At 73.5% G+C, this 57671-nt stretch carries 42 protein-coding genes and 1 riboswitch (1 of these 43 running past the window's edge); of the genes, 22 read left to right on the forward strand and 20 right to left on the reverse strand.

All coding sequences use genetic code 11. The features are described 5' to 3' along the window. Positions 1-196: 196 nt before the first annotated feature. Together ACFWFZ_RS30675 and ACFWFZ_RS30680 are read right to left on the reverse strand one after the other, a co-directional pair. Positions 197-2413, reverse strand: a complete 2217-nt coding sequence (locus tag ACFWFZ_RS30675) for a germacradienol/geosmin synthase (protein ID WP_387126592.1) — start codon at positions 2411-2413, stop codon at positions 197-199. A 107-nt stretch (positions 2414-2520) separates the two neighbouring features. Beyond that, positions 2521-4587, reverse strand: a complete 2067-nt coding sequence (locus ACFWFZ_RS30680; protein ID WP_387126594.1) for an ABC transporter ATP-binding protein — start codon at positions 4585-4587, stop codon at positions 2521-2523. A 738-nt stretch (positions 4588-5325) separates the two neighbouring features. On the opposite strand from ACFWFZ_RS30680, the gene ACFWFZ_RS30685 reads away from it, so the two are divergent. Next, on the forward strand, positions 5326-6846 hold the full coding sequence (locus ACFWFZ_RS30685; protein WP_387126596.1) for an immunity 49 family protein: 1521 nt from the start codon (positions 5326-5328) through the stop codon (positions 6844-6846). A 91-nt stretch (positions 6847-6937) separates the two neighbouring features. Then, positions 6938-7159 carry a hypothetical protein gene (locus ACFWFZ_RS30690; RefSeq protein WP_031152000.1) on the forward strand — a complete coding sequence of 74 codons (222 nt, stop codon included), beginning with the start codon at positions 6938-6940 and terminating at the stop codon, positions 7157-7159. Positions 7160-7277: 118 nt separating this feature from the next. Here ACFWFZ_RS30690 and cobN read toward each other — a convergent pair whose 3' ends face one another. Beyond that, positions 7278-10895, reverse strand: coding sequence for a cobaltochelatase subunit CobN (gene cobN / locus ACFWFZ_RS30695; protein ID WP_387126599.1), 3618 nt, complete (start codon positions 10893-10895; stop codon positions 7278-7280). Positions 10896-10927: 32 nt separating this feature from the next. Next, positions 10928-11086: riboswitch (cobalamin riboswitch) on the reverse strand. A 302-nt stretch (positions 11087-11388) separates the two neighbouring features. Between cobN and ACFWFZ_RS30700 the strand changes: the two genes are divergently transcribed. From ACFWFZ_RS30700 to ACFWFZ_RS30710, 3 genes are read left to right on the forward strand one after another with little or no spacing between them, the layout of a single operon-like run. Then, positions 11389-12642 (forward strand): cobalamin biosynthesis protein CobG, encoded by a 1254-nt coding sequence (locus ACFWFZ_RS30700; RefSeq protein ID WP_387126601.1) that lies wholly within the window; start codon positions 11389-11391, stop codon positions 12640-12642. Between the two features lie 4 nt (positions 12643-12646). Continuing rightward, positions 12647-13294 carry a precorrin-8X methylmutase gene (locus ACFWFZ_RS30705; protein WP_387126603.1) on the forward strand — a complete coding sequence of 216 codons (648 nt, stop codon included), beginning with the start codon at positions 12647-12649 and terminating at the stop codon, positions 13292-13294. Continuing rightward, the gene (locus tag ACFWFZ_RS30710; protein WP_387126605.1) at positions 13291-14790 is read left to right on the forward strand and encodes a precorrin-2 C(20)-methyltransferase; all 1500 of its coding nucleotides are present in this window, start codon (positions 13291-13293) and stop codon (positions 14788-14790) included. Before ACFWFZ_RS30705 ends, ACFWFZ_RS30710 begins: the two co-directional genes overlap by 4 nt. A gap of 66 nt (positions 14791-14856) precedes the next feature. Here ACFWFZ_RS30710 and ACFWFZ_RS30715 read toward each other — a convergent pair whose 3' ends face one another. The 6 genes from ACFWFZ_RS30715 to ACFWFZ_RS30740 all read right to left on the reverse strand — a co-directional run bounded on the left by ACFWFZ_RS30715 (position 14857) and on the right by ACFWFZ_RS30740 (position 20910). After that, positions 14857-15627: a cobalt-precorrin-6A reductase gene (locus ACFWFZ_RS30715; protein ID WP_387126607.1), complete on the reverse strand. Its 771-nt coding sequence runs from the start codon at positions 15625-15627 to the stop codon at positions 14857-14859. Further along, the gene (gene cobM, locus ACFWFZ_RS30720; RefSeq protein WP_387126609.1) at positions 15617-16366 is read right to left on the reverse strand and encodes a precorrin-4 C(11)-methyltransferase; all 750 of its coding nucleotides are present in this window, start codon (positions 16364-16366) and stop codon (positions 15617-15619) included. Before cobM ends, ACFWFZ_RS30715 begins: the two co-directional genes overlap by 11 nt. Next, on the reverse strand, positions 16363-17697 hold the full coding sequence (gene cbiE / locus ACFWFZ_RS30725) for a precorrin-6y C5,15-methyltransferase (decarboxylating) subunit CbiE (protein ID WP_387126611.1): 1335 nt from the start codon (positions 17695-17697) through the stop codon (positions 16363-16365). Before cbiE ends, cobM begins: the two co-directional genes overlap by 4 nt. 191 nt (positions 17698-17888) lie before the next feature. After that, positions 17889-18659 (reverse strand): hypothetical protein, encoded by a 771-nt coding sequence (locus tag ACFWFZ_RS30730; RefSeq protein WP_387126613.1) that lies wholly within the window; start codon positions 18657-18659, stop codon positions 17889-17891. Then, entirely contained in the window at positions 18631-19875 is a 1245-nt protein-coding gene (locus ACFWFZ_RS30735) for a hypothetical protein (protein WP_387126615.1), read from the reverse strand. The genes ACFWFZ_RS30730 and ACFWFZ_RS30735 overlap by 29 nt, the downstream gene beginning before the upstream one ends. Before the next feature lie 75 nt (positions 19876-19950). Next, the gene (locus ACFWFZ_RS30740; RefSeq protein ID WP_387126617.1) at positions 19951-20910 is read right to left on the reverse strand and encodes a trypsin-like serine peptidase; all 960 of its coding nucleotides are present in this window, start codon (positions 20908-20910) and stop codon (positions 19951-19953) included. A 153-nt stretch (positions 20911-21063) separates the two neighbouring features. Here ACFWFZ_RS30740 and ACFWFZ_RS30745 point away from each other — a divergent pair, with 153 nt between their 5' ends. The 5 genes from ACFWFZ_RS30745 (at position 21064) to ACFWFZ_RS30765 (ending at position 29448) form a co-directional block, all read left to right on the forward strand. Next, positions 21064-21291: a hypothetical protein gene (locus tag ACFWFZ_RS30745; RefSeq protein ID WP_387126619.1), complete on the forward strand. Its 228-nt coding sequence runs from the start codon at positions 21064-21066 to the stop codon at positions 21289-21291. Between the two features lie 84 nt (positions 21292-21375). After that, positions 21376-22647: a hypothetical protein gene (locus ACFWFZ_RS30750; protein ID WP_387126621.1), complete on the forward strand. Its 1272-nt coding sequence runs from the start codon at positions 21376-21378 to the stop codon at positions 22645-22647. Next, positions 22644-24716 carry a hypothetical protein gene (locus ACFWFZ_RS30755; protein WP_387126623.1) on the forward strand — a complete coding sequence of 691 codons (2073 nt, stop codon included), beginning with the start codon at positions 22644-22646 and terminating at the stop codon, positions 24714-24716. The genes ACFWFZ_RS30750 and ACFWFZ_RS30755 overlap by 4 nt, the downstream gene beginning before the upstream one ends. 29 nt (positions 24717-24745) lie before the next feature. Then, positions 24746-25861, forward strand: a complete 1116-nt coding sequence (locus tag ACFWFZ_RS30760) for an AAA family ATPase (RefSeq protein ID WP_387126625.1) — start codon at positions 24746-24748, stop codon at positions 25859-25861. Next, on the forward strand, positions 25858-29448 hold the full coding sequence (locus ACFWFZ_RS30765) for an SAV_2336 N-terminal domain-related protein (RefSeq protein ID WP_387126627.1): 3591 nt from the start codon (positions 25858-25860) through the stop codon (positions 29446-29448). The genes ACFWFZ_RS30760 and ACFWFZ_RS30765 overlap by 4 nt, the downstream gene beginning before the upstream one ends. A gap of 17 nt (positions 29449-29465) precedes the next feature. Here ACFWFZ_RS30765 and ACFWFZ_RS30770 read toward each other — a convergent pair whose 3' ends face one another. After that, complete coding sequence (locus ACFWFZ_RS30770) at positions 29466-30377, reverse strand: ion transporter (protein ID WP_387126629.1); 912 nt, start codon at positions 30375-30377, stop codon at positions 29466-29468. 472 nt (positions 30378-30849) lie between these two features. Between ACFWFZ_RS30770 and ACFWFZ_RS30775 the strand changes: the two genes are divergently transcribed. From ACFWFZ_RS30775 to ACFWFZ_RS30815, 9 genes are all read left to right on the forward strand, one after another. Next, positions 30850-31449, forward strand: a complete 600-nt coding sequence (locus tag ACFWFZ_RS30775) for an acyltransferase (RefSeq protein WP_387126632.1) — start codon at positions 30850-30852, stop codon at positions 31447-31449. Between the two features lie 432 nt (positions 31450-31881). After that, on the forward strand, positions 31882-33051 hold the full coding sequence (locus ACFWFZ_RS30780; RefSeq protein ID WP_387126634.1) for a hypothetical protein: 1170 nt from the start codon (positions 31882-31884) through the stop codon (positions 33049-33051). Then, the gene (locus tag ACFWFZ_RS30785) at positions 33048-33818 is read left to right on the forward strand and encodes a WecB/TagA/CpsF family glycosyltransferase (protein WP_387126636.1); all 771 of its coding nucleotides are present in this window, start codon (positions 33048-33050) and stop codon (positions 33816-33818) included. Before ACFWFZ_RS30780 ends, ACFWFZ_RS30785 begins: the two co-directional genes overlap by 4 nt. Then, complete coding sequence (locus ACFWFZ_RS30790) at positions 33818-35074, forward strand: nucleotide sugar dehydrogenase (protein WP_387126638.1); 1257 nt, start codon at positions 33818-33820, stop codon at positions 35072-35074. Before ACFWFZ_RS30785 ends, ACFWFZ_RS30790 begins: the two co-directional genes overlap by 1 nt. Before the next feature lie 4 nt (positions 35075-35078). Next, positions 35079-36209 (forward strand): non-hydrolyzing UDP-N-acetylglucosamine 2-epimerase, encoded by a 1131-nt coding sequence (gene wecB / locus ACFWFZ_RS30795; RefSeq protein ID WP_387126640.1) that lies wholly within the window; start codon positions 35079-35081, stop codon positions 36207-36209. Positions 36210-36238: 29 nt separating this feature from the next. Then, complete coding sequence (locus ACFWFZ_RS30800) at positions 36239-36991, forward strand: Wzz/FepE/Etk N-terminal domain-containing protein (protein WP_387126642.1); 753 nt, start codon at positions 36239-36241, stop codon at positions 36989-36991. Further along, on the forward strand, positions 36988-38436 hold the full coding sequence (locus tag ACFWFZ_RS30805) for an oligosaccharide flippase family protein (protein ID WP_387126644.1): 1449 nt from the start codon (positions 36988-36990) through the stop codon (positions 38434-38436). Before ACFWFZ_RS30800 ends, ACFWFZ_RS30805 begins: the two co-directional genes overlap by 4 nt. Before the next feature lie 10 nt (positions 38437-38446). Then, positions 38447-39514 carry a hypothetical protein gene (locus ACFWFZ_RS30810; RefSeq protein ID WP_387126647.1) on the forward strand — a complete coding sequence of 356 codons (1068 nt, stop codon included), beginning with the start codon at positions 38447-38449 and terminating at the stop codon, positions 39512-39514. A 27-nt stretch (positions 39515-39541) separates the two neighbouring features. After that, positions 39542-40333, forward strand: a complete 792-nt coding sequence (locus ACFWFZ_RS30815; protein ID WP_387126649.1) for a glycosyltransferase family 2 protein — start codon at positions 39542-39544, stop codon at positions 40331-40333. A 195-nt stretch (positions 40334-40528) separates the two neighbouring features. On the opposite strand, the gene ACFWFZ_RS30820 is transcribed toward ACFWFZ_RS30815, so the two are convergent. The 3 genes from ACFWFZ_RS30820 to ACFWFZ_RS30830 form a co-directional block, all read right to left on the reverse strand. After that, the gene (locus ACFWFZ_RS30820; RefSeq protein ID WP_387126651.1) at positions 40529-41434 is read right to left on the reverse strand and encodes an RNA polymerase sigma-70 factor; all 906 of its coding nucleotides are present in this window, start codon (positions 41432-41434) and stop codon (positions 40529-40531) included. 103 nt (positions 41435-41537) lie between these two features. After that, entirely contained in the window at positions 41538-42518 is a 981-nt protein-coding gene (locus tag ACFWFZ_RS30825) for a glycosyltransferase family 2 protein (protein ID WP_387126653.1), read from the reverse strand. After that, the gene (locus ACFWFZ_RS30830) at positions 42449-44488 is read right to left on the reverse strand and encodes an O-antigen ligase family protein (RefSeq protein WP_387126656.1); all 2040 of its coding nucleotides are present in this window, start codon (positions 44486-44488) and stop codon (positions 42449-42451) included. Before ACFWFZ_RS30830 ends, ACFWFZ_RS30825 begins: the two co-directional genes overlap by 70 nt. A 62-nt stretch (positions 44489-44550) precedes the next feature. Here ACFWFZ_RS30830 and ACFWFZ_RS30835 point away from each other — a divergent pair, with 62 nt between their 5' ends. Further along, positions 44551-45327: a hypothetical protein gene (locus tag ACFWFZ_RS30835; protein ID WP_387126658.1), complete on the forward strand. Its 777-nt coding sequence runs from the start codon at positions 44551-44553 to the stop codon at positions 45325-45327. Here ACFWFZ_RS30835 and ACFWFZ_RS30840 read toward each other — a convergent pair. From ACFWFZ_RS30840 to ACFWFZ_RS30870, 7 genes are all read right to left on the reverse strand, one after another. Continuing rightward, positions 45246-46295 (reverse strand): glycosyltransferase, encoded by a 1050-nt coding sequence (locus ACFWFZ_RS30840; RefSeq protein ID WP_387126660.1) that lies wholly within the window; start codon positions 46293-46295, stop codon positions 45246-45248. The two genes, ACFWFZ_RS30835 and ACFWFZ_RS30840, sit on opposite strands and share 82 nt — an antisense overlap. Further along, positions 46292-49594, reverse strand: coding sequence for a DUF4082 domain-containing protein (locus ACFWFZ_RS30845; protein WP_387126663.1), 3303 nt, complete (start codon positions 49592-49594; stop codon positions 46292-46294). The genes ACFWFZ_RS30840 and ACFWFZ_RS30845 overlap by 4 nt, the downstream gene beginning before the upstream one ends. A gap of 29 nt (positions 49595-49623) precedes the next feature. Beyond that, complete coding sequence (locus ACFWFZ_RS30850; protein WP_387126665.1) at positions 49624-50739, reverse strand: DegT/DnrJ/EryC1/StrS family aminotransferase; 1116 nt, start codon at positions 50737-50739, stop codon at positions 49624-49626. Continuing rightward, the gene (locus ACFWFZ_RS30855; RefSeq protein ID WP_387126668.1) at positions 50736-51587 is read right to left on the reverse strand and encodes a NeuD/PglB/VioB family sugar acetyltransferase; all 852 of its coding nucleotides are present in this window, start codon (positions 51585-51587) and stop codon (positions 50736-50738) included. Before ACFWFZ_RS30855 ends, ACFWFZ_RS30850 begins: the two co-directional genes overlap by 4 nt. Continuing rightward, positions 51584-52744, reverse strand: coding sequence for a DegT/DnrJ/EryC1/StrS family aminotransferase (locus tag ACFWFZ_RS30860; protein ID WP_387126670.1), 1161 nt, complete (start codon positions 52742-52744; stop codon positions 51584-51586). The genes ACFWFZ_RS30855 and ACFWFZ_RS30860 overlap by 4 nt, the downstream gene beginning before the upstream one ends. Further along, positions 52741-53736 carry an NAD-dependent epimerase/dehydratase family protein gene (locus ACFWFZ_RS30865; protein ID WP_387126672.1) on the reverse strand — a complete coding sequence of 332 codons (996 nt, stop codon included), beginning with the start codon at positions 53734-53736 and terminating at the stop codon, positions 52741-52743. Before ACFWFZ_RS30865 ends, ACFWFZ_RS30860 begins: the two co-directional genes overlap by 4 nt. 107 nt (positions 53737-53843) lie before the next feature. After that, on the reverse strand, positions 53844-54992 hold the full coding sequence (locus ACFWFZ_RS30870) for a Gfo/Idh/MocA family protein (protein ID WP_387126674.1): 1149 nt from the start codon (positions 54990-54992) through the stop codon (positions 53844-53846). 368 nt (positions 54993-55360) lie between these two features. Between ACFWFZ_RS30870 and ACFWFZ_RS30875 the strand changes: the two genes are divergently transcribed. After that, a complete protein-coding gene (locus tag ACFWFZ_RS30875; RefSeq protein ID WP_387126677.1) occupies positions 55361-56221 on the forward strand; it encodes a glycosyltransferase in 861 nt (286 codons plus the stop codon). Positions 56222-56524: 303 nt separating this feature from the next. After that, a protein-coding gene (locus tag ACFWFZ_RS30880; protein WP_387126679.1) for an MFS transporter crosses the window boundary here: on the forward strand, positions 56525-57671 show its 5' portion. Its footprint extends 200 nt past the window's final position; only the first 1147 of its 1347 coding nucleotides appear in the window; the start codon lies at positions 56525-56527; its stop codon lies beyond the right edge, outside the window.

Here is a 57671-nt window from a genome sequence, read left to right on the forward strand (position 1 = left end):
GCGGGACGAAGGTCCTCGTAGCGGAGCTACCCGGGCATGTGGCTCGGGCGCCGCGGGCGCGGGCCGGGCGGCGCGACGCCGCGGGGCAACTCGATACAGACCCTAGGCCCGCCCCCCCCGCCCCCCGCCCGCGCCCCCGCCCCTGTCGGCGGCTCTGTGTGGTGGGGGCGGGGCCCGCCCGCCCCCACCGCCCGGCTCACCCGGGCAGGGAGAGCCTGGCGGCCGCCATGCCGAAGCCGGAGCCGAGGACCGCGGCGGCCAGGCCGCCGTCGGGCCTGTGCAGGTCCTCCGGCCGGTAACGACGGATCGTCGCGTGCCAGTTGAGGACGCCGGCGTGCCAATCCTTCAGTTCCTGCACGTATGCGTCCAGGGCGGCCCGGGCCCCGGCGTCGAGCTTCCAGTCGTCGTAGAGCACCGGCAGCTGGGTGGCCACGATGTGCTCGAACTCCTCGGTGCGCTGGGTCATCAGCGCATGGCAGATGTGCAGTGCCTCCGGGTAACCGATGTCGAAGAAGTTCCGCGTGACCAGGATGTGGTTGTGGACCTCGCCCTCGAACTCCACCTCCTTCTGGTAGGAGTAGATGTCGTTGATCAGGCAGGCGGCGTCGGCGACGGCGTTCTCCAGCGAGCGGATCGTCCCCGAGGCGTAGATCTCCTCCGGAATGCCCCGTCCCTCGTGGCCGAGCCGGCACAGGTACATCGTGAGCCGGCTGCCGAAGGTGCGCCGTCGCATCTCCGCGTAGTCCACCGGGTCCGGGATGCGGTTCAGGACCGCGTTGTCCACCTCCCAGAGCCAGCTCTCCAGCATGTCCACCAGCGTCGCCCGGAACTCGGCGCGCTGCCGCACCGACATGCCGGCGCTGGTGCGCACCCACAGGTCGGCGAGCCCGCGCTCCAGCGCCGTCGACGGCTGCGGCTGCTCGGCGTGGTCGACGGGGATCATGGCGATCAGCCGGGCGGTGGTCGCCTTGGCCGCCGCCAGGTTCTTGGCCTGTGCGAAGACCACCGGGTAGTAGTCGTCCCCGTAGGTGCCCCAGGTCAGCCAGCAGGCGTTGAGCGCGAGTGCGCCGGGGGTGGCGTCCGGGTCGATTCCGGCCGAGCAGACCGCGAAGTCGTAGCCGCGCAGCTTCTCCTCGCTCCAGATCGCCGAACCGGGATCGCCCGGCTGCGGGTCCAGCAGGCCTGTCCGCCGGGACCAGGCCACCGACTCCTCGCGCGCGTGAGCCAGATGAGGACTCAGCGTGAGCCGGTGGGGCATGTAGATCTCCGGGATCACGGAGGGCCCGGTGCGTTCGAAGGGTACGTGGGTGAAGGAGCGGCGGCGCAGCTCCATCGAGCGCCGGTTGAAGACGGACCGCAGGTCGAGGGCGCTGGTGCCGAGCCCGGACGGCATGAAGGGAAGGGTGACCGGGCCGGTCGCCCTGGCCTCCTTGTTCATGTAGCGGCTGGAGACCATGTGCCACTCGTGGCCGCCGGACTGCCAGTCCTGAAGGCCCTTGGTGTACGCGAGGACGGCCGCGATCTCCGCGGGGTCCAGCGCGAAGTCGATGAAGAGCTGGGGGAGTTCGCACAGAGCGGTCTGCTCGAACTGCTGGAGGCGGGAGGTCAGCAGGTCGTTGGACGCCTCCGCGGCCTCCTGGGTGGTGCAGCCGAGGAACGTCTCCAGGACCAGGACGGCGTTGGAGAGTTCACCCTCGTCGGTGACCTCCCGCTCGTAGGAGAAGAGGTCGTTCCTGATGTGGACCGCGTCCGAGAACGCGTCCCGCAGTACGCCGAGCGGGCGCGAGTGCGCGACGCGCGCCGGGACCTCGGCGGCGACGTACTCGACCAGGCCGGCCGACCAGGGGGCGCCGCCCACCTTGCGGCGCATCTCGATGTATTCGAGGGGGTTGGCCACCCGCCCGATGTCGATGTTGGCGAGCTCCCACATCGACTCGTCGAGGAGGTTCTTCGTGGACGAGGAGAACCGTTCCCGCCAGTCCGCGGACATGGAGGGAACGGTTCGCCGCCACAGGTCGGCGAGACCGGCCTCCACGGGGTTGGTGGGCTCGGGGAAGCCGCGGGCCAGGTCCATCGGCATGAAGGCGGCCAGCCGGTCGAGGTAGGCCTTGGCGCCGTCGCGGTCCTGGGAGCGCTTGAAGGTCTCCAGGAAGTGGTCGTCGAAGAAGAACACCCACACGTACCAGTCGGTGACCAGCGACAACGCCTCGGCGTCGCAGTCTGGGTGGGTGTACGAGCAGAGCAGCGCGTAGTCGTGCGAGTCGAGGTCGCTCTCCTCCCAGACGCCGGAACCCTCCAGCATCGCGAAGTCGCGCGCCCATTGCTTGCTGTGGGTCCTCGCCTCCTCCAGGTGGGGGTTCAGTCGCGCCGGATACGGCACGTAGAAGTCCGGCAGTTGGAACGGCTGCGTCACGGCGGGATAGGCCCTTCGTCGAAGGTGCGGGGGCCGGCGGCCCGGCCCCCGCAAGATCAGCAGTGCCCTACCCGTGGTGTCAGCGGGATAAGGAGGAGTTCACCGCATCAGGTGATGGGGGTGTCGGTCGGTGACGCGCCGCCCTGGCGGGGGATGGGGGAGGAGCCGGACCGTCGGGGCTGGGGCTCCACCCTGGGCCGGGAGTGCTGGGCGAACTGCTCCGCCTGCATCCGGAACATCGACGCGTACCGGCCGCCGAGCGCCATCAGCTCGTCGTGGCCGCCCTGTTCGACGAGCCGCCCCTCGTGCAGCACGTAGATGACGTCGGCGAACCGTACGCCGGACATCCGGTGCGTGACGAGGACGACGGCGCGCTGCGGTCCGGCGAGCCCCCGGATGCTGTCGAAGGCGGCGATCTCCGCCTCCGGGTCCAGCGCCGAGGTGGGCTCGTCGACGACGATGACCCGCGCGTCCCGGTAGCGCGTCCGGGCCAGTCCGAACTTCTGCCACTGACCCCCGGAGAGCTCCGATGCGCCCCTGAACACCCGGGCCAGCAGGGTCTCGTAGCCGTTCGGGAGCTTCTCGACCACGCGGTCGGCCCCCGCGTAGCGGGCCGCGGCGACCACGTCCGCCGCCCGCTCCACCGCCTCCCCGGGGCCGTCCTCCCCGGGGCCGTCCTCCCCGGGCTCGTCCTCCCCGGGCCGGCCGATGGTGATGTTGGTGCGGGCGGTCACCGGCCACCGCTCGAAGTCCTGGGTGAGGAGCGCGACCCGGTCGAAGACCTGCTCCCGGTCGGCGCCCCGTACCTCGACCCCGTCCCAGGTCAGCGAGCCGGAGTCGGGCAGGTGCAGGCCGGCGAGCAGTTTGACCAGGGTGCTCTTGCCGGAGCCGTTCTCACCGACCAGCGCGACGACCTTGCCCGCCTCGATGGTGAGGGAGACCCCGTCGAGCGCGGGCTCCTCGCGGTCCGGGTAGCTGAAGCCGACGTCCTCCAGCCGTACCGCTCCCAGCCGCTCCGGCAGCGGAAGCCCGCCGCGCGGGATGGCCCGCCGCCCGGCCTCGGCGACGAACCGTTCCAGGTCCCGTACATAGAGGGACTCCTCGTGCAGGGTGTTGGTGGTGGCCACCAGCGCGCCGAGGCTCGCCGACCCCGCACGTACCGCGATCACGGCGGTGCCGGCGACGGCGAGGTCCATCCGGCCGGTGACGATGAGTGCCACCATCGCCCCGTACGTGATCAGCGCCGCCGCGCCGGAGAGCGCGGCGGCGAGCAGCTCGGTGGCGGCCTTGTCCTTGGCCAGGCGGGTGGCCTCGGTCTCGGCGACCTCGGCCATGTTGCGGTAGTGGCCCAGCAGGTACCGGCCGACGCCGTGCACCCGTACCTCCGGGGCCGACGTACGGGAGATCAGCAGCTGGCCGATGAGCCGGGCGGCCCGTACGTGCTCGACCCACGTGATGACGGACAGATAGCGGCGCTGCGCCACGCGCATCGCGCCCCAGCCGCGCGGGGCGGCGATCAGCAGCAGCATGGGCAGCAGCAGCGGGTGCAGCACGGTCAGGACACCGGCGGTGGCGACGAGGGAGATGATCCCGCCGAGGGTGGCCACGCAGGCGCCGACGGTACGGCGGGCCGAGGGCGGCCCCCACTGGGCGCTGTCCAGCAGCCGCCGGAACTCCCCGTCCTCGATGGCTTCGAGCTCCACCTCGACGGCGGCCTTCAAGTACTGCTCGTACGCGGCCCGTTCGATCTTCGGCTCCAGCCGTCCGGCGGCCGCGGTGGACCGGGAGGCCAGTACGGCGCCCAGTACGGCCACCAGCGCGCCGGCGGCCAGGGAGGGCATCGCGGCGTGCAGCCGCTCGGCGGGACTGCCCGCGCCGAGCAGCGTACGGAGCACCTCGCTCAGGACGAGCAGCCCGACGGCGGAGGTGACCCCCTGCCCGGCCTCGGAGGCGGCGACGGTGAGCAGCGCCGGCCGGTCGGTGTCCCAGGCCAGGCGCAGGGTCCCGGCGACCATGCGGGGCATGGTGCGCAGGGTGGACAGGAGCCGCCCTTCGAGGCGGGCGTAGTCGTGGTGGGACCAGCCGGCGTCGTAGCGCAGGGGCCCGCCGAAGAGCCGCCGCTCACTCGCCGAGACGGCGGGCTGGAGGGGCGTGGGCCGCTTGAGGAGCCTCATGCGCGGCCACCGCCGCCCGGTGCCGGGTCGAACACCACATGAACGTGCACGGATCGCAAGATTCCTCCCAAGGCGCTGCGGCTGCGAACTGACGCCGGAAGAACGTGGCTGCTCAGAGCGGCGTCACGGCCCGCGGGGAACGAACGCCCGCACACAGTTGCGACGCCGGCCCGGACCCCAAGGGCGGCGCGGTCATCGGACGTTCGAATCACCCGCAGGTGTCGGTGCCCCCTTCCGAGGGATTGCGCCCGCCCCTGCCGACCGAAAGCCGAGAGGCCGCCCTCCCGAGGTGGGAAGACGGCCTCCGTACGGTGGTGCAGGCGTTACGGGACAGGAACGGGAAGCGACGCGTGCCGAGGATCCCACGTGTTGCTTTGGTGGTTGGGGAAGACCAGCAGCGAGGTGTGCCCCTTCGGGCCCTGGCTGAGGACGACGCCTCCGGCATCGGTGGCCATCGCCGCGGAGAGCCACCGCCGGCCAACTTGCTTTGCGCCGCGGCCGAACTGACCGGCTTCGGCGGGTGGATCCGGGTCTCGCGGTCTCCTGCCTGAGGGTGCATTGCAGTTCGGACGTCCGGCGGTCCGGTCCGGTCCGGGGGCCTGTGCCGTCGCCCCTGATGCCTGGCCGGAGGCGATCGAGGCGGTGGGTGCCGGTCGAGGGGGAGGGGGATCGCCTGTCGGTGCTCGGCGGGCGCGGGGTCGTCGGCGGGTGGTGCGGGCGGTCTCGTAGGGTTCGGGGGTGAATCGAGACAACTCAGTTGAAGCCGGCGCCGGTCGCGGCGGCGAGAGTGCCGAGGAACTGCTGCGCGGCGTGCGTGCGCGGCTGTTGCCCGTCGGGATGGTGACCCCGCAGGTCGCCGGTGGTATGCGGTACGCCCGGGTCGTGGCCGACGAGCTGGTCTTCGCCTACGCCTTCGACGGGCCCACCAGCGTGCGCACCCTCACCGACGGCGACGTGGAGCGCGTCGGGGCCGAGGCTCTGGGGCAGGCGGCGCGGTCCAACCTGATGCGCGAGCCCGTCACGTACGAGGAGATTGCCCTGGAGGGGCGGGCCACGCTGCACTCCGTCTTCGGCGACTCGCACTTCGTCGCCTCCAAGGCGCTGTACCTGGGGGAACTGGCGCGGCAGGTCACCGGTGAGTCGCTGCCGTCCGCCGGCGCCCTCGTCGTCGTCCCCACCCGGCATCTGCTGGCCTTCCATCCGATAGCCGACGGCTCGGTGGTGGACGCCCTCAACGACCTGGCCGCCTACGCCCTCGGCGCCTACGAGGACGGGCCCGGGCCGCTCTCGCCGCGCGTGTACTGGTGGCATCGGGGCGGCCTCACGTCGCTCACCGTCGTCGACGAGGGCTCCCGCACGCTGTCCCTGCGGCCGCCGCAGCAGCTGCTCGGCCTGATGAAGGGGCTGATCCGCCTCGACCGCGCCGGCCGGCTCGCGACCCGGAGTGCGGACCCGGCGGTCCTGGATCCCGGCACCCTCACCCGTACGACCGTCGAGTCCGTGGCCCGACACCCGGGCGACCCGGCGGGGCTGGGCGACGCCTTCGCCTCCGCCCTCGCGCTCGCCCACGTCCGCTGCACCGCCGACCCCCGCGCCGGCGACGTCGTCACGTGGGACGCGTGGGAGACGGCCGTGCGGCTCGGCTCCGCGCTGTTCAGCGGCTCCGGTCCGGAGCAGTGGTACCTGGGCGAGGGGAACGCCCTCCAGCTGCCCGCCACGCCCGCGGCGCCGCCCGCGGACGCCCGCGTTTGGCTCGACGCGTTCTACGCCGCGCTCGTGTGCCGTGCGCACGACCGGGTCGCCCGGCTGTGCCGGGTCCCGCTGGAGGCGCTGCGGCAGGACGACACCGTCGACGCGTACGTCCTGCACTGGATCGACACCCTGCAGACCTACTTCTCCGAGGGCGGCCCCGCCGACGCCGTCGTGGAGAAACTGCTCGCCACCATGCAGTCGTCCCTGCCCGAGATGCTGACCCACGCGCCGGACGAGTTCGTGAACCGTGTCGACTTCCAGCCGGTGTCGCTCTTCCACCGCCTCTTCACGCGGGAGCACGAGGCTTTCGGCGAGTCGCTCGCAGAAGCCCTCTCCGAACACGGCGGCTACTGGGGGGAGTCCGAGGCGCCCCGCGCCCGGGTGGCGCTCGGCGTGCTCGCCATGGCCTGCCTCGCCCACGACCAGGGCTTCCCGATCGACCCGGAGCGGCTGCCGTACCTGCCCCGGTACCTGGTCGACGGCAAGAGGATCGAGCACATCTCCTGACACGCCGACGGCGTGCCGCAGTGCGGGGTGATTGTCGGATTGGGTTAGGTTTGCCCGCGTATGTGGTGCCGATGTTCCCGGAGGGACACTCATGGCGATCGATCTGGACAAGGTGCTCGACAAGGCGTGGGCCGACAAGCCGCTGGCCGATGTGCTCGCCGCGCCGGTGGCCGCGCTCAAGGGCGTCAGCGAGAAGGACGGCGAACTGCTCCACGAGGCGTTCGGCGTCAAGACCGTAGCCGACTTCGGGCAGCTGAAGTACGTGCGCTGGGCGCAGGCCCTCGTCGCGCTGAACCAGACCGTCAAGGCGTAGCCGGCCGGCGGTGCGCGTACTCGGGGTACGCGGATCCGACGGCGGGAAGGCCGTCCTGCGCACCCGCTGACGGGGTGGGCAGGGCGGCCTTCGTCGTACGGGCCCGCGCGCGGCGGACCTACTCCGCCTCACCCTCCAGGTTGCCCTCGGTGTCCAGGTACACCTGGCGCAGCGCTTCGAGGATCCGGGCGTCCGGCTTCTCCCACATGCCGCGCGACTCCGCTTCGAGGAGGCGCTCCGCGATGCCGTGCAGGGCCCACGGGTTGGCCTCCTCCAGGAACGCGCGGTTGACCGGGTCCAGGACGTACGCCTCGGTCAGCTTGTCGTACATCCAGTCCGCGACCACGCCCGTCGTGGCGTCGTAGCCGAAGAGGTAGTCCACCGTGGCCGCGAGCTCGAAGGCGCCCTTGTAGCCGTGCCGGCGCATCGCCTCGATCCACTTCGGGTTCACCACGCGGGCGCGGAACACCCGTGAGGTCTCCTCGACCAGGGTGCGGGTCTTGACCGTCTCCGGGCGGGTGGAGTCGCCGATGTACGCCTCCGGGGCCGTGCCGCGCAGCGCGCGGACCGTGGCCACCATGCCGCCGTGGTACTGGAAGTAGTCGTCCGAGTCCGCGATGTCGTGCTCGCGGGTGTCGGTGTTCTTCGCCGCGACCGTGATCCGCTTGTAGGCCGTCTCCATCTCGTCCCGGGCAGGGCGTCCTTCGAGGCCGCGGCCGTAGGCGTAGCCGCCCCACACCGTGTAGACCTCCGCGAGGTCGGCGTCCGTACGCCAGTCGCGGGAGTCGATCAGCTGGAGGATGCCCGCCCCGTACGTACCCGGGCGCGAGCCGAAGATACGGGTCGTCGCGCGGCGCTCGTCACCGTGCAGGGCCAGGTCCGCCTGGGCGTGCGCGCGTACGTGGTTCTCGGACTCCGGCTCCTCCAGCGAGGCCGCCAGCCGCACCGCGTCGTCCAGCAGGCCGATCACGTGCGGGAACGCGTCGCGGAAGAAGCCCGAGATGCGCAGCGTCACGTCGATGCGCGGCCGGCCCAGCTCCCCGAGCGGGATCGGCTCCAGTCCGGTCACGCGGCGCGAGGCCTCGTCCCAGACCGGGCGGATGCCGAGCAGCGCGAGAGCCTCGGCGACGTCGTCGCCCGCCGTGCGCATCGCGCTCGTACCCCACAGGGACAGGCCGACCGAGGCCGGCCACTCGCCGTTGTCGGTGCGGTAGCGCGTGAGCAGGGAGTCGGCCAGGGCCTGGCCCGTCTCCCAGGCGAGGCGGGACGGAACGGCCTTGGGGTCGACCGAGTAGAAGTTGCGGCCCGTCGGCAGGACGTTCACCAGCCCGCGCAGCGGCGAGCCCGAGGGGCCGGCCGGGACGAACCGGCCGTCCAGGGCCGCGACCACGTGGGCGATCTCGTCCGTGGTGCCCGCCAGACGCGGCACGACCTCGTGCGCGGCGAAGGTCAGGACCGCCGCCACCTCCGGGGAGTGGTCCGCGGCGACCGCGGCGACCGCGGAAGGGTCCCAGTTCGCGTCCTCCATCGCCTGCACCAGGGAGCGGGCCGTCTCCTCGACGGCGTCCGCCGAGGTACGGGTGGCCGCGGACTCGTCCAGGCCGAGCGCCTCGCGCAGACCCGGAAGGGCCGCGGTGCCGCCCCAGATCTGCCGGGCGCGCAGGATGGCGAGGACCAGGTTGACCCGGGCCTCACCCGTCGGCGCGCCGCCCAGGACGTGCAGGCCGTCGCGGATCTGGGCGTCCTTGACCTCGCACAGCCAGCCGTCGACGTGCAGCAGGAAGTCGTCGAAGCCGTCGTCGTCCGGACGCTCCTCCAGCCCCAGGTCGTGGTCGAGCTTCGCCGCCTGGATCAGCGTCCAGATCTGCGCGCGGATGGCCGGCAGCTTCGCCGGGTCCATCGCGGAGATCTGGGCGTACTCGTCCAGGTGCTGCTCCAGCCGGGCGATGTCGCCGTACGACTCCGCGCGCGCCATCGGCGGCACCAGGTGGTCGACCAGCGTGGCGTGCACGCGGCGCTTGGCCTGTGTGCCCTCGCCCGGGTCGTTGACCAGGAACGGGTAGACCAGGGGCAGGTCGCCGAGGGCGGCGTCCGGGGCGCAGGCCGCGGACAGGCCCGCGTTCTTGCCGGGCAGCCACTCAAGGTTCCCGTGCTTGCCCAGGTGGATCATCGCGTCGGCGCCGAAGCCGCCGTCCTGCGCGCGCGCCTGGATCCAGCGGTACGCGGCCAGGTAGTGGTGCGAGGGCGGCAGATCGGGGTCGTGGTAGATCGCGATCGGGTTCTCGCCGAAGCCGCGCGGCGGCTGGATGAGGATGAGGAGGTTCCCGCGGCGCAGGGCGGCGAGGACGATGTCGCCCTCCGGGTTCGCGGAACGGTCCACGAACATGCTGCCCGGGGCCTCGCCCCAGTGCTCCTCGACACTCTCGCGAAGCTCGGCCGGGAGCTCGGCGAACCAGCGCTTGTAGTCGGCGGCGGGGATGCGGACCGGGTTGCGGGCCAGCTGCTCCTCGGTGAGCCAGTCCTGGTCGTGGCCGCCGGCCTCGATCAGGGCGCGGATCAGCTCGTCCCCGTCACCCGAGACCAGACCGGGGATCTCGGGGACCGGGCCGAAGTCGTAGCCCTCGGCGATCAGGGTGCGCAGCAGCTCCACCGCGCTGGCCGGGGTGTCCAGGCCGACGGCGTTGCCGATGCGGGAGTGCTTGGTCGGGTATGCCGAGAGGACGAGGGCGATCCTCTTGTCGCGGCGCTCGATGTGACGCAGCCGGGCGTGGCGTACGGCGATGCCCGCGACCCGGGAGGCCCGCTCGGGGTCGGCGACGTAGGCGGGCAGGCCGTCCTCGTCGAACTCCTTGAAGGAGAACGGGACGGTGATCAGGCGGCCGTCGAACTCCGGCACGGCGACCTGCGTCGCGGCGTCCAGCGGCGAGAGGCCCTCGTCGTTCTCCTCCCAGGCGGAGCGGGATCCGGTCAGGCACAGGGCCTGGAGGATCGGCACGCCGAGCGCGGCGAGCGCGCCCGCGTCCCAGGACTCGTCGTCCCCGCCCGCCGAGGCGGTGGCGGGCTTGGTGCCGCCGGCCGCGAGGACGGTGGTGACGACCGCGTCCGCGGACCCCAGGGCCTCGACGAGCGCCGGCTCCGGGCTGCGCAGGGAGGAGACGTAGAGGGGGACCGGCCGGGCGCCGTGGGCCTCGATGGCCTCGCAGAGGGTGTGCACGAAGCCGGTGTTGCCGCTCATCTGGTGGGCGCGGTAGTAGAGCACGGCGACCTCGGGGCCGTCCGTGCGCTGCGCGGTGCGCTCCAGGGGCCCCCAGGTGGGGGCGGCGGCGGGCGGCTCGAAGCCGTGACCGGTGAGCAGGACGGTGTCGGAGAGGAACCGGGCCAGCTGTTCGAGGTTGGCCGGGCCGCCGTGCGCGAGGTAGGCGTGCGCCTCGGCCGCGATGCCGATCGGGACCGTGGAGGCCTCCATCAGCTGGGCGTCCGGGGCCTGTTCGCCCGTCAGGACCACGACCGGGCGGGTCTGGCCGGGGGCCAGCAGCAGGTCCAGGCCGTCCGGCCAGGCGCGCAGGCCGCCGAGGAGGCGTACGACGACCAGGTCGGCCCCGTCGAGCAGGCCGGGGAGGTCGTCGAGGGGAAGGCGGGAGGGGTTGGCGAACCGGTACGGGACGGGGGCGTCCGCCGTGTTCGCTGCGCGAGCGCTGAGCAGATCGGTGTCGGACGTCGACAGCAGCAGGATCATGCGGCGGCAGGCCTTCCTCGGGGTTTCCGCGCCCCGGGCAGTGAGGACAGCGGGAGTTCCTGACTCACCCGGCCGTATGGCTCTGCCGGGTTCACAGTGGCGGGACCGCGCCGGAATCGCACCGGGCTTCCTCCCATGTCGCCGTCCTCGGCGACGGCGGACCGTATGGGCCGCCGGAAGGTCATCTTAGGGGCGGGTGGTTCCCGTCCCGGTGGGCGGGGCGGGTGGTCGGGTGCGGTGGCCCTGCGGGGGCTCTGCCGGTTGGGTGGGGTGGTCGGGTCGGGTGCTGTCCGTTGTGGGGGTTCTGCCGGTGGCTTCGCCGCTGGGGCGGGTGTATCGGGTGCGGCGCCGTTGCGGGGGCTCTGCCCCCGAACCCCCGCGCCTGAAACGCCGGCGGGGCCGGGATTTCCGGCGGCGCCGGGAGCGCGCCGGGTGACGGAGCGTGGCGGTGGACACAGTTCCGGGGAGCGCAATCGTGGGTATGCTCGCCGCCATGCCCCAGCCCCCCTCCGCCGTATCGCGGGACGAACCCGTCATACGGGACCGCGGTGACGCCTGCCCCGGCGCGCTCCGGCTGCACGCGGCGGACGACGGGCACCTCGCGCGCGTCCGGATCCCCGGCGGGGCGCTGACCGCCCGCCAGGCCTCGCTCCTGGCGTCGGCCGCCGACCGGTTCGGCGACGGGCACCTGGAACTCACCTCCCGCGGCAACGTCCAGCTGCGCGGCCTCGCCGACGGCTGCGGCGCCGGCCTCGCGGAGCTGCTCGACGCCGCCGGGCTGCTGCCCGCGCCCGCCCACGAACGCGTACGCAACATCGTGGCCACGCCGACCTCGCAGGACGTACTGCCCTGGGTGCGCGAACTGGACCGGCTGCTGTGCGCCGACACCCGCGTCACCGCGCTGTCCGGCCGCTTCCTCTTCGCCCTCGACGACGGCCGCGGCGACGTGGCCGCCCTGGAACCCGACGTCACCGTGCTCGGGCAGCCCGGCGGACGGGCCCTGGTGCGCCTCGGCGCCGCCGCAGGCGCGGTGGCCGTCGCCGCGGCGGACGCCCCGCGGGCCGCGCTGCTCGCCGCCGCGTACTTCCTCGACGCCGTCGACGCGGCCGGCACCCGCCCCTGGCGGGTCGCCGAACTCCCCGCCCGACACGCCCTGGACGACGGGCAGTTCGCGGCCCGGCTGGCCGCCGCCGGCATCGGCGCGGTACGCGTGCCGACGGTGGACTGGCCGTACTGCGCCCCGCCCGTGCCCGGCCCGCACGACCCCCTGTGCGTGATGCCCCCGTTCGGCCGGCTGAGCACCGGCCAGTGGAGGGTCCTCGTCCAGGCGGCCGAGCACGGCGACGGGTTGCGGATCACCCCGTGGCGCACGATCGTCCTTCCGGGCGCCTCTGCCCCGGCCGCCCTGCCGGCCGACGCGGGGCTCGTCGTCTCCCCGGACAGCCCCTGGCTGTCCGTCACCGCCTGCACCGGGCGCCCCGGTTGCGCCAAATCCCTCGCGGACGTACGCGCCGACGCGCGCGCCCTGGTGGAGCGGGCGCGGGGGCCGCTGCCCGTGCACTGGTCCGGCTGCGAGCGCCGCTGCGGCCACCCGCGGGGCACGCAGTGGGTGGACGCGCTCGCCACCGCGGACGGGTACCGGCTCTCCGTACAGGGGCGCACCCTGCCGCACCGGCCAGACCTGGCGGCCGCCCTCACGGCCGCACGCGAGAACACCTCATCACCCCAGAGTCCGAAGACGCAGTGAAGAAATGAGCGAGTACACCGTGTTTGAGTACGAGAAGGACGGCGCCGCGATCTACCGCCAGTCCTTTGCCACGATCCGCGCCGAGGCGGACCTCTCCGGGCTGCCCGCCTCGGTCGCCCAGGTCGCGGTGCGCATGATTCACGCCTGCGGGATGACCGACCTCCCGCAGGACCTGGGGTACACCCCCGAGGTGGTGCTGCGCGCCCGCGCCGCACTGGAAGCGGGCGCGCCGATCCTGTGCGACGTCCAGATGGTCGCCAGCGGCGTCACCCGCAAGCGGCTGCCCGCCGACAACGACGTGGTCTGCACGCTCTCCGACCCGGCGGTCCCGGACCTCGCCGCGAAGATGGGCACCACCCGCAGCGCCGCCGCCCTCGAAGTGTGGCGCGACCGAGGCCTGTTGGAGGGTTCGGTGGTCGCCGTCGGCAACGCGCCGACCGCCCTGTTCCGGCTGCTGGAGATGATCGAGGAAGGCGCCCCGCGGCCCGCCGCCGTCATCGGGGTGCCCGTCGGCTTCATCGGCGCCGCCGAGTCCAAGGACGCCCTCGCCGCCCACCCCTTGGGCCTCGACCACCTCGTCGTACGCGGCCGCCGTGGCGGCAGCGCCATCGCCGCGGCCGCCCTCAACGCCATCGCGAGCGTGGCCGAATGAGCGACGCGCAGCCCAAGGGCCGCCTCTACGGCGTCGGGCTCGGCCCCGGCGACCCGAACCTGATGACCCTGCGAGCCGTCGAAGCGATCGGCGAGGCGGACGTCGTCGCCTACCACAGCGCCCGCCACGGCCGGTCCATCGCCCGCTCGATCGCCGCGAAGCACCTGCGCGAGAGCCACATCGAGGAGCCGCTGGTCTACCCGGTCACCACCGAGACCACCGACCACCCCGGCGGCTACCAGGGCGCCATGGAGGAGTTCTACGAGGAGGCCGCCGCCCGGCTGGCCGCCCACCTGGACGCCGGCCGGACCGTCGCCGTGCTCGCGGAGGGCGACCCGCTCTTCTACAGCTCGTACATGCACATGCACAAGCGGCTCGCGGACCGCTACGCCACCGAGGTCATCCCCGGGGTCACCTCGGTCAGCGCCGCCGCCGCCCGGCTGGGCACCCCGCTCGTGGAGGGCGAGGAGGTCCTGACCATCCTCCCCGGCACGCTGCCGCAGGAGGAGCTGACCGCCCGCCTCGCCGCCACCGACTCGGCGGTCGTGATGAAGCTCGGCCGGACCTTCCCCGCCGTGCTCGGCGCGATGGAGAACAGCGGCCGGCTCGCCGAGGCCCGCTACGTCGAGCGCGCCACGATGGAGGGCGAGCGCACCGGCGTCCTCGCCGACACCGACCCCGGCAGCGTGCCGTACTTCGCCGTCGCCGTGGTGCCCAGCCGGATCGGCAACCCGGGCAGCGTGCCGTCCGGCCCCGGCGAGGTCGTCGTCGTCGGCACCGGCCCGGCCGGCCCGCTGTGGCTCACCCCGCAGACCCGGCGCGCCCTCGCGGACGCCGAGGTGCTCGTCGGATACACCACGTACCTGGACCGGGTGCCCGTCAAGCCGGGCCAGGTCCGGCACGGCTCCGACAACAAGGTGGAGTCGGAGCGCGCCGAGTTCGCCCTCGACCTCGCCCGCCGCGGCCAGCGGGTGGCCGTGGTCTCCGGCGGCGACCCGGGCGTCTTCGCCATGGCCACGGCGGTCCTGGAGGTCGCCGGGCAGGCGGAGTACAAGGACGTGCCCGTACGGGTCCTGCCGGGAGTGACCGCGGCCAACGCGGCCGCCGCCGCGGCCGGCGCCCCGCTCGGCCACGACTACGCGACGATCTCGCTGTCCGACCGGCTCAAGCCGTGGGAGGTCATCGCGGAGCGGCTGCGCGCGGCCGCCGCGGCCGACCTGGTGCTCGCCCTCTACAACCCCGGCTCCCGCAGCCGGACCTGGCAGGTGGCGCAGGCCCGCGAGCTGCTGCTGGAACTGCGCTCGCCGCAGACCCCGGTGGTCGTCGCCCGCGACGTGGGCGGCCCGGAGCAGTCGGTGCGGATCGTCACGCTCGCCGAACTGGAGCCGTCCGAGGTCGACATGCGCACGATCCTGCTGGTCGGCTCCTCGCAGACGCAGATCACCGAACGGGCCGACGGCTCGCGGATCACCTGGACGCCGCGCCGCTACCCGTGACCTGGCGGGTGTGACGTGATCGGCGTCGGGCCCGGGGTGGTTCCCACCACCCCGGGTCCGCCGTCCTCACGCGTGCTGCCGCAGCCAGTCCAGGGCCGCGGCCACCGAATCCGCCCGCGTGACGCCCTGCGGTACCGGGGGGCGGCGTACGACGAGGACCGGGACGCCCGCCTCGCGGGCGGCCGTCAGCTTGGGGGCGGTCGCAGAGCCGCCGCTGTCCTTCGTCACCAGGACGTCGATCCGGTGCCGGGCCAGCAGTTCCCGCTCGTCGTCGAGGGTGAACGGGCCCCGGTCCAGCAGGACTTCGAGGCGTGCGGGGACAGGCCCGGCCGGGGGGTCCACCGAACGCACCAGGAACCACAGGCCGTCGAGGTCCGCGAAGGTGTGCAGGCCCATCCGGCCGGTGGTCAGGAACACCCTGCTGCCGAGGTCCGGCAGCAGGGCGGCGGCCCCGGCGAGGGAGTCCGCGAACGTCCACGCGTCGCCCGGGCCGGGCTCCCAGCCGGGGCGGCGCAGCGCCAGCAGCGGTACGCCCGAAAGCGCCGCCGCCCCGGCCGCGTTGAAGCTCATGCGCTCCGCGAAGGGGTGGGTGGCGTCGATCACGCGGGTGACCCCGTGCGCGCCGATCCAGGCCGCCAGCCCGCCCGGCCCGCCGAAGCCGCCGACGCGCGTCCCGCCCGGCGGGAGCACGGGCGCGGCGACCCGGCCCGCCAGCGAGGTCGTCACCCGGTACGAGGACTCCCGCGCCAGCGCCTCCGCCAGGCGGCGGGCCTCGGTGGTGCCGCCCAGGATCAGGACGTGGCCGCCGGTACCCGCAGGGGCCGGTTCAGCAGGCATGCCGGTCGCGCTCGGGGGAGTACAGGTGGCTGTCGCGGAACTGCTCCGCGCCCAGGGTGCGGCCCACCACGATGACGGCGGTGCGGACCAGGCCCGCCTCCTTCACCTGGCCGGCGATGTCGGCCAGGGTGCCGCGCAGGATCAGCTCGTCGGGGCGGCTGGCCATCGCCACCACCGCCACCGGGCACTCGGCCCCGTAGTGCGGCAGCAGCTCCTCGACCACCCGGTCCACGTAGCGGGTGGCCAGGTGCAGGACGAGCAGCGCGCCGCTGCGGCCCAGGGTGGCCAGGTCCTCGCCGGGCGGCATCGGGGTCGCCTGCTGGGCGATCCGGGTGAGGATCACGGTCTGCCCGACGGTGGGCACCGTCAGCTCCCGCTTGAGGGCGGCGGCCGCGGCGGCGAAGGCCGGCACGCCCGGGACGACCTCGTAGGGGATGCCGGCCGCGTCCAGCCGCCGCATCTGTTCGGCGACGGCGCTGAAGATCGACGGGTCGCCCGAGTGCAGCCGCGCCACGTCCTGGCCCGCCTCGTGGGCCCGTACGCACTCGGCGACGATCTCGTCCAGGTTCAGCTGCGAGGTGTCGACGAGGCGGGCGTCCCGCGGGCACTCGGCGAGCAGGTCGCGCGGCACGAGGCTGCCCGCGTACAGGCAGACCGGGGCGGCGGCGAGGGTCCGGGCACCGCGCACCGTGATCAGGTCGGCGGCGCCGGGGCCCGCACCGATGAAGTACACGGTCATGTCTGATCCTTCTCCTTGGTGTGCGTGTCCGTGTGCGTGTGCGTGTCCGTGGCCGTGGCCGTGTCGGTGTCCGTGTGCGTGGCCGTGTCGGTGTCCGGCTGCTTCGTCACCGACCACTGGGTGACCGGCATGGCCTGCCGCCAGCCCGTGAAACCGCCGACCGGCGCGGCGTGCGCGACGGCCAGTTTCACCAGATCGCCGCCGTGGCGCCGGTAGCGGTCGGTGAGGACCGCCTCCGACTCCAGGGTGACGGTGTTGACCACCAGCCGGCCGCCGGGGGCCAGCGCGGCCCAGGCCGCGTCCAGCAGGCCCGGCGCGGTCAGCCCGCCGCCGATGAACACCGCGTCGGGGGCCGGGAGCCCGGCGAGCGCCTCCGGCGCAGCCCCGACGACCACGCGCAGGCCGGGTACGCCGAGCGCGGCCGCGTTACGGGTGATCCGCGCGGCCCGTTCCGGGACGCGCTCCACGGCCACCGCCCGGCAGGAGGGGTGCGTACGCATCCACTCGATGCCGATGGAGCCGGAGCCGCCGCCGATGTCCCACAGCAGCTCGCCGGGGGCCGGGGCGAGCGCGCACAGGGTCGCGGCGCGGACGTGGCGCTTGGTGAGCTGGCCGTCGTGCTCGTAGGCGGCGTCCGGCAGGCCGGGGGTGGCGCCGAGGCGCGGCGCCTGGTGGGCCGGGTCCCGGCGGCAGTCGAGGGCCACCACGTTCAGGGGGTCGCCGGGCGCGTGGTCCCAGCTGCCGGCCGTGCCTTCGTACGCGTCCTCGTGCTCGGAGCCGAGCTGTTCCAGGACCCGCATCCGGCTCGGGCCGAAACCCCGCTCACGGAGCAGAGCGGCGATCTCGCCCGGGGACCCGGCGCCGGCGCTGAGCACGAGCACCCGGCGCCCGTCGTACAGCGCGGCGGCGAGACGGGCGACCGGGCGGCCCACCACGGTGACCACCTCGGTGTCCTCCACCGGCCAGCCCAGGCGGGCGCAGGCGTAGGAGACGGACGAGGGGTGCGGGCGGACCAGCAGGAACCGCGGCCCGAGCTCCTCGGCGAGGGCGCGGCCGATCCCGTAGAACATCGGATCGCCGCTGGCCAGCACCGCGACCCGGCGCCCGGCGTGCTCGGCCATCAGCTTCGGCACGGCCGGCCGCAGCGGACTCGGCCATGCCACCCGCTGCCCGGGGCACTCGGCGGCGGGCAGCAGGTCCAGCTGGCGCGGCCCGCCGATGAGGACCTCCGCCGAGGACAGCGACGACCGCGCGGCGGCGGTGAGCCCGGCCCACCCGTCGGCGCCGAGGCCGACGACCGTCACGGGTATGGGGGGCGGTGCGGAACTCACTGCGCTGTACCTCGGGGGGCGGGAAGGGGAAAGACGGTGGACCCGCAGCCTACTGGCCTGCGGCTGCGGTATCCCCGCCCACCCTCGCGAACCCGCGAGGGGCGCTGGCCTACCCTCGGTGACTTTCGCGGGAGAACGGCTCCGGGCCGCCTCCGAGGAGCTGACGGGGCCCCCACCAGGCGCCGGGTGAGTCAGACGGGCGGCGTCAGATCGCTCTCGCTGACGGTGTACGCCAGCGGGGGATAGCCGAAGTCCGTCTCCTCGTTCTCGCGGCGCCGCAGCCGGTAGAACTCGCGTGCCTGCTCATCGTCGGCCGCCATGAGGCGGGCCCCCTGGGGGAGATACGCGTGGCCGTCGTGGAATCGGACGAAGGTCTTCGACGTTCGCAACGTCACACCCAGCCAGGGGTTGTCCGCCGCCCTGGCGGACGGGTCCAACACGATTCTGTGCCGGAGCCGCCGATTCGAGCCGACGGAGAACGCGACGACGCTGTGGTGGGCGAGAGGAACCTCGGCCTTCTCACCCGCCGACCCCTTCGATTCGAAGATCAGCTTCCGCGACGGGCTCGCTTCGGGGTGCTGGTAACAGGAGAAGACGGCGATGTACGACTCGTCGGCCAGATCGAGGGCCTGGTCGCAATGAGCGCCCATGGTGGCGTAGGCGTTCGTGTAGCGCTCGATGAGAGCGTTGTTGAAGCCGACCGGGAGCGCCGCACGCTCCTGGACGCGCCGCGCCAGCCGCTCGTACACCGCCCGGAAACGCTGCGCCGGGCTGCCGTAGCGAGTGGTGGTGCGTACCAGAGGCACGCCACCCGCCTCGTCGACCCTGACGAGCGTGGCGCCTCGCCGGCCTTTGCCCAGGTCCTCCCAGCGGACCGACGCCGACAGCTCCGCGAAGAGGTCCTCATCGGTGGGCACATCGAACGAGAGGATCTCATCCGAGATCGTGGATTGTGGGGGCAAGATAATCTCCCGTGTTCATGCTGAAGGGGAACCGGTCGCCGTAGTCGATGAAGGACGAGGTCCTGTTCTCCTCGGCGTACAGTCGGCGCAGCTCGTCCATGCCCGCCGGTGTGGGCTGCTCCAGCCGAGCCAGGCCTCCCGCCGCTCTGAGGAACGTGCGGCCGTCCCTGTGCACGGCTTCGGTGCTCGAACAGCGCACCACGTACCCCAGGCGGGTCGGGAGCAGCGAGGCGTCCAGCGACGAGGGCCGGATCTCGTGCGTGTAGAGGCGGTTGGCGGACAACGGCATGAGGAAGACGGAGCCTGGGTGAAGCGTCTGGGTGAACTGCGGGGGCAGCGCGCCGCCGTCGTGTGGTCCGGCCGGCTCCTTGAGGCGGAAGTGGAGCCTGGTCAGCCCGCTGGCAGCCTTCACGCCGAAGTCGAAGGCGTCTTCGGCCATGGGCTGCAGTGTGTCGAGCCCGTCGTAGAAGGTGCAGAAGGCCATGATGCCGTTGGCGGGCATGTCCTTGGTCTTGTCGGCATGGGCCGAGATCCTGGCCTTGGACTGTTTGCGCCCGGTCGCGGCAAGGGTGTTGTGGTAGATCTGGGCGAGTACGTGATTCAGCGGTGCATGGTTGCGGAAGACGGTGGCGGCCTCGCGGTTCAGGGCCTCGACGATGCCCGTGTCGGTGGGGCGGAAGTCCTCGGTCGGCCCCGAGAGGTTCGTCGAGCAGCGCAGCAGGCGGAAATGCAGTTCGTCACCGTGCCGGGTGACGGGCGTCAGATAGATTCCGCTGCGGTGGGCCGTACCGGGCTTGTCGGACTCCGTCAGGGACTGGAACGCGTGCTCGGCACTGATCCGTGCGAAGTGGTCGGCGTCGAGGTCGAAGAAGCGGCGGTAGTACACGCCGACGCCGTGTACGCGCAGGGGGATCCGGCCGAGGCCGACGACGGTCCACCGTTCGCCGTCGGCGTCCTCGTCGTAGCCGTGTGACAGCTCCCGGACCACGAACACCCGGGCAGCAGCGTCCAGTCGGCGGCCGCTGATCCCGGATATGTCGCCACACAGGTAGACGGTCCTCTGTGCGAGGTCGCACGCCCCGGAGGCGAGGTCCTCCGGCGTGATCACGGACCCGAGGAAGTCCCTGATCCCGTCCTGGTCCCGCAACGCCGAAGGCGCGACCAGGATGTGGCCCGCGTCCTCGATGCGGGCTTCCGCCGGCTCTGCCGTGCACATCAAGTGGTACCCGTCCTTCGTGTGGCTCGGTGGATCGGTCAGAACGGTAGCCGTCCCCTTCCGGGAAGGGACGGCTCAGGAGCGGGTGGCCCGCTCGTAGAGGGCGCGCACGCCGTCGCCGAAGGAGACGCTGTACGAGGTCTCGTCGTCGCCGCCGCCGTCCCGGCCGCCGATCACCCCGATGAGTGTGTGCCCGTCGGTGAGCACCGGTCCGCCGCTGGTGCCGTTGGGCACGTCCGCGCAGTCCAGCCGCAGTTGTGTCGGCCCCGCCGGGTGTGCGGTGGTCCGGCAGTCCAAAGGCTGCTCGGAGGAGTTCGGATAGCCCACGAGCCGTGCGGGCACGGGCAGTTCGCGTCCGAAGGCGATCGTCCCGGCACCCGTGACGTCCTCCAGCCGCTGGCCGGGGTATCCGGGCTGGCGCAGCCGGAGGAACGCGATGTCGTGGTCGGGGTCCTGGTCCGCGGTCCAGCGTGGGTCCACGTCGATCCGGGTGGGCACCCAGACGCCGTACGGGGCGATACCGTCCCGGTAGCCGGGCGCGAAGACGAGGTTGGTGCGGAAGCCGCCGCCGTACACGCAGTGGGCGGCCGTGGCGATGAGGTCGCCGGCGGGGGAGTGGACCACGACGCCCGAGCAGTGGTGGTCGGGGTCGCCGTCGTTGCCGGGGGAGAAGAGCGCGCCGATCGCCGGCTCGGCGGGGGCGGGTCTCGCCACCAGCGGGTCGGAGGGCTCCCATCCGCCGGAGCGCCAGTCCACCGCACCGCCGCCGGCGAAGGCCTTGCCGTCCTTCGGCGGGTCCGGGTCCTCACGGACGATCCCGTCGAGGACGGCCGACGCCGTCCGGTCGGCGCGCTCGGGGTCCTGCCGGTAGACGCCCTGGGCAGGATCGCCGTCCGCGCGGTTGGCGGCGATGCCGCGCAGCTCCCAGGCGACGTACCCGGCCCCCGCGAGGACCAGGGTGCCCAGGAGGCCGACGGCCACGGAGCCCCGCGCCGCGGTCCGTCCCCGCTGCCGTGCCCGAACCCTGCTGGACATGTGGCCCCTCCCGCCCGCATACGCGTCCCACTCCCGGTTCGATGGAGGGAAGGCGGCCCGGGTTCCGAGTCCGGGACGTGTCCGTTCTCACAGCCCGGGCCACGAGAACGCACCACCCCGAAACCGGATGCGCGAACCGCGGCGGTGGGAAGGGTGGCGCAACGGACGGCCTCGAACACGACACAGCCCGCGACCGGCCCCCGGCGGCGCGCCCGGCTGGATCACCCCTCCCGTCGGGCGGAACTCCTGCGCGGCGCACCGGAAGCGGAAGCCACCGCCCGCGGCGTCGGCCACCGCGGCGTGGGCCACCGCGGCGTCGGCCACCGCCGCATCGGCGAGTCCTTCGCCGAGCACGCCCTCGGCCCCGCCTGGACCCGGTGACGCCGAACCTGGCGTTCCCTACCCCCTGCCGAGCGCCCGGCGCTATCGTGCCCAGGGGCGACGGCACGAGGGGGCGGGGCGGCGATGCGATTTCTCTTTGTCCACGGCACGGGAGTACGGCGCGAGCGGCACGACCGCCTCTTCGCCCTGGTCCGCGAGCGGCTGACCGCCAGATTCCCCGAAGCCCGCGTCGACTCCTGCTACTGGGGCGACCGGTTCGGCGCGACCCTGGGCGCCGACGGCCGGTCCGTACCCGGCCTGCGGCCCGCAGCCGCACCCGACCCCGTCGATGCGGAGACGGCCGAGTGGACCCTGCTGCTCGCCGACCCGCTGTGCGAACTCCGGGTCCTCGCCGAGGCCGGCTGGGCGGACGGCGGCCAGGACCCGGACGGCCCCCGGGGCGGGGACGCCGACCCCTTCGCCGACCCCTTCGCGATGCCCGGCGTACAGCCCGCAGGCGTCCAGGTGCTCACGCTGCTCGCCGGCTTACCGCCCGCGCCGCCCCACCCCGGGGACGAACTCGGCGCCCTCCTGCACGGCACCGGCCTCGCCGCAGCCTTCCCCGCCGCCCTGACCGCCGCCGCCGACTCCGCCGAAGCGGCCCGCGCCGCCGACCGCGCCACCGGCGAACCGCAGGCACGGGAGCTGGCGACCGCCCTCGCCCGGGCCGTGACCGCCGGCGCCCTGGCCGCCGCCGGAGCCGACGCCGACTGCACCGGCGCCGAACGGGACCGCCTCGTCGAACTGCTCACCACCCGCCTCGGCGGCGACGCCCGCGTCCCCGGCGCCCGCGCGGCCGCCGTCCTCGGCCGGCTCGCGATGCGGGTCACCACCCAGCCCCTGCTCAACGCCTGGCGCGGCTCCCTCACCGTCGGCGCCACCCCCGCGCTCGGCGACATCCTGCGCTACCAGGCCCGCGGCCACGACCTGCGGGAGTTCCTGCACGCGCAGATCGCCGCCGCCCCGGGGCCGACCGTACTGATCGGCCACAGCCTCGGCGGGATCGCCCTCGTGGAACTCCTCGCCCTCGCCGCCGCCCGCGGCGAAGCCGTCCCCGGCGCGGAACTGCTCGTCACCGTCGGCTCCCAGGCCCCCTTCCTCCACGAGCTCGGCGCCCTGACCGCGCTCGAACCGGGCGCGAAGCTCCCGTACGGCTTCCCGCGCTGGCTCAACGTCTACGACCGCCACGACGTGCTGTCCTACCTCGCCGGACCCGTCTTCCCCGGCGACCCGCGCATCACCGACCACGAGATCGGCAGCCGCCAGCCCTTCCCCGCCTGCCACAGCGCCTACTGGAAACAGGACTCCCTCTACGAACGGATCGGACAGGCGGTGGCCGAAGCGGAGATCGGGTGACCCCCACCGACTTCCTGCCCCCGGCCCTCGGCCCGCAGCGCACCTTCGCGCTCGTCGCCGGCGTCGAGCGCTACGACATCAGCCACCGCTGGAACCTGCGCGGCCCCGCCCGCGACGCCCTGCGCTTCGCGCACTGGCTGACCGGCCCCGCCCAGGTGCCGCCCGGCAACCTCAGGCTGCTGCTGTCCCCGCTCGACGAACCCGAAGCCCTCCCCTGGCCCGACTCCCCGGCCATGGCCGCCCTGCGGACGGCGTACCGGCCGGCGACCGAGGAGAACGTGAAAGCGGCGCTGCTCGACGAACTCCCGCAGTGCGACGGCGACCTGCTGTGGATCTTCTGGGCCGGACACGGCTACCTCGGGCCCCGCCAGGAGCTCATGCTGCCCTGCGCCGACGCCCGCCCCAGCCAGATCCGCCACCTCAACCTCGACTCGGCACTCCGCTGGTGGCGCACCGACCTGGTCAAACAGCGCAGCTTCCCGCTCCAGGCGGCACTCGTCGACGCCTGCCGCGTCGACGCGCCCCGCGACGCCCGCTGGAACTTCGGCAGCACCGACTACGGCGGCGGCAGCTCGGTGCCCGGCCGCCGCCAGTTCCGCCTCTACGCCTCCCGCGAGGGCGAGGCCGCGCAGAACGACGCCGAGCGCGGCGCCGGCCGCTTCACCGAAGCCCTCCTCACGGAACTCGGCGGACGCTCCGTACGCGAGAGCGTCAGCGGGCTCCCCGTCGCCGCCCGCAGCATCCACCGCACCTTCCGGGAACTGCGCGAACGCGGCGAGGGCTGGCAGCTCCCGCAGTTCCTCGTGGACCGGGACTGGGACGCCTGCTCCTTCCTCGACGACGACCTGGCCGCGGTCGCGCTGCCCCGGGCCGCCCGGCTCGACCAGCAGGCCTGGGACGGACTCGGCGCGCTCTTCGAAGGCCGCGAACTGCCGCGCTGCGCCTACGAGGCCTACGCCTGGGCGTTCAGGACGGCCGGGTGCACCACCCCGGTCGGCGGCGGCCTGCCGGGCGACGGCCTCCTGGACGTGGTCCAGGACCTGGACGAACGCCAGGGCGGACGCGGCGGTATGCCGCTGGCCGTGCCCTTCGTACGGTTCCTCGCGGACCGGGCCGCCGCGGCGGGCGACGCGGCGTGGGCGGGACGGCTGAAGGACTGGGTGGACACCACCCGCGAGCGGCTCGCCCTGCCGACGCTGCCCCCGCCGCCGCCCCCGGCGCGCACCACCGTCGTACACGTGGGGCTGGAGCCGCCGCCGGACGGCGGGCCGGGCTTCCGGGCGCGGATGTGGCTGCGCGGCGAACGCACCGAGCACATATGGGAGTCGCAGGGCGCGCCCGTACGGCTGGACACCGTACGCAAGGAACTCCTGCGGCAGCTCGCCCTCATCGGTGCGGCGCCGGCGGACGGCGGCACCGGGCCGCAGGCCCCGGGCGGCGTCGACCGCATCGAGTTCCACGTGCCGTACGAACTGCTCGACACCGACTTCGACCAGTGGCCGGTGCCCCGCGGCCCGGCCGGCCGGCACCGCGCCCTCGGCCTGCTCCACCAGGTCGTCGTGCGCTGCCCCCAGGAGCGCGCGGACACCCGCGCCGAGTGGCGCACCAGCTGGCGCTGGCTGTGCACCCGGGGCGGCCGGCACCCCGAGGCCGTCCGGGTGGTGGAGGAGGCCGAGGTCACGGACGCGCTGGGGATGGAACTGGCCGAGCGGCCGGCGCCCGCGTGCGTCCTGGCCCACACCGCCTCCGCCCCGCACGCCGGGCTGCTGGAAGCCGTACTCGAAGGCGGCGTCCCGGTCGCGGTGTGGCGTCGCGGCGGCACAGTGCCCGCGCCCCCGCTCCTCGACCTGCTCGCACCCCCCGGACCCGACGGCCGCCCGGACCCCGGCGCACTGGACGTACTGGCCCTGCCCGCGCGCGTGCGGGAGGTGCGCCGGGCGGCCGCCGGCGCAGCCGCGGGAGCCACGCGCACCGCACCGGGAGGCGGCCAAAGCCCCGCAGGGGAAGACCAGTTGGTGCTCCTGTGGGACGATCCCGACGACATACCGGGCTCCCGGTCCCTGGCCTGACCCCGACCACTGACAGCGGCGACACGACGATGGAGGCAGAGGCAGTGGTGAAGGACTGGTGGCTGTACCACGGGACCGGTGAGGGCACGGACCGGCGCGCCCGCCTGGAAACCGGATCCCCGCCGCCCTGGCGGGACTTCACCGGCAGCCCCGATCCGGGGTACGCGCCCCCCGGATGCGAGGGGCCCGCCTGGGAGCGCACCCGCCGGCGCGGCGAGGGCTACGTGCCCGACGAGCAGGAGAAGGACGTCGTCAACACGGCCCTGCACCTGCGCAGGCCGCTGCTGATCACCGGGAAGCCCGGCGTCGGGAAATCCACCCTGGCCTACAGCATCGCCTCGGACCTGGGCCTGGGACCCGTCCTGCACTGGCCCATCACCAGCCGGACGGTGCTGCGCGACGGGCTCTACCTGTACGACGCCATCGGCCGCCTCCAGGAGGCCGGCCTGGAGCAACTGCGCAGGCAGCCCGGTCCGGTGGGCCCCGCGGCGCCGGCCGCGACGGCCGGGGAGGCCGTCCCCGCTCCCGTCCCCCCACCCGAACCCGCCCACGCGCCCTCGATCTCCCGCTACCTGCGCCTCGGGCCGCTCGGCACCGCCCTGCTGCCGCAGGACCGGCCCCGCGTCCTGCTCGTCGACGAGATCGACAAGAGCGACATCGACCTCCCCGGCGACCTCCTCACCGTCTTCGAGGACGGCGGCTTCGTCATCCCCGAACTCGCCCGCCTCGCCCAGGAGGACCCCACCGTCGCCATCGGCACCGACGACGACCCCGACGCCTGCGTCCACATCTCCCAAGGCCGCGTGCAGTGCCGCTACTTCCCCGTCGTCGTCCTCACCAGCAACGGCGAACGCGACTTCCCGCCGGCCTTCCTGCGCCGCTGCGTCCGCCTGCACCTGGAGCCGCCCGGCCCGGAGAAGCTCGCCCTCATCGTCCGCCGCCGGCTCGGCGTCGACGTCGAGACCGGCGGGGAGTACCAGGAGCTCGTCCGGGACTTCATCGACCGCGCCGGGGACGGCGACCTCGCCACCGACCAGCTCCTCAACGCCATCCAGCTCCGCCTCGCCGGAGCCTGGTCCGCGCCCGGCGACCGCGACCGCTTCCTCAAGACCGTCATGCAGCACCTGACCGGGCCCACGGCGTGATCGAGGAGCTCCTCGCCGCCCTCGCCGACGGCGCCGAGGACGCGGGACCGCGTCCCGGGGTCGGGGCGGAGGAGATCGCCGACATCCTGTGGCTGGCCGCCCGCGTGGACCCCGCCGGGCCACGCCCGCCCCCGGTGGCGCCCGGCGGCGCCGAAGCCGGCCGGCCACCGGTCGCCGACCCGACGGCGCCCGAGACCGCGGCCGTCTCCGGCGGCCCGGCCGACGGGCAGCCGGCCGTCAAGCTCTTCCCCGCCTCCGTACCCGACCCCGCCGGGAAACCGGCCGACGACGGCGCCGGCCGCCGGGGCTCACCCGTCCGGCTGCCCCGGGCCGCCTCCCTCGACGACCCGCTGGCGCTGATGCGGGCCCTGCGTCCCGTCGGGCGGCGCTCCATCGGCGGCCCCGGGGAGGAATTGGACGAGCAGCTCACCGTCGAGCGCAGCATCGAGCGGATGGTGCCGACGCCCGTCCTGCGGCCGGCCGAGAGCCGCTGGCTGGACCTGGCGCTGGTCGTCGACACGCACCACTCGATGCTGCTCTGGGCGGACCTCGTGGACGAACTGCGCCGGGTGCTGACCCGCAGCGGGGTCTTCCGCGACGTACGCACCTGGCAGCTGACGGGCACCGGCTCCGGCGCCACCCCGATGCTCACCCGCGGCCGGTCCGGCGCGCCCCGCAACCCGCTGGAACTGGCCGACCCCGCCGGCCGCAGGCTGATCCTCGTACTCTCCGACACCGTGGCGGGAGGCTGGCGCGAGGCCTCCGTGCAGGGCGTGCTCCGGCACTGGGGCACGCACAACGCCGTGGCCGTGCTGAACGTCCTGCCCGAACGGCTCTGGACGCGCGGCGCCGTCCGGCCCGTCCCCTTCGCCGTCCGCGCCGACCGGCCGGCCGCCGCCACCCGCTCCTGGCAGCGGGCGGCGACCGCCCGCCGCTCCCGCGCCGGCCGCCGGCGCACCCCCGACGTCGTCCCCGTCGTCGGTGTCGCCCCGGGCAGCCTGGCCCGGCTGGTGCGGGTGGTCTCCGGGGACGGCCGCTGGCGGCGCCTCGCCTGTCTGCGGCTGGACGCGGAACCGGGGAGCGCCGACGTCCGCGAAGCCCCGGCCGGCGGTGTCCGCGGCGCGCTGGAGGTGGTGGAACGCTTCCGCGGCAGCGCCTCCCCGACCGCCCAGCAGCTCGCCGCCCACCTGGCCGCCGTACCGCTGACCCTGCCGGTCATGAACCTCGTCCGGCGCTCGCTGCTGCGGGACTCCGAGCACGGACACCTCGCGGAGGTCGCCCTCGGCGGGCTGTTCGCGCCCTGGGACCACGAACGGGACCCCGAGGAGGTGGAGTTCGAGTTCCTGCCCGGAGTACGGGAGGCGCTGCTCGGCTCGCAACTGCGCGGGGAAGTGGCCGCCGTACGGGAACTGGTCCGCCGGCGCGTGTGGGAGTACATGTCCCGCAACCGCGGGACCGGGCCGGACTTCTCCGCGACCCGGGTCACCGACGGGCGGGAGGGCCGCCGCCGGGTGGCCGAGGGGGCCCTGCCGTTCGCCACGCAGCCGCCCCAGGACCCGGGCCTCGCGGACCGTGTCGTACGGGTCCGCCACGAGCCCCTGCCGGAACCGCAGGAGGTCGGCGTCCTGCTGACGCCCAGGCTGGTCCTCACGGTCGGCGACGCGCCGCCGGCCTGGAGCACCGTCGCCTGGGTGCGGGCCGGGGACCGCGAGGTCCCGTGCCGCCCGGTGTGGTGGGACGACGCGCTGCCCAGGGTGCTGCTGCTGCTCGCCGACGAGGACCTGGCGGATCCGGCGGTCTGCGCGCGGCCCCTGCCGTGGCCGACCGCGGACCACCACTTCGACCGGGTGCGGATCGACGGCCGCACCGACCAGGGCGACGCCGTCGCACTGACCGGCGAGGTGGTCCCGTACGAGGGCGCCCGCAACGGGGAGCTGGTACGCCTCTCCGCGGAGCCGGAAGCCTGGACGCACTACCGCGGCGGCCCGGTCTCCCGCGACGGCGCGCTGATCGGCGTCGTCCACGGCGTCTGGCCGGACCGCATGGTGTTCCTGGCGGGCCGCGCCCTGCTGGAACAGCCCGGCTTCCGGACGGTGATGGCCGAACACGTGCGGTCCGGCCCGCCGCGGGGGGAGTCCGCGGTGTGCCTGGCGGTACGGACCGGCGACGACGGGGCGCAGCCGGTCGGGAGTCCGCCCGAGGCGGAGGCGGCGGACCTGCTGATGCGGCTCATGGAGGAGACGGACGTCACGGGGAGGCTGGCCGGGGGCGGGCGGGGCGCGCCGGTGCTCGTGCTGCTGGAGCCACCGGGGGCCCTCGGCAAGGCGGGCCGGCTGCTGTCCGAACTCCCGGGTGCGGCGGCCCGGTTCGCGCACCGCAGGATGGATCCGGTGCCCTTCTCGCTCGACGTCTCCGTGGCCGCGGGGCCCGCGCAGACGCTTCCGGCGGGAAACGCCGTCTCCGGGCAGGCCGCGTCCGAGGCCGTCCGGCTCCTGCGGCACTCCGGGGCGGCCGACCGCGGCGGCCCGTCGCCGGGGTCGCCCGCGGTGGTCCTGGCCCACCCCCTGTACGAGGAACTCGGCGCGCTGGTCGGTCCCACGGCGCTGCGCGCACTCGTACCGCTCGGCGGCGCGACGGACGGCTGGCTGTGCACCGGTGACTGCGCCGAGCTCGGCCTGGCCATGACGGAGGCCGCCGGGCTGCGGGGCGCGGGCATCGACTGGCCCACCTGCGGACGAAGCTCCGGGGAGAGCCCGCGCGTACCGTGCACGGGGATCCGACTGCCCGGGTACGACGTGTGCCTGGCCCATCTGGGACCCGATCGGGAGCACGGGTACCTGGCGACCCTCGGGCCCGGATCCCCGGTGGACTTCCGGGGCACCACGTTCGAGGAGGGGCTGCTCCAGCGGCTCCTGGCAGCCCTGCGCGCCTCGCGCGCGCAGCCCGTCAGGCTCGGCGAGGCGGACTTCGACCACGCGACCTTCGTGGACGACTGGAACGAGGGCGGCATCGAGTTCCTGGCCCGGTCCTCCTTCGCCCGGGCCGTCTTCGCCGGGCGGGCCAGGCTCGGGAGGTCCACCTTCGCCGGGCCGGTGTCCTTCGAGGGGGCGGTGTTCCTCGGCGTCGGCGACTTCGACCACAGCCGCTTCCACCGGGCGAGCAGCTTCCGCCGCACGCACTTCCACGGACTGGCGGGCTTCTCGGACAGCGTCTTCCTGGACGAGGTGGCCTTCACCCGGGCGGTGCTGGAGGCTTCGGCGGACCTGAACGGGATGCGGGCGGCCGGGGAGGCGGACTTCTCGCGCGCGGTGTTCTGCGGCCTGACCGGGCTGAGCGGGGCCTCCTTCGCCGGACCGGTCTCCTTCGCCTCCACGGCATGGGAAGCGGGGCTGGTGTCCACCGGCGCCGTGTTCGAAGGGCCGGTGGACTTCGGCGGAGCCGTCTTCCAGGGCCGGGTCCGGCTGGAGCAGCTGCGCCTGCCGCAGGCGCCCGGGTTCGCCTTCGAGGACCGGCCCGGGCGCTGGGGCGTCCACCAGCGCCCGGACGGCACCTGGGACATCCATCTGCTGGTCACCGGGTCGCAGTGACCGGTGGCGCCGGCCGTTCAGGAACCGCTGGGGGAGGTCTCCAGGCGGCGTGAGGGGCGGCCGTCCGGGGCGGGGAGACTCGCTTCGAGCTCGTCCAGGGCGCGGCGGGCCGTCGCGATGCGGTCGCGGACGTCGGCATCGGGGCCGCCCGCGGCCGGCGGCGGGCCCGGCCGCTTGCGTTCGCGGTCGGCCGCGTCCTCCATCTCGCGTGCCTCGTCGAGGGAGTTGAGCACGACGCCGATGAGGACGTTGACCAGGACGAAGGAGGCGAGCAGCGCGTAGGAGGCGTAGTAGACGATGCTGAGGCGGGAAATCTCCAGTCCCGCGCGGACGGCGTCGGTCAGGCCGTCCAGGGTGGTCAGCAGGAACAGCGTGAGCATCGCGCGGCCCACGGAGCCGTAGTGCCCCGGGTCGGACTCGGCGAAGCAGACCCAGCCGACCATGGCGTACACGTACAGCACCAGTCCGCCGACGAAGAGGAAGCTGGCGGTACCGGGCAGGCTGCGGCCGACCGCGATCAGCAGGATGCGCAGGTGCGGGAGGAAGCGGGCCGTGCGCAGCACCCGGGCCAGCCGCAGCAGCCGCAGCAAGGTGGTGTTCTCACGGACGAACGGCACGAAGGCGGAGGCGACGACCACGAGGTCGAAGAGGTTCCACGGGTCGCGGAAGAATGCTTTCGGCCGGTCCGCGAAGGCGCCGGCGCGCAGCAGCATCTCCACGCTGAACAGGGCCAGGCAGCACTGCTCGGCGGTCCGCAGCAGCCGCTGGTGGTCCGCGGCGAGCCCGCTGTACGTCTCGACACCCATCAGCGCGGCGTTGAGCAGGATGGCGCAGAAGACGACCATGCCGAAGGCGGGGGCTTCAGTGGCCACGCGGCACCGGGCCGCCAGCTTCATCCGGCCGCGTCCGGTGGGCCTGGGGTCTGTCATCGTGCTCCTCGTACTCTCGTGCACCACGGGCGAACGGCGGCCCGCCCTCCCTAACGCCCCAAAGCCGATCCGGTTTCACCACCGCGCGTGCCCCAACGCGCCGTGGCGTGCGCCCCCACCGTCCGAACGGCGGTGGGGGTGGGCGGTTGCCGCTCCGCTCGCCGTCCCACCAGGCCGTTCGCCTCGGCGGCGTGCCGGAGGGGGCAGAGGCGGTCCAGGAGCCCGGCGGCCGCCGCTTCCGTGCCGACCGGGGGAGTCGGCTGATCCGCGGGTGGAGCGGCCCGTGGCCGCATATGCTCGGCGCGTTACCTTCGTACGCCTGAACACCGGAACGTCTGAGCACAGGTACGTCTGATCACAGGTGCGCCTGAGCATGGGAACGTCCGAACACCAGCACGTCCGTTCGTCAATGCATGTGTGCATTCGCACGCCCGTGCGCAGCATGTCTCACGAACCGTAAGGGGACCGCGCCGTGAGTGTCCGCATTCAACCCACCTCCCAGGTCGACGAGAGCGCCGAGCTCGGTGAGGGCACCGCGATCTGGGATCTGGCGCAGATACGCGAGAAGGCCCGGCTCGGGCGCGGGTGCATCGTGGGGCGCGGCGCGTACGTCGGACCCGGCGTACGGATCGGCGACCACGTCAAGCTCCAGAACTACGCCCTCGTCTACGAGCCGGCCGAGCTCGGTGACGGGGTGTTCATCGGCCCGGCCGCGGTCCTCACCAACGACTTCTACCCGCGGGCGGTCGACCCCGACGGCATTCTCAAGCGCGAGGGCGACTGGGAGGCCGCCGGGGTCGTCGTCGCCGAGGGCGCCTCCCTGGGGGCCCGGTCGGTGTGTGTGGCCGGGGTGCGCGTGGGGCGCTGGGCCCTCGTCGCGGCCGGGGCGGTGGTCTCCAAGGACGTGCCGGACTTCGCGCTGGTGGCCGGGGTTCCGGCCCGCCGGATCGGCTGGGTGGGCCGGGCCGGGGTCCGCCTGGTGGAGCGCGACGGCGAGCCGGGCATCTGGGAGTGTCCGCGCACCGGGGCGCTGCACGACGAGAAGGACGGCATCCTCACCGAGCGAAACTGACGGAATGTCGGCAATTTAGGTCACCGGCATTTCCTCAAAACCACAATCAATGAACATCCGTGGGCATAACGTGTCCCTGCACACGGGATCTGAGCAGGCAACAGGCCTTGCTCAGTGGGGGGTTGTGTACGACGAGGGCACCGCGGGCAGCGCCTGGCGGAGCGCGGTTCCACCGCGCCCGCGGACACTGCCGTGCGCGCATGCCCCGGTCCGAAGGCATCGCTGGGGGGATCCAGACGGCAGCCTCCGGACGGCTCGTGCCCGCGGCGCCGGACGCCGCGGCCACGGGCGCCGTCACGCGCAGTCCCCCTCCGCGGAATGACGACCGCCAGGTCCGTCCGAGGAGCGATCAGAGGGGGTAGGTGTGTTGGAGCCGAAGAGCTCGGACATGCGAGGTGCGAGCAGCACCCGGGGAGTCGGGGTGGGGACCCGATGACCACCACACGATTAGGAGCACTGGCCGAAGAGGACCCGAAGCTGCACGCGCTGGCGCAGCGGCTGCTCGGACTGGCCGAAGCGGGTCTGCCCGCGATGTACCTGCCGGAGGCCGAGACCTTCGCCTTCACCCGGGCCGGAGCGGTCTCGTCCGACGGCACCCGCCGCCTCGAACTGCGGGGGGCCAGCACCCGGTACGCGGCCATCACCGCGCTGGGCGCCCGGTTCCTGCCCGAGGACCGCCAGCGCGCCCTGTTCGGCGGGCGCTCCGCCCAGGAGTTCACCGGGCTGCTGGTGGAACGGCTGCCCGGGGTGGTCGACCTCGGCGACGCGGCGCTCGTCGCCTGGGCCGCAGCCGAGACCGGCCACCCGAAACTGTCCGACGCACTCGACCGGGTCGCCGCCCTGGACCTGCCCGGCCGGCCCCGGTACACGGTCGAGGCGGCCTGGGTGCTCTCCGCCCTCGCGGCCGCGCGCCCCGTGGTGGACGTGGAGGACCGCATCCCGGTCGCCCGCGACCGCCTGCTGACGGCCAGGACCGGCAGCGGACCGCTGTTCGGGCACGCCACCGGCCCGGGACTGGTGGCCGGCTACCGCGCGCACGTGGCCTGCTTCGCCGACCAGACCTACCCGCTGCAGGCGCTGGCCCGGCTGCACGCGAGCGGTGACGACCCGGAGGCCCTGGCGGCCGCCGACGCATGCGCCGCCCGTATCGTCGACCTCCAGGGTGACGGCGGACAGTGGTGGTGGCACTACGACGCACGTGAGGGCGGCGTGATCGAGGGCTACCCCGTCTACAGCGTGCACCAGCACGCGATGGCCCCGACCGCCCTGTTCGACCTGGCCGAAGCGGGCGGCACGGACTTCGCCGCGGCGATCCGCCGGGGACTGCGCTGGATGACGGCCGTGCCCGAACTCGCCGGGCCCGACGGCACCCCGCGCGAGCCGATGATCCGCGAGGACCTCGGCGTCACCTGGCGCAAGGTCCACCGCGGCGACCCCAAGAAGGCCGTCCGGGCGGCCCGCGGGCTCACCACCCGCGTCGCCCCGCACGCCCGGCTCGCACCCCTGGACGCGCTCTTCCGCCCCCGACGGGTGGACCGGGAGTGCCGCCCGTACGAGTTCGGCTGGATGCTGTTCGCCTGGCTCGGGGGGCCGCAGAGATGACCCGTAGCACCCTCTTCGGGGTCACGCTCGACCCCCTGACCATGGACGAGACCGTGCAGCGCTGCCTCGACGCCGTACGGCGCGGGGAGCGGATCGAGATCGGCATGGTCAACGCCGCCAAGCTGGTCAACATGCGCCGCGACCCGGCCCTCGCCGAGGCGGTCGCCGGCTGCGACCTCGTCCTGGCCGACGGCCAGGCCGTGGTCTGGGCCGGCCGCGTCCTCGGCGTCCGGCTGCCCGAGCGCGTCGCGGGCATCGACCTGTTCATGCGCCTGCTCGCCGCGGCCGAGGTCGCGGACATCCCCGTCTACCTCCTCGGCGCCCAGCAGGAGGTACTGGAGATGATGCTCGGGCAGATCTCCGAACGCTTCCCGAAACTACGGGTCGCCGGCAGCCGCAACGGCTACTTCGGCGACAGCGAGCAGGAGAACATCGCCGACGCCGTCGCCGACAGCGGCGCGCAACTGCTCTTCCTCGGCATGACCTCGCCCAAGAAGGAGATCTTCACCGCCGGCTACGGCAAGCGCACCGGCGCCCACGTCGTCCACGGCGTCGGCGGCTCCTTCGACATCCTCGCCGGCATCACCAAGCGGGCCCCCCTGGCCTGGCAGCGGATGGGCCTCGAATGGTTCTACCGCACCCTCCAGGAACCGCGCCGCCTCGGCAGGCGCTACCTCACCACCAACGCCGCCTTCCTCGCCATGACGGTCCGGGAGCTCATCCACCGCACCCCGTCTGCCGGTTCCGCGAACAGGAGTCACTGCTGATGCGCGTCGTCGTCGTGGGACAGGGATACGTCGGCCTGCCACTGGCCATCCGCGCCGCCGAGGTCGGCCACCAGGTGATCGGATACGACGTCGACGCGCGGCGGGTCAAAAGCCTCGCCGCCGGAGAGTCGTACGTGGAGGACGTATCCGGCGAACGCCTCGCCCGCGCCCTGGAGCGCGGCACCTACCGGCCCAGCGAACTCGCCCGCGACTGCGGCGGATTCGACGTCGCCGTCGTCACCGTCCCCACCCCCTTACAGGACGGGGCGCCCGACCTGCGCTACATCGAGGAGTCGGCCCACACCCTGGCCCGCTTCCTGCGCCCGGGCGCGACCGTGGTCCTGGAGTCCACCACCTACCCGGGCACCACCGAGGAGCTGTTCGCCCCGATCCTGGAGGACGGCTCCGGCCTCACCGCCGGCGCCGACTTCCACCTGGGCTACAGCCCGGAGCGCATCGACCCCGGCAACACCGTCTGGGGCTTCCAGCAGACGCCGAAAGTCGTCTCCGGGGTCGACGCCGCCTCCCTCAAGGCCGTCGAGGCCTTCTACGGACAGCTCGTCGACACCACCGTGCCCGTGCGCTCGCCCAAGGAGGCCGAGCTGGCGAAGCTGCTGGAGAACACCTTCCGGCACGTGAACATCGCCCTCGTCAACGAGATCGCCATGTTCGCCCGCCACCTCGACATCGACGTCTGGCAGTCCATCGAAGCCGCGTCCAGCAAGCCCTTCGGCTTCATGAAGTTCACCCCCGGGCCCGGCGTCGGCGGACACTGCCTGCCCATCGACCCCTCCTACCTGAACTGGCGCGTCCAACGCGAACTCGGCCAGAACTTCCGCTTCGTCGAACTCGCCAACGACATCAACAACCACATGCCCGAATACGTCACGCGCCGCGTGATCGACGCCCTCAACGCCAAGCGCCGCTCCGTCAACGGCTCCCGGGTCCTTCTGCTCGGCCTCGCGTACAAGAAGAACACCGGCGACGCCCGCGAGTCGCCCGCCGTACGCATCGCCGAGCTGCTCCTCGACATGGGCGCCAAGGTCCGCGCGGTCGACCCGCACGTGGTGGAGAGCGTCAAGGTCGACGCACGCCTCGCCCGTGTCGAGGCGACCCGCAAGGAGCTGGCGGCCGCCGACGTCGTCGTCCTGCTCACCGACCACGACTCCTTCGACTACCAGATGATCAGCGAGCACGCCTCCTTCGTGCTCGACACCCGCAACCGCATGACGGGCGCGAAGGTGGAGGTGCTCTGAACCCATGACCAGGATCGTCTGCGTCGCCGGGGCGCGCCCCAACTACATGAAGATCAAACCGGTGATGGACGCACTGGAGCGCCGAGGCGCCGAGGTGGTCCTCGTCCACACCGGGCAGCACTACGACGAGTCCATGAACGACGTCTTCTTCCGCGACCTCGGCATCCGGCCGCCCGACCGGTACCTGGGCGCCGGATCCGGCAGCCACGCCCAGCAGACCGGCCGGGTGATGGCCGCCTTCGAGCCGCTCGTCGAGGAACTGGCCCCGGACGCCGTGGTGGTGGTCGGGGACATCAACTCCACCCTCGCCTGCGCCCTGGTGACCGCGAAGGCCGGCCCTCTGCTGGCCCACGTGGAGGCAGGCCTGCGCAGCCGCGACTGGAGCATGCCCGAGGAGGTCAACCGGGTCGCCACCGACCGGGTCAGCGACTACCTGCTGGCCCCCTCGCCCGACGCCGCGGCGAACCTGCGCGCGGAGGGCTACCGCGAGGACCAGATCCACGTCGTCGGCAACGTCATGATCGACACCCTCCTCGCCAACCTGGACCGGGCCCGGCGGTCGGACGTCCTGGACCGCTACGGGCTCACCCGCGGCGGATACGGCCTGGTCACCCTGCACCGGCCGGCCAACGTGGACGACCCCGGGGCGCTGCGCGGCCTGCTCAAGGCCCTCGGCGAAACCGCCGGCCGCTGCCCGCTGCTGCTGCCCGTGCACCCTCGGGCCGCGGAGCGGCTGGCCGCGATCGGCGTTCCCGACGGCATCCGGCTCGTGCCGGCCGCCGGGTACCTCGACTTCATCGCCCTGCAGGACTCCGCCCGGCTGGTGCTCACCGACTCCGGCGGCGTCCAGGAGGAGACCACCGCGCTGGGCGTCCCCTGCGTGACCCTGAGGGAGAACACCGAGCGCCCCATCACCGTGACGGAGGGGACCAACGTCCTGGCCGGCACCGATCCGGACCGGATCGTCGCCACCGTGGAGAAGGTCCTCGACGATCCTCCCGCGCCGCGCTGCCCCGCACTGTGGGACGGCCGCGCCAGCGAGCGCATCGCCGCCGTCCTCCTCGACGGCGGCACCGCCCGCACCCGGCCCAGACCCACCGACCTCGTGCCGGCCGCCGGGCACGGACCGCAGTAACCGGAACATCCGCAACAAGGGGGAAGACCATGGATCTCGCCGAGATATGGCGGGTCATGCGCAGGCGCTGGTACGTGCTGCTGCCCGGACTGCTGCTGACAGCGGCACTCACCACCGCCGTGCACCTGCTGATCCCGGTCGAGTACCAGTCGCAGACCACCGTGACGCTGCTCAACTCGTCGAAGGCCACCGAGGCCTTCGACGGCAACCCCTTCCTCAGCACGCAGGCATCGCTCACCGGCATGGCCGACGGCCTCGCCCGCAACCTCAACTCGGACGGAGCCAAAGCCGACCTCAAGGCCCTCGGCGTCACCGGCAGACACGAGGTGAAGATCGCCGACAACGCCCAGGGCCCCTTCATGTGGCTGACCGTCACCGGCACCGACCCCGCCGCCGTCCTCACGTCCGGCGAACTCCTCGCCGCCTACGCCGACAAGAGGCTGGGGGAGTTCCAGACCCAGCAGTCCGTCGCCCCCGAGGCCATGATCCGGATGGCCACGATCGTGCCCCCGCAGAAGCCGGAGGCACAGACCAAGACCCGGATCCAGTACATCGTCATGGTGGGCGCGCTGGGCTTGGTCCTCAGCCTGGTCGCCACCTTCTACGTGGAGGCCCGGCGGCGCACCCCGCGCGGCAAGGAGCGCCCGGCCCCGGACGGGGCGCCCGCCGCCGTGCCTGCCGCCGTGACGCCCGCCGCCGTGCCTGCCGCCGCGACCCCCGTCACGACCGACGAGACCATCGCACTGCGCACGGTCGGCTCCGGCGGGGCGGGTTCGCCGTGACCGACACCGGTACCCGTACGCAGACCACCCCGGCGGCGCCCTCACTGGGACGCAAGGTCGGCTCCGCGGCCAAATGGAGCCTGGTCAACACGGTCGTCATGCGCCTCGGCAACTTCGCGACCGGTATCGTCCTCGCCCGCTACTTCCTCGGGCCCGAGGCGTGGGGCGTGTACGGGATCGCCCAGACCGTCCTGCTCGTCCTGCTCTCCGCGAACGAACTGGGCGTCTCCCTCGCCATCGTCCGCTGGGAGGGCGACCCGCGCCGCTTCGCCCCCACCGTCCTCACCCTCAGTGCCGTCTCCAGCTGCCTGCTGTACGCCGTGCTGTTCGCGACCGCACCGGCCGTCGCCGGCGTCCTCGGCTCGCCCGAGGCATCCGGGGTCCTGCGGGTCATGTGCCTGTGCGTGGTCCTCGACGGACTCTCCCAGGTCCCGGCGGGCTTCCTCACCCGGGAGTTCGCGCAGGGCCGGCGGATGGCCGTCGACGCGCTCAACTTCGTCCTCAGCACCGCGGTGACCTTGCTGCTGGCCGTCCAGGGCTGGGGCGCGATGAGCTTCGCCTGGGGATCCGTCGTCGGCAACGTGGCCGCCCTCATCGGCTGCTGCCTCGCCGCCCCCGGCACCCTGAAGTTCGGCTGGGACCGCGAACAGGCCCGCGCCCTGCTGAAGTTCGGCCTGCCGCTCGCCGGAGCCAGCATGCTCGCCCTCGGCGTGGTCAACGTGGACACCATGGTGGTGGGCTCCACCCTGGACCCCCTCGCCCTCGGCTTCTACGTCCTCGCCTTCAACATCTCCGGCTGGCCCGTCCGCATCATCTCCGAAGCCGCCCGCCGCGTCTCCTTCGCAGGCTTCTCCCGGCTGGCCGACTCACCACAGGCCCTGGCCGCCGGCTTCGCCCGCGCCCTCGGCGTGGTGACCGCTGCCACAGTCCCGCTCTGCGTCCTGCTCGCCGGCCTCGCCGCACCCGTCATCGAGCTCGTCTACGGCGAACGCTGGCTGCCCGCCGCCGGCGCTCTGCCCTGGCTGATGGCCCTCGGCCTGGTCCGCATCGGCTGCGAACTCGCCTACGACTGCCTGGTGGCCATCGGCCGCCGCCGCTCGCTCATCGCGGTCCAGGGCCTGTGGCTGCTCATCCTGATCCCCGCCCTGGTGATCGGCGCCCGCGGCGGCGGGATCGTCGGCGTGGCCCAGGGGCACGTCGCCGTCGCCTGCGCCGTCGTGGTCCCTGTGTTCCTCCTGGCACTGCACCGCGGCGGCATCCGCCTGGGCACCCTCGTACGGGCCTGCGCCTGGCCGCTGCTCGGCGGCGCCGTGATGACCGCCGTGCTCCTGCTGCTGGAACGCTCCCTCGGCGACTCCGTGCCCGCCCTCCTGGCGACCGCGACCGCCGGCACCCTGTGCTACGCCGTATGCCTCCTGCCCGCCCGAAAAACGCTCCGAGGATAGGCGACCGGCCATGACACGCAACCGAAGGCGCCTGGGGGCGTGGCTGCTCGCCGCACTGGTGCTGGCCGTCCTCCTCACCTTGTACGACGCCGACCGCGCCGGGGTGAGCGATCCGAAAGCCGCCCCCTCCGCGACACCGTCGGGCGCCGCCCCCGGGACGCCGGCGCCCGCCGCCGCCGGCGGCACGCCGAGCCCCCCGGCCACGGCCTCCCCGCCGCCCCCGCCCGGACCGGGCGAACCGCCGCCCACCCCCTCCGCCACCGCCTGCACCTCACCCGGGGCCTGCGGATACCCCGACGCGGACAGCACCGGCCCCCGGATCCCCCTGGAGCGGCACGACACCGGCAACATGTCGGTCAAGAAGGACGGCACCGTCATCAAGGGCTGGGACATCCGCGGCTCACTCGACATATACGCCGACGACGTCACCGTCATCGACAGCAGGATCACCTCCACCAACTGGTGGGGGATCAACCTGCGCCCCGGCTACAGCGGGCTGAAGGTCCTGCACACCACCATCACCGCCGTACCGGGCAAAGGCCCCGACAACGGCGGCGTCAACTACGCCGTGTCGAACATGGGCGGCAGCTCCATCGAGGTCGGCTGGTGCGACATCTCGGTGTTCGGCAACGCCCTGTCCATGGGCCAGGGCGACCTGCACGACAACTACGTGCACGACCTCGTCGCCTTCCGCAACCAGGGCGGCGAATGGCAGCACACCGACGCCGTCATCAGCGGCGGCGGCAACAAGGGCCGGCTGACCATCCGGCACAACACCCTCCTCAACGCCACCCCCGTGGCCAAGGGCGCCACCTCCGCCGTGGGCCTCTTCGCCGACACCGGGGTCGTCTCCTCCGTCGTCGTCGAGGACAACTGGCTGGCCGGCGGGGCGTACACGCTCTACGGCGGCGGCCCGGGCGCCACCGGCATCCACGTCACCGGCAACGTCTTCTCCACCCAGTACCACCCGGCCGGCGGCGCCTACGGCCCGGTCACCGCCTGGAACGCGGGCGGCGCCGGGAACGTGTGGAAGGACAACCGCATGTCCGACGGCCGCCCGGTGGAACCCGCCCCCTGACCGCCCACCCACCACGGAGATTCCACGATGCGGCGTATCGCCCGGGCCCCCTGGGAACTGCTCAAGCGGGCCTTCGGCTGGCTGGTGCTCTTCGAGGCCCGCAACAAGCTCCTGCTCCTGCCCTCCGCCGTACGGCTGCGACGCTTCGAGGACACCGAGACCACCCGCCTCGCCGCCCTCCTGGGCAGGCCCCCGGCCGCCCGGGTCGCCACCGTGATCGCCACCCACCGGCGCCCCGACGCGCTGCGCGCGGCCGTCCGCTCCGCCCTGGCGCAGACCGTCACCGACCAGGTGGTCATCGTCGTCGACGACGGCGCCGGCCTGCCCGAACTACCTCCGGACCCACGCCTGTTCGCGGTCTCCCTGTCCCGCAACACGGCGACCGCCGGAGTCGTGCGCAACGTCGGCATCCGCCTCACCCGCTCCCGGTACGTGGCCTTCCTCGACGACGACAACCTGTGGGAGCGCGACCACCTGGAGCACGCCCTGAGCGCACTGGACGCGCCCGGCGGCCCCGACGCCGTCTACACCGCGCTGCGCAGGGTGCTGCCCGACGGCACCGAACGCGACGTCCTGTCGGTCCCCTTCGACCGCCGCCGCGCCGCCCGCGAGGCCTTCCTGGACACCAACGCCTTCGTGGCCCGCCGCAGCCGGGCCCTGCACTTCAGCCGGCTGCGCCGCACCCCCGAGGTGCTGCCCCGCGAGGACTGGGAGCTCGTCCGCCGCTACGCCCGCCGCCACGAGGTACGCCACCTGCCCCGCCCCACCGTCCGCTACCTCGTCAACCCCGGCAGCTTCTACACCGCCTGGGAGGGCTAGAGCCTGTATCGAGTTGCCCCGCGGCGTCGCGACGCCCGGCACGCACGTCCGCCGCACCGGCCGAAAGCCACGTACGTCCCGTACGAGCGCTTCCGGCCCGCACGCCGAGAGCACGCACCGGACGCCGCTCCTTGACGGGCAAACGTTGCCTGACGCGGCACCAGAGGGTCTGGGCCGGGCCGGGGCCGGAGGCGGTCACCGCAGGGCCAGCGGCGTCTCCGACGCGAGGTGGGACAGCTTCTCCGGGTTGCGGACGTAGTAGAGGCCGGTGATGCGGGAGTCCTCGATGCGGACCGCCATGATCCCGTCGAGCTCGCCGCCCAGGTGGACCAGGAGGGCCGGGGCGCCGTTGACCACGGTCGGCGTGAGCGTCATCGGCAGGTCCTTCCTGTTGTTCTTGCCGATACCGCCCACCATGAAGCGCACCACCTTCTCGGCACCGTCGATCGGCCGCAGCGCCGCCTGCTTGATGCCGCCGCCGTCGGCCACCAGCACGACGTCCGGGGCGAGCACGGCGAGGAGGTCCTGCGGGTCGCCGGTCTCCAGCGCCGCCCGGAAGGACTCCAGCGCTGCCCGTGTCTGCGCGGCGGAGACCGCCTGCCGGGGACGCCGGGCGTCGACGTGCCGGCGGGCCCGGTGGGCGATCTGGCGGACGGCCGCAGGGCTCTTGCCGACCGCCTCCGCGATCTCGTCGTAGCCGACGTCGAAGACCTCGCGCAGGACGAACACGGCGCGCTCGGTCGGCGCCAGCGTCTCCAGGACGAGCATCAGCGCCATCGACACGCTCTCCGCGAGCATCGCGTCCTCGGCCACGTCGGGCGCCGTGAGCAGCGGTTCGGGCAGCCACGAGCCGACGTACGCCTCCTTGCGGCGGCTCATCGTGCGCAGCCGGTTCAGCGCCTGCCGGGTCGTGATCCGGACCAGGTACGCACGCCGGTCGCGCACCTGGTCCAGGTCGACCTCGACCCAGCGCAGCCAGGTCTCCTGCAGCACGTCCTCCGCGTCGGCCGCCGATCCCAGCATCTCGTAGGCGACGGTGAACAGCAGGTTGCGGTGCGCGACGAAGGTCTCGGTCGCCGTGCCGGCGCCGTCCTCGCTCATGGTGTCTCCTCCGTTTCCAGTGGTACGGCCACAGGACACCGGCCGACCCGTACACGTGACAACACCTTCCGGGCCTGACCGGCGTGATCCGGAAGAAGACGGTCTACGGGGTGCCGTGCGGCGCCGGCGGCCCGGCCAGCGCACGGGCGGCCGCCAGGCTCGCCGGACGGCCCAGGGCCGCGCGGGAGGACTCCCGCAGCAGCACGGCCGCCCGGAAGGCGGTGGTGGCCGCGAGGCCGTGGCGGCGCCGGTACAGCCGCACCCGGTTGACCGTCAGCAGCGTCCACAGCCGCGGCGACACCCGGGAGTCCCCGCCCAGGTGGGTGGCCGAGGCCGCAGGCTCAAGCCGCGTCGTGAAACCGAGGTCCCGGGCCCGCAGACAGTACTCCGTCTCCTCCGAGTACAGGAAGAACGACTCGTCCCAGGGCCCGCACGCGGCCAGGCACGGTCCGGACAGGGCCATCAGCGCCCCCGTCGCCCAGTCCGCCACCGTCGCCCGCTCGTACGCGGCCGGGTCGGTCACCAGCTCGCTCCAGCGCGGGAAGCGCCCCGCCCGGCGGTTGCCGATCACCGCCTCGCCCAGCGCCCGGGTCACGCTGGACTCGCGGCGCAGCGAGTGCAGGAGGGTCCGCCCGTCCTCCTCGTACAGCAGCGGGACGCTGATCCCGACCCGGCGGCCGCCGGGCTGCGGGGCGCCGAGCGCGTCCACGAGCACCTTGGCGCAGCCACGCCGCATCCGGACGTCCGGATTGCACACCAGGGCGGCCCGGAAGCCGCCCTCCCACCCGGCGGCGGCCGCCAGCGCGGCGTTCACCCCGGCCGCGTACCCGGCGTTGCGCCCGGTCGGGACGACTGTCGCGTCCGGAGCCAGCGAGCGGACCACCTCCACCGTGTCGTCGGCGGAGTCGTTGTCGGCGACGACGAGACGCCAGTCGAGCCCGGCCATGCCCTCCGGCAGCGAGGCGAGGAACTCCGGCAGGACCTTGGCACTGTTCCAGGTGACGACGAGGACCGCTACCGGGCCGGGGCCGGAGCCGGTGCCGGGGAGGGACTCGGGAGATGCTGCTGATCGGCGGGAAGACATGGGAACTCCACGGATCGGGGCTTCGGCGCCGTGCGCCGGATGAAGCCGAGGTAACTGCCTCCGGCGGCGATCGTCAGGAAGAACATCCCGGCGAACATCGGGAAGCTGAGAGCGTCGAACGTGGCGCTGACGACCAGGGCGACGACCGCGGAGGCGAAGAACGCCTGCCCCAGCTCACGGTCGGACTCGCCGACCGCCAGCCGGCGGATCGCCCCGCCCTGGTGGATGCCGGTGAGGAAGAGGAACAGCAGGGCGAGCAGCCCCAGGAGCCCCATCTCGGCGAGGGTCAGCATGTACTGGTTGTCGGTGAAGAAGTAGAGCTCGGGAAGGAACGTGCCCAGACCCCGCCCGAAGAGGGGGCGCTCGTCCAGATACGGGACGATCGCGCTGTACTTCACCGTACGGGCCTGGGTGCTGCTGTCGGAGTTCGACAGGAACGAGGCGAACAGCGCGGTGATGGTGCCGATCAGCCCCGGGACGACCACCTTGAAACAGGCGACCGCGCCCACCAGGACACCGATCGCGGTCCACCGCCGCTGCGGCTTCCAGCGCGGCACCATCACCAGGACCACGATCAGCGCCCCGATGATCGACGTGCGCGACACCGTCAGCGGCAGCGCCCCGCCCATCAGCGCCACCGGCCCCCAGCGGCGCCATGCCCTCAGGTGGCGTCGTACCGGATCGAAGGCCTGCTGCACGGCGAAGGGCAGCAGCAGCGCCAGCATCCCGCCGAACTCCAGCGGCTGCGCCGTCGTGGACCGCGGCCGGGTGAACGCCCCGCGGTCCAGGGTCGTGATCTGGGGGACGCCCGACGTCAGCCCCGGGATGCTGATGCTGTCGGCGATGTTGGTCGCGGTGAAGAAGTCGTAGAAGCCGACGGCCGCCACGACCGCGCCCATCACCACGGCCCGGCGCATCAGGACGTCCAGGCGCGCGCGGTCCTGGATCCCGGCGGAGACCAGCACCACCAGCGACACCCACACCAGCAGGGCGATCAGGCCGCGGTCCGCACCGAGCAGCTCCTTGCGCACGCTCCCGCGGCCCGCGTTCGCGATGTAGGAGGCCAGCACCGACACGGCCAGCAGCCACAGCGCCACCCGCGGCAGCCGGGTCCCGGCCGCCGGCCGGATCCGGCCGGCGAGCCAGGTCGCCAGATACCAGAACAGGGCCAGCAGGGCGAATACGTTGGCCGGGGTCCCCACCCCGCCCAGGCCCGGCAGCGTCAGGTTCGACGGGATGAAGAAGGCCAGCGCCAGATAGCCGGTGAGCAGCGCGGTCGCGTCCACAGGGCGGCCCCGCGCCCTGCGGCGGGCGGCCCGGCCCGGCGGGCCGGCGGCCTCGGCGGACCTCTCCCGCCGGTGCCGGCGGGCCGCCGGCAGCGCGTCCGCCACGAAGGAGAGGACGAACCCGCCGCCGACACCGAGGATGAGGACCCCCAGCACCTGCTGGTAGCGGCTCTTGAGCTGCGGCACCGGGGTCTGCGGCAGCACCACCGGCGCGGTCTGGACCATGTACGCGGGCTGCACCTTGGCCGCCGCCTGGAGCGCGTTGAGCTGTTCCCCGGCGAAGCCCGTCAGGATGTTGGTCTCCTGGAGAACCTTTCCCCGGTCGGTGCCCGTGACCGTCAGCGTCAGCAGCGGCCCCGAGGTGTTCGCGGCGAACCCGACCGTGTAGGGATCGGTCACGCCCAGACTGTGCAGCTCACGGGCGGCGTCCGCCCCCGACAGCGTCCTGATCAGCACGTCCGCGGTCACGACGAGGGCGCCGCCCGCGTTGGAGATGGGATTGCCGAAGGCGGGCGGCAGCTTGGCCGCCGCCGAGGAGTCCAGCAGCGCCACCGAGCTCTGCGACTGGTACGCCACCGGCACCGACCGGTACAGGTGCAGCGCTGCCAGCAGGCTGAGCACGATCGCCGGCACGATCACGTACCACCGTCGGCGCAGCACCGCGCCGAGTTCACGAATGCTCACGAACACCCCTGCCGGGTAACGGATTTGATGGCGGACCTACCCGGGTCCTGCAAAGATCGGACATGACGGAAGGGATCCCCGTGTCGCCTGGTGAGTTGGTCCGAGCGCTGCGCCGGCGCTGGTACGTCCTGGTCGTGGCGGCGCTGCTCGCGGCCGCGGGAGCGGCGGCGGTCCTGCGGCCCCAGCCGGTCCACCTCAGCTCTGCGATCGTGGTGCTCAAGCCGCCGGTGACCAGCCGGCAGCCCAACCAGCTCGCGAACCTCCAGCCGCCGCTCGCCGCCGTCTCCTACGCGGTGGTGCAGCAACTGGACTCGCCCGCGGGAGCGGCCGAGCTCAAGGCGGCGGGAGTTGCCGGAACCTACCGGATGACACCGCGCAACAGCGGCACCAGCGTCACCCCGCGTCACCTCATCCCCTCGCTGCAGATCCAGGTGGAGCACTCCGACCCCGACGTGGCCGACGCCGCCGTACGGAAGATCATCGAGGTCTACACCCGGCACCTCACCGACCTCCAGGCGCAGCAGGGCATCGCGGACGCGGCACGGATGAGCGTGGACCCGCTGGTGCAGCCGCACGCCGTCGCGCGGACCGGAGACCGGATGCGGGCCCTGGCCGGAGTCGCCCTGCTGGCCGCGGTGGGCGGCGTGGCCGCGGCCCTGTGGACCGACCGGTTCCTGACACGCCGGAACCGGCGCCGACGCGAGAGCGCCGACGCCGGTCCGCAGGACCCGCCGGTGGAACCGGTGGAGACGGGGCATCAGATCCCTCGGCGCTTCCAGGACCGCCACCACAGCCACTCGCGCCCCCGGTCGGCGACGGCCGACAGCACCAGCGGCTGAAGGAAGGGCATCACGCGCGGACCGATCCTCCGGCGCCGCTCAAGCGCCCGGTACTCGGCCAGCGACGTGTAGCCGTCGGGGAGGCACTCGGCCGCGAACTCCACGAGCTCCTCGACCGGCACCACCGCGGTCCGCCCCCGGTCGTAGGCCCGGTAGGCGCGCCGCAGCGCGTACCGGGCGAGCCGGGTGCGCGCCGCGACCGCCAGCCGGTCGGAGTCCGGGAGCAGACCGCCGCACTTGGCGAGCACCGAGTCGAAGGCGACCAGGCGCTGGCGCAGGTCGTCGAGCTGCCCGCCGAAGTCCGTGGTGGACATGTTGTCGCCGTGGACGCGGTAGAAGGCCTGGTCGGCCCCGCGGACGTAGCCCACGTCGGCATGCGCCGCGAGCCGCATCCACATCTCGATGTCACCGGCGTGCGGCAGCTGCGGATCGTAGCCGCCGACCGTGCGCTGGAGGCTGGTACGGACGACCACCTCGGGCGAGGTGATGCAGCCGGTGCCCTCCCGGAACCGTCGCTCCAGCCACCACCGCCCGGGGTAGACCGCCGACCCGGTGGACCGGGTACGCGCCGCCGGGAGCGGGCCGCCGTGCAGGAAGCGCAGCGGCCTGCCGTACGCGAAGCCCGCTTCCGGGTGCGCGTCGAGCAGGGCGGCGGCACGCACCAGGGCTCCCGGGACCAGCCGGTCGTCGGCCGAGAGCAGGGCGACGTAGTCCCCGTCGGCCCACTCCAGCAGGCCCTCGTTGTACGTCGCGATGTGCCCCTGGTTGCGCTCGTGGACCCGTACCTCGATCCGCGGGTCGGCCGCCGCCAGCGCGCGCGCCACGTCCGCGGAGTCGTCGGGCGAGGCGTCGTCGATGATCAGCACCCGGACGTCGACGCCCTCCTGCTCGTCGAGGACGCTCTTGACGCAGTCGGCCAGGAAGTGGCCGTACTTGTAGCAGGGGATCACCACGCTGACCGTGCTCACTGGCCGGACACCTCCGTGGAACCGTCCGTGGACTGGACGGAGTTCGGCGGGGCCGTGGTGAAGATCGGACCGACCCAGTAGTTCACCGAACCGTAGGTGTTCGACGGGAAGGCTGTGGCGGATCCGTACTTGTAGAGCCCGTTGCCGCTGCCCGGCGCGTCGGCCGGGGCCACCAGCGGGTAGGAGCGGTGGGCGCCGGAGAAGTAGCCGCCGTCGACCGCGTAGTTGCCGTTCGGCGCGTGGTAGGAGGCCACGTACGTGGTGCCCGCGGCGATCGGCACGGGCGTCGCGAACTGCAGCTGTTGCCAGCCCGTCAGGGTCTCGCTGCCGAAGGTGCCGGTGGCCAGCAGGGCACCGGAGGAGGACCACAGACTGCCCGTGTGGGTCCCGGTGTTGCCGGGGCCCTTGTAGAAGGTGACGCCGGTGATGTAGCCGTCCACCGCCGACTGGAAGCGGGTGCCCAGCTCGACCGAGTTCGCGTCGGCGCCCATGCTGGCGGTGCTCGGCGTCGCGGCGGCGCTCCACAGGGTGCACGGGCAGTTCACCACCGGCGGGCTCGCGCTGGTCGTGAAGTTCCACGTGACCGGCGCCGTCATGGTGTTGCCCCACAGGTCGGACACCTGGACGGACGCCGTGTACGGCGTGTTCAGGGCCAGTTCGGAGGAGGGGGTGAAGGTCGCGCTGTTCGACGCGCCGAGGGTCTTGGTGCCCGGGACGGCGGCGCCGCCCGCGTCCTTCACGGTGAAGGTGAGCGTCTCCGCGTCGACGGCCGTGCTGAAGGTGGCCGTCACCGCCGCCGTGATCTGGGTGCCGGTCGCGGCCGACTGCGGGGTGGTCCCGGTGACGGTGGGTGGGGTCGTACTGGCGCCGGAGGTGTCCAGCACCGCGTCCACCCAGTAGTTGCTGCCGGACGAGGCCTTGTTAGGGAAGCCGCCCGTGCCGCTGTAGCGGTAGACGCCGTTGCCGCCGTCGGTTCCGTTCTTCAGGGCCGTGAGCGGGGCCAGGCCCGCGTCGGCTGCGGCGAAGGTGCTGTCGAAGGAGTAGCCGCCGTTCGGGGCGAAGTAGGAGGCGATGTAGGTGGTGTTGGGCTTGATCGGAATCGGGCTGGAGAAGTTCAGCTGCTGCCAGCCGGACGCCGTCTCGTTGGTGAAGGTACCGGTGGCCAGGCGCTGGCCGGTGCTGCTCCACAGGCTGCCGGTGTGGGTCCCGGTGTTGGCGGGGGACTTGTAGAAGCGGACACCGGTGATGGATCCGGCCGCCGAGGAGCGGATCTTCACGCCGAGTTCGACGGCGCTGCCGTCACCGGCGTTGACGGTGCCGGGCACGGCCGAGGCCGGCCACACGGTGCAGGGGCACTGCTGGGGCCCGACGGTCAGCGGGACCGCGGTGGTCGCTCCGATGTTGACGCTGTCGTCGACCGCGCGCACCTTGATCTGCACCGGTCCCGGGGTGGTCGGCGTCCACGTGTAGCTCCAGCTCGCCAGGCCGGTGGTCGCCTTCCAGGTGGCGCCGCCGTCGGTGGACACCTCGACCCGGGCCACCACGCCGCCGCCGGTGTCGGTCGCCGTCCCGGTGACGGTCACCGGCCGCAGGGCCGGCACGGTGGCGTTCGCCGCCGGGCTGGTCACGGTGATGCCGGGGCCCACCGTGTCCGTGGAGGCGGTGGCGGCGACCAGGTCGCTCTGCAGGGACTTGGGCTGGACGCCCATGTCGGCGAACACGTTCACCGTGGCCTGCTGCATCCGCTTGTCGGCGGTGACCACGGTGTCGTCCGGGTTGGAGGTGGGCATGTTGGTCAGGCCCCAGGACCACTGCACCGTGCCCGCCCCGAACACCAGCGCGTGCGAGGTCTGGTCGCGGAAGGCCACCAGGCTGTGCGTCGCGGTGCCGTTGCCGTAGGTGTTGCCGTAGTCCTTCAGCAGCTTGCCGTCCTCGATGTCGACCGTCGTGGACGACATCTGGATCTGCCCGGCCGGACGGCTGGCGTTCTCCACGTCGCTGTCCCACTCGTAGCCGAGCGTGCCCTGCGGGAACGTGGCGGTCTGCGAGGGGGTGAGGTTCGCGACGGAGGTGTGGCGCCACAGGCGCTGCTTGGCGAAGGCGCCCGGCACGGTGATCGCGTCGCTGCGGTAGCCGTTGACGCTGAACAGCGAGCCGGTCAGCTGGTTCTGCGGCTGGAAGGGCCGGCCGCCCGCGGCGCTGGCCGGGTCCATGAAGGTGCCCGTCCAGATCCCGCTCGGGTCGGGGATGCCGTTCGGCTGGGGGAAGGACAGCTTGGTCTCCTTGTAGGACACCAGCGTCCGGTGGGGCGTGTTCGCGCCGTCGATGCTCGGGGCGAGCCGGGTCTTCCAGAAGATCTCGTTGCCCGCGAAGTACGTCTGGTGCTGCCCTGCGCGGCGTGCGTTGAGGGCGTTGGTGAACTGCTCCTGGGTCCAGTACTCGTCGTGCCCGGAGGACATGAAGACCTTGTGGTTGGGCATCAGGGTCGCGCCGCGCACCGACATGTCGATCCCGGACATGTAGCTCACGTCGTAGCCGTTGCGCTCCAGCCACGCCACCATCTGGAACTCGGAACCGTAGATCCCGTTGTCCCCGCCGATGTCCATGGGCCGGTTGTAACTGACCTCGTAGGCGCGCCCGTCGGGCGCCGGCCCGCCGCCGTCGTAGAGGTCCTGGCCGCCGTAGTTGTTGTACGCCTGCCAGGTCTGGTCGCTGGTCTGCACGACGATGTCGGAGTGGCTGGAGTCCTTGCGGACGACGAACGGGTACGGCATCACGCCGTTGCCGTCCGCCTGGTCGAAGTTGGCCACGTAGAGACCGGACACGGCGTCGGCCGGCACGGTCCACGTCGCGGTGACCGGCCAGTTGCCGCAGTCCACCAGACCGGTGGAGGCCTTGGTGGTGCAGGCGGCCGGGCTCCCGCCGGGTGCGAAGTTCGCCGGGTACGTCTGGGCGGCCTGCGCCGCGGTCGACATCAGCCGGGCCCCGGCGCCCCCGTAGTGGCCGAGGCGGTACACCGAGACCTTGTACTGAGTCGGCGACTGGACCTTGAACCGCAGGGTCTCCCCGGCCTGGACGCTCGTCTGGTCCGGGAAGCCCTTGATGTCGCCGTACGCGCTCGGCGCGAACCACTCCTCCATCGGGGTGCCCGGCTTGGAGTTCTCGCAGACGATCGCGTTCGTCGTGGGACCGCAGGGATCGGCCGCCGCGGCCACGGAGGCCGGAGGCAGGACCGTGGCCGTCAGGGCCGCCACCACGGTGAAGAGACCGTAACGGAGCAATCGCGTCCGTTTGTTCATCTGGACCTCATTGTCTACGTCGACGCGGGTCAGCGCAGGGCGTCGGAGAGCGCGTCCACGACCCGCTGCTGCTGGGCGGCGGTGATCTGCGGGAAGAGGGGCAGGGAGAGCATCAGGTCCGCGGCCCGCTCGGCGTGCGGGAAGGCCCCGCGCCCGTGACCGAGGTGGGCGAAGGCCCGGGTGAGGTGCACCGGGGCCGGGTAGTGCACGCCCGCACCGATCCCCTCGGCGTTGAGCTTGCCGACCACCGTGTCGCGGTCCGCTCCGGTGACCCGTACGACGTACAGGTGCCAGACGTGGACGTTGCCCTCCGCGGTGACCGGCAGGGTGACCCGGCCGGCGGCGGCGAGCCCGCCCAGCAGACCGTCGTAGCGGCCGGCGGCGGCCCGGCGGGCCGCGTTCCCCTCCGCCAGCCGGGCCAGCTTGGCCCGCAGGACCACGGCCTGCAGACCGTCGAGCCGGCTGTTGAAGCCCGCCACGTCATGGCGGTACTTGGCGACGCCGCCGTGGTTGGCGAGCGCGCGGACCAGGTCGGCGCTCTCCTGGTCGTCGGTCACCACCGCGCCCGCGTCCCCGTACGCCCCGAGGTTCTTGCCCGGGTAGAAGCTGGTCGCGGCGATGCCCCCGCTGCCGGGGGAGCGGCCGTCACGGGTCGCGCCCTGGCTCTGCGCCGCGTCCTCGACGACCTTCACGTGCGCCGGAAGCCGGCCCGCCAGCTCCGCGGCGGCCGCGCACTGCCCGTACAGGTGGACGGGGACCACGGCGCGGGTGGCCGGCCCGACCGCGTCCAGCGCGGCCTGCGGGTCCATCAGCAGGGTGTCGGGCAGGCAGTCGACCAGCACCGGCCGGGCGCCGATCCGGGCCACGGCGCCCGCGGTGGCGATGAAGGTGTTGGCGGGCAGCACCACCTCGTCGCCCACGCCGACCCCGCTCGCGCGCAGCGCCAGTTCGAGGGCGTCGGTGCCGTTGGCGACCCCCACGCAGTGCCGGACCCCGGCGAAGTCGGCGTACTCGCTCTCGAAGGCGCGGACCTCGGCGCCGCCGATGAAGGCCGTGTCGGCGAGCACCCGGTCGAAACCGGCCCGTAACTCCTCGGCGACCTCGGCGTGCGCGGCCTTCAGGTCGACGAGCGGTATCTGGTTCATACGACGCAACTCTCCATCCGTGTCTGGGGCCGCGGGCCGTTCGGGCCGGCGCCGTCTTCCGTGCCGTGCGCCGCTGCCCGGGCGGGCACCGGCGCGTCGGCGGGTCCGCCGGCGGCGGCCCCGCCGGGTACCCCCGCCGCGCGGGCCAGTTCGGCGAGGGCCGCGGCCCCCGCCGGCCGCAGGAGGCGGGCCGGGCTGCCGGCCCACACCTCCCCGGCGGGAACGTCCGCGAGGACGGTGCTGCCCATGCCGGTCAGCGACCAGTCGCCGATCGCGGCGTACTCCCGGACCAGCGCTCCCGCCCCCACGTACGCGCCGCGCCCCACCCGCACCCCGCCGCCCAGGCGTACGCCCGAGGCGAGGGTGGCGAAGTCCTCGACCGTGTCGTCATGCGTGAGGACCGCCTGCGGCATGACCGCCACATGGGACCCGACCCGGACGGAGGCCGTCAGCACGCAGTGCGCGAGCAGCACCGAGCCCGCTCCGAGCACCGAGGACGCCGACACCGCCGCCGTGGGGTGCACCACCGTCGCGTACCGCTCCACCGGCAGCCCCAGGCGCCGCACCAGGCGGGCCCGTACGGCGTAGTCGCGCGGACTGCCCACGCAGACCACCACCCGGGCGGCCGGCAGCCCGTGGACCAGCTCGCAGCCGCCCAGCACCGGGACCCCGTCGACCTCCCGGCCGTGCAGCGCCGGATCGTCGTCGAGGTGCCCGGCCGGCCGCCACCGGGGAGGGCGGCCGTGCGCCACGTCGGCCGCGGCCACGTCCCGTACCGCCTGCGCGGTCTCCCGCGCGAACCCGCCCGCGCCGACGATCAGCAGGTCCTCGGTCACCGGAGCGCTCATCCGCCCGCCTGTTCCCGCAGCACCGCCACCACCCGGTCCTGCTGGGCCCCGGTCATGGTGTGGAACAGCGGGAGGATCAGCGAGTCGCGGCTGATCCGCTCGGTCACCGGCAGCGCGGCCGCGCCGTGGCCCTCGTACGCAGGCTCCAGGTGCGAGGCCATGATCCCGCGTCGGGCCGAGATCCCGGCCTCGGAGAGCACCGCGAGCAGCTCGTCCCGGCCTACGGGGAAGTCCTCGGCCAGCAGCACCCAGTACGACTGGAAGTTGCCCTGCCCGTGGGCGGGATCGCGGACCGGGCGCACGCCCGGGACATCCCGCAGCAGCTCCGCGTACCGGGTGGCGAGTGCGCGCCGCCGGGCCACGATCTCGTCCAGTTTGCCGAGCTGCACCAGGCCGACCGCCGCCTGGATGTCGGTCATCCGGTAGTTGTAGCCGACCTCCAGGTAGCTCTCGACGATCGGCTTGCTGCTCGCGTGGCGCTGCGCGGCGGACACGTTCATGCCGTGCTCGCGCAGCCTGCGCAGCCGCTCCGCCCACTGCGCGTCGTCCGTCGTCACCATGCCGCCCTCGCCGGTGGTGATCACCTTGCGGGGGTGGAAGGACCAGGCGGCCAGGAGCGCCCCCTGGCCGACGGACTTGCCGCCGACCGTCGCACCGATGCCGCAGGCGGCATCCTCCACCAGCGCGACGTCCCACTCGGCGCACGCCGCGCGCAGCGCGTGCACGTCCGCGGGCACCCCGCCCTGGTGGACCGCGAGCACGGCTTTCGTACGGGGGGTGCGGACCGCGTCCACGGTGGCCGGGGTCAGGTTGCCGGTGGCCTCCTCGACGTCGGCGAACACCGGCCGCGCCCCCACGTAGCGCACGGCGTTGGCGGTGGCGATGAACGACAGGGACGGGACGACCACCTCGTCGCCCGGCCCGAGGTCCAGCGCGACGAGGGCCAGGTGCAGGGCGGTGGTGCACGAGCTGACGGCGATGCCGTGCTCGGCGCCCACCCGCTCCGCGAAGGCCCGCTCGAACTCGGCGACCCGGGGGCCCTGGGCGACCCAGCCGGAGAGCACCGCGTCGGCCGCGGCCCTCGCCTCCTCCTCGCCCAGCCAGGGCACCATCACGGGGATCCGGGCCGGCGCGGCGGCCGGGTCGGGGGCGGTCATCGGCCCGCCTCCGCGGCCGCGTCGGCGGCGCGCTCGGCCCGCCACCAGTCCACCAGGTCCCGCAGCCCGGCGCGCAGGTCGACGGCGGCCGTGAAGCCGAGGCGCTCCGAAGCCCGTGCGGTGTCCGCGAGACGGCGGGTCACGCCGTTCACGGCGCGGGCCGGGCCGTGCTCCGGCACCAGGCCGTCCACGCCCATCGCCTCCAGCAGGCCGTTCGCCAGCTCCAGCAGGCTCGTCTCGGTCCCGCTCGCGATGTTGAACACCTCGTCGGTCAGGTCCGATTCGGCGGCCAGCAGGTTGGCGCGCGCGATGTCGCGCACGTCGACGAAGTCCATGGTCTGCAGGCCGTCGCCGAGGATCAGCGGCGGCTCGCCCGAGGCTATGCGCTCCATCCAGCGGATGAGCACCTCGGTGTAGAGGCCGTGGATGTCCATCCGCGGCCCGTACACGTTGAAGTAGCGCAGGGCGACGTAGTCGAGCCCGTACATCGAGTGGAAGCTGCGCAGCATCCCCTCGTTGAAGGCCTTCGCCGCACCGTAGAACGTGTCGTTGTTGTACGGGTGGTGGCGCTCGGTCGTCGGGAACTGCTCGGCCAGTCCGTAGACCGAGGCCGAGGACGAGGCGATCACCTTGCCCACGCCGGCGGCGGCCGCCGCCTCCAGCACGTTGAACGTTCCGTCCACCATCACCTCGTTCGCCAGCCGCGGCTCCTGCGCGCACTGGGTGATCCGGATGGCGGCCAGGTGGAAGACCAGGTCGGCGCCCTCCGTCACCTTGCGCACCGCCGCCACGTCGCGGATGTCGCCCTCGACGACCTCGACGACGCCGCTCGGCAGGGCGCGGGCCAGGTTGGCGGTCCGCCCCCGCACGAAGTTGTCGAGCACCACGATCCCGCGTGCCCCGTTGTCCACCAGCTGGTCCACCACGTGCGAGCCGATGGTGCCCGCTCCGCCGGTGACCAGAATCCTCTTGCCTCGTACGCTGCTGCTCAACGCCCTGCTCCCACTGAATAGGTCGTGGTCTTGCGTGTGTGCACGGTCCGCGAGGGGCCGTGGGGGATCCGCGAGGGATCCGGAGGTTCCGGGAGGATCCGGGGACGTCAGCGCCCGGTGCGCAGTCCGACGACCGCGCCCCGGAACTCCAGGCTCCGGGAGGCCGCTTCGAGGATGTCCAGCACCTTCAGCCCCGCCCGGCCGTCGGTCAGCGCCGGCCGTCCCGTCCTGACGGCGTCGGCGAACTCCTCGACCATGCTGCGCAGCGCCTCCTTCTCGCCGATGGCGGGCGCCACCATGTCGCCGCTCCGGTAGGAGACGAGCATGTCGCGGCGCTCGTCGGCGCCGATCTCCTGCGGGGCGCTCAGCTCCACGCCGCGGTCGAACACCGAGACGCGCTGGGTGGGGTTGAGGTCGTCCCAGACCAGGGTGCGCTTGGAGCCGCCGACCATGGTGGTGCGCACCTTCGTCGGGGACAGCCAGTTGACGTGCACGTGCGCGATGGCGCCGGTGCTCAGCTGGAGGGTCAGGTAGGCCACGCAGGACTGCCCGGCCCCGATCGGGTCGGCCCCGGTCGTGGCGACGGCCACCGGCTGCACGTGGTCGGGGAGGATGAAGTCGAGGACCGACAGGTCGTGGGGTGCGAGGTCCCACAGGACGTCGACGTCCTTCTGGACGAGCCCCAGGTTGATCCGTACCGAGTCGACGAAGTGGATCTCGCCCAGCTCGCCGGAGCGGACCATCTCCCGGATCCGGCGCACCGCCGGGGTGTAGCAGTAGGTGTGGTCGCACATCAGGGTGAGACCGCGCTTCTCGGCCTCCGCGACCAGGCGCATCCCGTCCTCGTAGGTGGCGGCGAGCGGCTTCTCCACGAGGACGTGCTTGCCGGCCTTCAGGGCGGCCAGCGCGACGTCCAGGTGCGTCCCGGCCGGGGTGGCCACGGCGACCGCCTGGACGGACGGATCGGCGAGGACCGCCGCGTAGTCCGCGGTCGGCTGCACCGTGGAGTACCTGCCGAGCGCCTGGCGGGCCCGGCCGATGTCCAGGTCGCAGAGCCACCGCAGCCGGAACTGAGGGCTGGACTGGAAGTTGCGGACGAGATTGGGGCCCCAGTAGCCCGCTCCGACCACCGCGACGCCTAACGGCGCCGCGGACCCGCGGCCGGGGATTGAGGCGCCCTGCCCGACGGTCCGGTCGGCGCCCTGCCCGACGGTCCGGTCGGCGCTCTGCGCGCCGTCCTTGGAGGTGTCCTTCACAGCGTTCCCTTCCTTCCGCGCACGCCGACCGGCGTGACGACAACCCATGGCCGGGACGCGTGTGCAGGAGGGAAACGCCGTCGCCCAGGGCACGCCGGACGCCTGCGTGTCCCGTGCGTGACCTGATCGACGGTGATGGCCCCCCACCACCGATGTACCGCGTGAATCGCGTATGCCGCCCCCCGGCCCGCCCGCCTGTTCCCCACAAGCAGCCGAACCCGTACCACCCTTGCCGGTTCCGGATCACCGGCCGCGCCGAAGCGCGCCGAATCCGGTCGGCGCCGCTCAATCTAGTCCACCGGGCCTACTCCCGGGCAGAGTTGGCGCAATCGCCGGGAGCCGGTGTTTCGGGCATGCATACTGCCCGGGTGACCAGCATCGTGATACCGGCCCACAACGAGGGCCGGGTCATCGGCCGGCTCCTCGACGCGCTCCTGGCCGACCCCTCGGCGTCCGGGCCCGACATCGTCGTGGTGTGCAACGGCTGTACCGACGACACCGCGCGGGTGGCGGGCGCGCACGGCGACCGCGTACGCGTCGTGGAGATCCCGACGCCCTCCAAGCACACCGCGCTCCGGGTCGGGGACGAGCACGCACGCGGCTTCCCCCGGCTGTACGTGGACGCCGACGTCGTCATCGGCGCCGCCGACGTACGGGCCCTGACGGATGCGCTCGCCCGGCACCCGGCCCTGCTCGCCGCCGCCCCCGGCCGGGACATCCCGCTGGCCGGCTGCGCCTGGCCGGTACGGGCCTACTACCGGGTGTGGCAGCTGCTCCCGGCCGTCCGCGAGGGCCTGTTCGGCCGGGGCGTCATCGCCGTGACCGAGGAGGGGCACGGGCGGATCGCCGCACTGCCCCCGCTGATGGCCGACGACCTGGCCGCGTCCCTCGCCTTCGGCCCGGGGGAGCGCAGCGTGGTCGAGACGGCCCGGGTCGTCGTACGCCCGCCCCGCACCTGGTCCGACCTGATCCGGCGCAAGGTCCGCGCGGCGACCTCCTCCGCCGAGTTCGAGCGCTTCCAGGCGGCCCGGGACGTGCAGGAAGGGGCCGCGCCGTCCGCCCGCACCGGCCCGGGGGACCTGCGCGCCCTGCTGCGCGCCCGGCCGGCGCTGCTGCCCGGGGTCGTGGTGTTCGCGGCGGCCGCGCTCGCCGCCCGCCGGGGCTCCCGCCGGGCCATCCGCGACCAGGACTTCTCCACCTGGCTGCGGGACGAGAGCAGCCGACGGTGACGAGGCGTCGCGGCGCACGGACGAAGCCGTGCCCGCGGCCGATTCCCCTCGTACGCACCACAGTTGGCCCGTACAAGCACTAGGGTCTGTATCGAGTTGCCCCGCGGCGTCGCGACGCCCGGCACGCACCCTCGGCGCACGAGCCACATGCCCTGGTAGCTCCGCTACGAGGACATGCGTCCCGCACGCCGAGGGCACGCACCGAACGCCGCTCCTTGCTCCACGGGGCAACTTGATACAGACCCTAGGGTGCCACTCGCACGTCCGAGTGGCTCAGACCGTCTGCACCGGGAGCTCCAGAGCATGTACCTCGCGGACCGCTCCGCGCCCGCGGGCGCGAAGACCGCGCCGGACGGGGGATCCGGCAGGGCGCCGGCGGTCGCCTCGACCGTCCTCGCCCTGGGGGCGGTCAGCCTGATCACCGACATCTCCTCCGAGATGGTCACCGCCGTCCTGCCCCTCTACCTGATCGCGGGGCTGGGCCTGAGCCCGCTCGGCTTCGGCGCGCTCGACGGCCTCTACAACGGCGTCAGCGCCCTGGTGCAGCTCACCGGCGGCCACCTCGCCGACCGGGTCCGCAACCACAAGCTGGTCGCGGGCATCGGCTACGGCCTGTCCGCCCTGTGCAAACCCCTGCTGCTGCTCGCCCACAGCCTCGGCCCGATCAGCGTCGTCCTCGCGCTGGAACGCACCGGCAAGGGCCTGCGCACCGCCCCGCGCGACGCGCTGATCTCCCTCTCCACACCCGACGCGGCACAGGGCCGGGCCTTCGGAGTGCACCGGGCCATGGACACCACCGGGGCGCTCCTCGGCCCGCTCGCCGCCTTCCTCATCCTCGGTGTGGCCGTCGACGGCTACGACGCCGTATTCGGCGTCAGCGCCTGCTTCGCCGTCCTCGGCGTCGTCGTGCTGATGCTGTTCGTCCCTTCCGGCGGGGGCGGCACCCCGCCCCGCCCCCGGCCGGCCGCCGCACCCGCCGCCCCGCCCGCCCCCGCGAACCCGAAGCCCGTACGGCTGCGCGACGCCGCGGCCCTGCTGCGCCTGCCGCGGCTGCGGGCCCTGGCGCTGTGCGCGGTGCTGCTCGGCCTCACCACCGTCAGCGACGCCTTCGTCTACCTGCTGCTCCAGCGTCGGACCGGCATCGACGACCAGTGGTTCCCGCTCCTGCCGCTGGGCACCGCCGCCGTGTTCCTGCTGCTGGCCGTCCCGGCCGGCGCCCTCGCCGACCGGATCGGGCGCCGCACCGTCTTCCTGACCGGCCACGCACTCCTCCTCGCCGCATACGGGCTGCTGCTGTGGGCCCCCGACTGGCCGACGCTGCCCTACCTGGTCCTCGCCCTGCACGGCATGTTCTACGCCGCCACCGACGGGGTGCTGCCCGCCGCCGTCGCCGCCACCGTCCCCGAGTCGCTGCGCGCCACCGGCCTGGCCCTGGTCGGCACCGGCCAGG

Origin of the sequence: Streptomyces sp. NPDC060232, from assembly GCF_042726555.1 — a bacterium.
Taxonomy (GTDB): domain Bacteria; phylum Actinomycetota; class Actinomycetes; order Streptomycetales; family Streptomycetaceae; genus Streptomyces.

Excerpts from the sequence above, each read along its gene's own strand:
- cobN (WP_387126599.1), bottom strand. The coding sequence starts at position 10,895 with ATGATCCTGCTGCTGTCGACGTCCGACACCGATCTGCTCAGCGCTCGC.
- ACFWFZ_RS30735 (WP_387126615.1), bottom strand. The coding sequence starts at position 19,875 with ATGTGCACGGCAGAGCCGGCGGAAGCCCGCATCGAGGACGCGGGCCAC.
- ACFWFZ_RS30800 (WP_387126642.1), top strand. The coding sequence starts at position 36,239 with ATGGATCTCGCCGAGATATGGCGGGTCATGCGCAGGCGCTGGTACGTG.
- ACFWFZ_RS30845 (WP_387126663.1), bottom strand. The coding sequence starts at position 49,594 with ATGAACAAACGGACGCGATTGCTCCGTTACGGTCTCTTCACCGTGGTG.
- ACFWFZ_RS30700 (WP_387126601.1), top strand. The coding sequence starts at position 11,389 with ATGCCCCAGCCCCCCTCCGCCGTATCGCGGGACGAACCCGTCATACGG.
- cobM (WP_387126609.1), bottom strand. The coding sequence starts at position 16,366 with ATGACCGTGTACTTCATCGGTGCGGGCCCCGGCGCCGCCGACCTGATC.
- ACFWFZ_RS30710 (WP_387126605.1), top strand. The coding sequence starts at position 13,291 with ATGAGCGACGCGCAGCCCAAGGGCCGCCTCTACGGCGTCGGGCTCGGC.
- wecB (WP_387126640.1), top strand. The coding sequence starts at position 35,079 with ATGACCAGGATCGTCTGCGTCGCCGGGGCGCGCCCCAACTACATGAAG.
- ACFWFZ_RS30680 (WP_387126594.1), bottom strand. The coding sequence starts at position 4,587 with ATGAGGCTCCTCAAGCGGCCCACGCCCCTCCAGCCCGCCGTCTCGGCG.
- ACFWFZ_RS30860 (WP_387126670.1), bottom strand. The coding sequence starts at position 52,744 with ATGACCGCCCCCGACCCGGCCGCCGCGCCGGCCCGGATCCCCGTGATG.
- ACFWFZ_RS30770 (WP_387126629.1), bottom strand. The coding sequence starts at position 30,377 with ATGACAGACCCCAGGCCCACCGGACGCGGCCGGATGAAGCTGGCGGCC.
- ACFWFZ_RS30835 (WP_387126658.1), top strand. The coding sequence starts at position 44,551 with ATGACGGAAGGGATCCCCGTGTCGCCTGGTGAGTTGGTCCGAGCGCTG.
- ACFWFZ_RS30785 (WP_387126636.1), top strand. The coding sequence starts at position 33,048 with ATGACCCGTAGCACCCTCTTCGGGGTCACGCTCGACCCCCTGACCATG.
- ACFWFZ_RS30780 (WP_387126634.1), top strand. The coding sequence starts at position 31,882 with ATGACCACCACACGATTAGGAGCACTGGCCGAAGAGGACCCGAAGCTG.
- ACFWFZ_RS30820 (WP_387126651.1), bottom strand. The coding sequence starts at position 41,434 with ATGAGCGAGGACGGCGCCGGCACGGCGACCGAGACCTTCGTCGCGCAC.
- ACFWFZ_RS30825 (WP_387126653.1), bottom strand. The coding sequence starts at position 42,518 with ATGTCTTCCCGCCGATCAGCAGCATCTCCCGAGTCCCTCCCCGGCACC.
- ACFWFZ_RS30690 (WP_031152000.1), top strand. The coding sequence starts at position 6,938 with ATGGCGATCGATCTGGACAAGGTGCTCGACAAGGCGTGGGCCGACAAG.
- ACFWFZ_RS30760 (WP_387126625.1), top strand. The coding sequence starts at position 24,746 with ATGGAGGCAGAGGCAGTGGTGAAGGACTGGTGGCTGTACCACGGGACC.
- ACFWFZ_RS30705 (WP_387126603.1), top strand. The coding sequence starts at position 12,647 with ATGAGCGAGTACACCGTGTTTGAGTACGAGAAGGACGGCGCCGCGATC.
- ACFWFZ_RS30790 (WP_387126638.1), top strand. The coding sequence starts at position 33,818 with ATGCGCGTCGTCGTCGTGGGACAGGGATACGTCGGCCTGCCACTGGCC.
- ACFWFZ_RS30810 (WP_387126647.1), top strand. The coding sequence starts at position 38,447 with ATGACACGCAACCGAAGGCGCCTGGGGGCGTGGCTGCTCGCCGCACTG.
- ACFWFZ_RS30855 (WP_387126668.1), bottom strand. The coding sequence starts at position 51,587 with ATGAGCGCTCCGGTGACCGAGGACCTGCTGATCGTCGGCGCGGGCGGG.
- ACFWFZ_RS30750 (WP_387126621.1), top strand. The coding sequence starts at position 21,376 with ATGCGATTTCTCTTTGTCCACGGCACGGGAGTACGGCGCGAGCGGCAC.
- ACFWFZ_RS30715 (WP_387126607.1), bottom strand. The coding sequence starts at position 15,627 with ATGCCTGCTGAACCGGCCCCTGCGGGTACCGGCGGCCACGTCCTGATC.
- ACFWFZ_RS30850 (WP_387126665.1), bottom strand. The coding sequence starts at position 50,739 with ATGAACCAGATACCGCTCGTCGACCTGAAGGCCGCGCACGCCGAGGTC.
- ACFWFZ_RS30815 (WP_387126649.1), top strand. The coding sequence starts at position 39,542 with ATGCGGCGTATCGCCCGGGCCCCCTGGGAACTGCTCAAGCGGGCCTTC.
- ACFWFZ_RS30740 (WP_387126617.1), bottom strand. The coding sequence starts at position 20,910 with ATGTCCAGCAGGGTTCGGGCACGGCAGCGGGGACGGACCGCGGCGCGG.